The 45,843-nt window shown below is 46.5% G+C and carries 43 protein-coding genes; 26 read left to right on the top strand and 17 right to left on the bottom strand.

From position 1 onward, the window contains the following. Positions 1–89 precede the first annotated feature (89 nt). The 4 genes from QT998_RS17200 to QT998_RS17215 form a co-directional block, all read right to left on the bottom strand. A complete protein-coding gene (locus QT998_RS17200; protein ID WP_006634929.1) occupies positions 90–293 on the bottom strand; it encodes a phycobilisome linker polypeptide in 204 nt (67 codons plus the stop codon). A gap of 321 nt (positions 294–614) precedes the next feature. Further along, positions 615–1,100: an allophycocyanin subunit beta gene (gene apcB, locus QT998_RS17205; protein WP_006634930.1), complete on the bottom strand. Its 486-nt coding sequence runs from the start codon at positions 1,098–1,100 to the stop codon at positions 615–617. Positions 1,101–1,276: 176 nt separating this feature from the next. Beyond that, on the bottom strand, positions 1,277–1,762 hold the full coding sequence (apcA, locus tag QT998_RS17210) for an allophycocyanin subunit alpha (RefSeq protein WP_333088649.1): 486 nt from the start codon (positions 1,760–1,762) through the stop codon (positions 1,277–1,279). Positions 1,763–1,831: 69 nt separating this feature from the next. Then, positions 1,832–1,960 carry a hypothetical protein gene (locus QT998_RS17215; RefSeq protein ID WP_333088647.1) on the bottom strand — a complete coding sequence of 43 codons (129 nt, stop codon included), beginning with the start codon at positions 1,958–1,960 and terminating at the stop codon, positions 1,832–1,834. 851 nt (positions 1,961–2,811) lie between these two features. Between QT998_RS17215 and QT998_RS17220 the strand changes: the two genes are divergently transcribed. Further along, complete coding sequence (locus QT998_RS17220; protein ID WP_333115904.1) at positions 2,812–4,020, top strand: hypothetical protein; 1,209 nt, start codon at positions 2,812–2,814, stop codon at positions 4,018–4,020. A gap of 113 nt (positions 4,021–4,133) precedes the next feature. Here the strand turns inward: QT998_RS17220 and QT998_RS17225 are convergent, their stop codons facing one another. Then, complete coding sequence (locus QT998_RS17225) at positions 4,134–4,718, bottom strand: endonuclease dU (RefSeq protein WP_333088644.1); 585 nt, start codon at positions 4,716–4,718, stop codon at positions 4,134–4,136. A gap of 534 nt (positions 4,719–5,252) precedes the next feature. Between QT998_RS17225 and glpK the strand changes: the two genes are divergently transcribed. Both glpK and petJ read left to right on the top strand, forming a co-directional pair. Beyond that, the gene (gene glpK, locus QT998_RS17230; protein WP_333115908.1) at positions 5,253–6,740 is read left to right on the top strand and encodes a glycerol kinase GlpK; all 1,488 of its coding nucleotides are present in this window, start codon (positions 5,253–5,255) and stop codon (positions 6,738–6,740) included. Positions 6,741–6,814: 74 nt separating this feature from the next. Further along, positions 6,815–7,192, top strand: coding sequence for a cytochrome c6 PetJ (gene petJ, locus QT998_RS17235; RefSeq protein WP_333115911.1), 378 nt, complete (start codon positions 6,815–6,817; stop codon positions 7,190–7,192). 16 nt (positions 7,193–7,208) lie between these two features. On the opposite strand, the gene QT998_RS17240 is transcribed toward petJ, so the two are convergent. After that, complete coding sequence (locus QT998_RS17240) at positions 7,209–8,753, bottom strand: NB-ARC domain-containing protein (protein WP_333115914.1); 1,545 nt, start codon at positions 8,751–8,753, stop codon at positions 7,209–7,211. Positions 8,754–8,905: 152 nt separating this feature from the next. Further along, positions 8,906–9,811, bottom strand: a complete 906-nt coding sequence (locus QT998_RS17245) for an AraC family transcriptional regulator (protein ID WP_333115918.1) — start codon at positions 9,809–9,811, stop codon at positions 8,906–8,908. Positions 9,812–10,050: 239 nt separating this feature from the next. On the opposite strand from QT998_RS17245, the gene QT998_RS17250 reads away from it, so the two are divergent. The 5 genes from QT998_RS17250 to rpmA all read left to right on the top strand — a co-directional run bounded on the left by QT998_RS17250 (position 10,051) and on the right by rpmA (position 13,295). Continuing rightward, on the top strand, positions 10,051–10,995 hold the full coding sequence (locus tag QT998_RS17250) for a hypothetical protein (RefSeq protein WP_333115920.1): 945 nt from the start codon (positions 10,051–10,053) through the stop codon (positions 10,993–10,995). Between the two features lie 107 nt (positions 10,996–11,102). Beyond that, positions 11,103–11,612, top strand: coding sequence for a DUF3122 domain-containing protein (locus QT998_RS17255; protein WP_333115923.1), 510 nt, complete (start codon positions 11,103–11,105; stop codon positions 11,610–11,612). A 337-nt stretch (positions 11,613–11,949) separates the two neighbouring features. Continuing rightward, positions 11,950–12,165, top strand: a complete 216-nt coding sequence (locus tag QT998_RS17260; protein ID WP_194008992.1) for a hypothetical protein — start codon at positions 11,950–11,952, stop codon at positions 12,163–12,165. Between the two features lie 413 nt (positions 12,166–12,578). After that, positions 12,579–12,971 (top strand): 50S ribosomal protein L21, encoded by a 393-nt coding sequence (gene rplU, locus QT998_RS17265; protein ID WP_194008993.1) that lies wholly within the window; start codon positions 12,579–12,581, stop codon positions 12,969–12,971. A 27-nt stretch (positions 12,972–12,998) separates the two neighbouring features. After that, on the top strand, positions 12,999–13,295 hold the full coding sequence (gene rpmA, locus QT998_RS17270; RefSeq protein WP_194008994.1) for a 50S ribosomal protein L27: 297 nt from the start codon (positions 12,999–13,001) through the stop codon (positions 13,293–13,295). 246 nt (positions 13,296–13,541) lie between these two features. On the opposite strand, the gene thiS is transcribed toward rpmA, so the two are convergent. Both thiS and QT998_RS17280 read right to left on the bottom strand, forming a co-directional pair. Then, positions 13,542–13,754 carry a sulfur carrier protein ThiS gene (thiS, locus tag QT998_RS17275; protein WP_194009021.1) on the bottom strand — a complete coding sequence of 71 codons (213 nt, stop codon included), beginning with the start codon at positions 13,752–13,754 and terminating at the stop codon, positions 13,542–13,544. 180 nt (positions 13,755–13,934) lie between these two features. After that, positions 13,935–15,017 (bottom strand): thiamine phosphate synthase, encoded by a 1,083-nt coding sequence (locus QT998_RS17280; RefSeq protein ID WP_333088632.1) that lies wholly within the window; start codon positions 15,015–15,017, stop codon positions 13,935–13,937. Positions 15,018–15,238: 221 nt separating this feature from the next. On the opposite strand from QT998_RS17280, the gene QT998_RS17285 reads away from it, so the two are divergent. Beyond that, entirely contained in the window at positions 15,239–17,113 is a 1,875-nt protein-coding gene (locus tag QT998_RS17285; RefSeq protein WP_333218085.1) for a DUF1565 domain-containing protein, read from the top strand. A 1,194-nt stretch (positions 17,114–18,307) separates the two neighbouring features. Here the strand turns inward: QT998_RS17285 and QT998_RS17290 are convergent. Beyond that, positions 18,308–19,126, bottom strand: coding sequence for a peptidoglycan-binding domain-containing protein (locus tag QT998_RS17290; RefSeq protein ID WP_333218087.1), 819 nt, complete (start codon positions 19,124–19,126; stop codon positions 18,308–18,310). Between the two features lie 126 nt (positions 19,127–19,252). On the opposite strand from QT998_RS17290, the gene QT998_RS17295 reads away from it, so the two are divergent. The 4 genes from QT998_RS17295 (at position 19,253) to QT998_RS17310 (ending at position 25,646) form a co-directional block, all read left to right on the top strand. After that, complete coding sequence (locus tag QT998_RS17295) at positions 19,253–21,184, top strand: SdrD B-like domain-containing protein (protein ID WP_333115935.1); 1,932 nt, start codon at positions 19,253–19,255, stop codon at positions 21,182–21,184. 176 nt (positions 21,185–21,360) lie between these two features. Then, a complete protein-coding gene (locus tag QT998_RS17300) occupies positions 21,361–21,525 on the top strand; it encodes a hypothetical protein (RefSeq protein ID WP_333115938.1) in 165 nt (54 codons plus the stop codon). A 318-nt stretch (positions 21,526–21,843) separates the two neighbouring features. After that, positions 21,844–24,408: an SdrD B-like domain-containing protein gene (locus tag QT998_RS17305; RefSeq protein WP_333115940.1), complete on the top strand. Its 2,565-nt coding sequence runs from the start codon at positions 21,844–21,846 to the stop codon at positions 24,406–24,408. A 377-nt stretch (positions 24,409–24,785) separates the two neighbouring features. Continuing rightward, positions 24,786–25,646 carry an SDR family oxidoreductase gene (locus QT998_RS17310; protein WP_333088622.1) on the top strand — a complete coding sequence of 287 codons (861 nt, stop codon included), beginning with the start codon at positions 24,786–24,788 and terminating at the stop codon, positions 25,644–25,646. A 278-nt stretch (positions 25,647–25,924) separates the two neighbouring features. Here the strand turns inward: QT998_RS17310 and QT998_RS17315 are convergent, their stop codons facing one another. Beyond that, positions 25,925–26,953 carry a hemerythrin domain-containing protein gene (locus QT998_RS17315; RefSeq protein WP_333088620.1) on the bottom strand — a complete coding sequence of 343 codons (1,029 nt, stop codon included), beginning with the start codon at positions 26,951–26,953 and terminating at the stop codon, positions 25,925–25,927. Between the two features lie 353 nt (positions 26,954–27,306). Between QT998_RS17315 and QT998_RS17320 the strand changes: the two genes are divergently transcribed. The 6 genes from QT998_RS17320 to QT998_RS17345 all read left to right on the top strand — a co-directional run bounded on the left by QT998_RS17320 (position 27,307) and on the right by QT998_RS17345 (position 36,290). Continuing rightward, a complete protein-coding gene (locus QT998_RS17320) occupies positions 27,307–28,572 on the top strand; it encodes a M16 family metallopeptidase (RefSeq protein WP_333088619.1) in 1,266 nt (421 codons plus the stop codon). 487 nt (positions 28,573–29,059) lie between these two features. After that, a complete protein-coding gene (locus QT998_RS17325; protein WP_333088829.1) occupies positions 29,060–30,328 on the top strand; it encodes a M16 family metallopeptidase in 1,269 nt (422 codons plus the stop codon). 684 nt (positions 30,329–31,012) lie between these two features. Then, positions 31,013–31,813, top strand: coding sequence for a hypothetical protein (locus QT998_RS17330; RefSeq protein WP_333088618.1), 801 nt, complete (start codon positions 31,013–31,015; stop codon positions 31,811–31,813). Between the two features lie 240 nt (positions 31,814–32,053). After that, positions 32,054–33,868: an efflux RND transporter periplasmic adaptor subunit gene (locus QT998_RS17335; protein ID WP_333115942.1), complete on the top strand. Its 1,815-nt coding sequence runs from the start codon at positions 32,054–32,056 to the stop codon at positions 33,866–33,868. Positions 33,869–34,052: 184 nt separating this feature from the next. After that, entirely contained in the window at positions 34,053–35,318 is a 1,266-nt protein-coding gene (locus QT998_RS17340; RefSeq protein ID WP_333115946.1) for an ABC transporter permease, read from the top strand. Positions 35,319–35,462: 144 nt separating this feature from the next. Then, positions 35,463–36,290, top strand: a complete 828-nt coding sequence (locus QT998_RS17345; protein ID WP_333115948.1) for a class I SAM-dependent methyltransferase — start codon at positions 35,463–35,465, stop codon at positions 36,288–36,290. Between the two features lie 50 nt (positions 36,291–36,340). On the opposite strand, the gene QT998_RS17350 is transcribed toward QT998_RS17345, so the two are convergent. The 6 genes from QT998_RS17350 to ndhC all read right to left on the bottom strand — a co-directional run bounded on the left by QT998_RS17350 (position 36,341) and on the right by ndhC (position 40,163). Next, positions 36,341–37,720: a class I SAM-dependent methyltransferase gene (locus QT998_RS17350; protein WP_333115951.1), complete on the bottom strand. Its 1,380-nt coding sequence runs from the start codon at positions 37,718–37,720 to the stop codon at positions 36,341–36,343. 80 nt (positions 37,721–37,800) lie between these two features. Continuing rightward, positions 37,801–38,055 carry a type II restriction endonuclease gene (locus QT998_RS17355; protein ID WP_333088611.1) on the bottom strand — a complete coding sequence of 85 codons (255 nt, stop codon included), beginning with the start codon at positions 38,053–38,055 and terminating at the stop codon, positions 37,801–37,803. Positions 38,056–38,223: 168 nt separating this feature from the next. Then, positions 38,224–38,463: a hypothetical protein gene (locus QT998_RS17360; RefSeq protein ID WP_333088610.1), complete on the bottom strand. Its 240-nt coding sequence runs from the start codon at positions 38,461–38,463 to the stop codon at positions 38,224–38,226. A 125-nt stretch (positions 38,464–38,588) separates the two neighbouring features. Further along, positions 38,589–39,092: an NAD(P)H-quinone oxidoreductase subunit J gene (locus QT998_RS17365; protein WP_194067010.1), complete on the bottom strand. Its 504-nt coding sequence runs from the start codon at positions 39,090–39,092 to the stop codon at positions 38,589–38,591. Then, on the bottom strand, positions 39,085–39,810 hold the full coding sequence (gene ndhK, locus QT998_RS17370) for a photosynthetic/respiratory NAD(P)H-quinone oxidoreductase subunit K (protein ID WP_333088609.1): 726 nt from the start codon (positions 39,808–39,810) through the stop codon (positions 39,085–39,087). The genes QT998_RS17365 and ndhK overlap by 8 nt, the downstream gene beginning before the upstream one ends. After that, positions 39,801–40,163 carry a photosynthetic/respiratory NAD(P)H-quinone oxidoreductase subunit C gene (gene ndhC / locus QT998_RS17375; protein WP_006635500.1) on the bottom strand — a complete coding sequence of 121 codons (363 nt, stop codon included), beginning with the start codon at positions 40,161–40,163 and terminating at the stop codon, positions 39,801–39,803. The genes ndhK and ndhC overlap by 10 nt, the downstream gene beginning before the upstream one ends. Before the next feature lie 161 nt (positions 40,164–40,324). Between ndhC and QT998_RS17380 the strand changes: the two genes are divergently transcribed. From QT998_RS17380 to QT998_RS17410, 7 genes are all read left to right on the top strand, one after another. Further along, on the top strand, positions 40,325–40,660 hold the full coding sequence (locus QT998_RS17380; protein ID WP_194009013.1) for a rubredoxin: 336 nt from the start codon (positions 40,325–40,327) through the stop codon (positions 40,658–40,660). Beyond that, the gene (locus QT998_RS17385; RefSeq protein WP_333088607.1) at positions 40,647–41,660 is read left to right on the top strand and encodes a photosynthesis system II assembly factor Ycf48; all 1,014 of its coding nucleotides are present in this window, start codon (positions 40,647–40,649) and stop codon (positions 41,658–41,660) included. Before QT998_RS17380 ends, QT998_RS17385 begins: the two co-directional genes overlap by 14 nt. A gap of 56 nt (positions 41,661–41,716) precedes the next feature. Next, entirely contained in the window at positions 41,717–41,965 is a 249-nt protein-coding gene (gene psbE, locus QT998_RS17390; RefSeq protein WP_194009015.1) for a cytochrome b559 subunit alpha, read from the top strand. A gap of 20 nt (positions 41,966–41,985) precedes the next feature. Next, complete coding sequence (psbF, locus tag QT998_RS17395) at positions 41,986–42,123, top strand: cytochrome b559 subunit beta (protein WP_194009016.1); 138 nt, start codon at positions 41,986–41,988, stop codon at positions 42,121–42,123. A 9-nt stretch (positions 42,124–42,132) separates the two neighbouring features. Next, positions 42,133–42,255: a photosystem II reaction center protein L gene (locus tag QT998_RS17400; RefSeq protein ID WP_194009017.1), complete on the top strand. Its 123-nt coding sequence runs from the start codon at positions 42,133–42,135 to the stop codon at positions 42,253–42,255. Positions 42,256–42,324: 69 nt separating this feature from the next. Next, positions 42,325–42,447 (top strand): photosystem II reaction center protein J, encoded by a 123-nt coding sequence (locus QT998_RS17405; RefSeq protein WP_006635506.1) that lies wholly within the window; start codon positions 42,325–42,327, stop codon positions 42,445–42,447. 592 nt (positions 42,448–43,039) lie between these two features. Next, positions 43,040–45,292, top strand: a complete 2,253-nt coding sequence (locus QT998_RS17410) for a transglycosylase domain-containing protein (RefSeq protein ID WP_333115957.1) — start codon at positions 43,040–43,042, stop codon at positions 45,290–45,292. Positions 45,293–45,843 lie beyond the last annotated feature (551 nt).

Consider the following 45,843-nt stretch of genomic DNA (forward strand, 5'->3'; position numbering starts at 1 on the left):
CTTCCTTCTTCCTTCTGCTATCAAATCATAACAAACAAAAAAAGAGGCCGCGATCGACCTCTTGCCCTCTACAAATCCATTCTCGGATCTTAAAGTAGACCAGTATTAGCTCCGGGCTTACCAGTAGCCAATTGCACTTTAATAATTCTGCCGCCCATTTTCATAATTCTTTGCTGTTCCCGGAACCAGTTGTCGTAAGGAACAAGCTTAGTAAAATAGGTATTTTGCAATTCGCGCTGAGTGCGGATGCGAGTTTGGCTGGGGACGCAAGCAGTCACTTTAAACATTCTCATGGGAAACTAACTCCTGAGTAGGTTTACAGATTTTTAGATGGATTTTAAAAAGATTGAAGTCAGGGAGTTAGGAGTCAAAACTAGCTCGTTAAAACTTGTCGGGCTTTCTCGACTGGCCTTTGACGGTCTAGCAATCACTCGTAACTTCCCTGACCTCTTTGAAAGCTAAAGGTAGCAAGTCCAAAGTTAAAAGTTTAAGGTTAAAAGTTTAAAGTTAAAAGCTTAAAGAGGTAAAAAATAATTTTTTTTTCCTTCTTCCTTCTTCCTTCTTCCTTCTTCCTTCTTCCTTCTTCCTTCTTCCTTCTTCCTTTTTCCTTCGATTTAGCTCAAGCCAGAGCAGATGTAGTCGAAATAGACGCCCATTTCTTTACCAGCGTCAGAACCAACCAAACCGGCGGTGACTTCTTTCATTGCTTGGATTGCTTGTACGGTAGAACCGATGGGCACGCCCAAGGAATTGTAGGTTTCTTTCAAACCGTTGAGCACGCGCTCGTCGAGGATGGAAGGGTCGCCAGCTAGCATTGCGTAGGTGGCGTAGCGGAGGTAGTAGTCCAAGTCGCGGATGCAAGCTGCATAACGACGAGTGGTGTACATATTGCCGCCGGGACGAGTTACGTCTGAGTACAACAGAGACTTAGCAACTGCTTCTTTGACGATTGTGGCTGCATTGGCGCTGATAGCGGTAGCGGCGCGGACGCGCAGTTCGCCAGAAGCGAAGTAGTTCTTGAGCTTGTCTAATGCGCTGATGTCAAGGTACTTACCTTGAACGTCAGAGGAATTGATTACGGCGGTAATTGCGTCTTGCATGGTTGTCTTGTTTCCTAGAAAGTGGCTGAGTCAGTCCAATTTTGGAGCTAGAATCTGGGATTTGGGATTGGGGATTTGAGATTTTTAAGTGGTTGGTTATCTGCAAAAGCTTTTAGCTTGCTGTCAGCAACCCCCGATTCTTCAATCAAAAATCAAAAATCAAAAATCAAAATTCCTTACTGCATCGCACCGATAACGTAGTCGAAGTAAGAGGAAGCTTCGGAAGCATCTTCTCCAGACAGCAGCGAGGAAGCTGCACTCTTCATAGCGCGGACGCCTTCGGCGACGGCTGCAATCGGGGTTCCGAGAGAGTTGTACATTTCGCGGACGCCGACAATACCGATTTCTTCGATCGGAGTAATGTCGCCAGCTACGATTCCGTAGGTGATCAAACGCAGGTAGTAGTCCAAGTCGCGCAAGCAAGTTGCGGTCATTTCTTCGCCGTAAGCGTTGCCGCCGGGAGAAACAACATCAGGGCGCTTTTGGAAAAGTTGGTCGCCTGCTGTTTTGACGATACGTTCGCGGGATTCGCTCAAAATTTGGGCGATGCGGACGCGGCGTTCACCAGAGGTGACGAAGCTCTTGATCCGATCTAATTCACCTGGGCTCAAGTAGCGAGCTTCGGCGTCTGCGTTGACGATTGATTTGGTGACGATACTCATCTTGTGTGTACCCGCTGGATATTTTGCTATACGAACTGCTCTGCGTTGAGCTAGCGGCGGCGGGCGCTTTCATCCCGTACCTTTCGCTTCGCTGGTCGCAGGAGCTTTGACGGGGAAGGGCGGACTTTCCAGAGCTAGCAAGTGTTGAATTTGCTTGCTGGTGACTGCCTTCGGTGTTTGACGGCGCTGGTTCTTCACGCCGGTGCGCTTGTGAGTGCCCGCACTGTGCCTGTCGCTTAGAATACCACAAATGACTGATGCGATCTTTAAATCTACGATCGAGATTGCAGCAGATCGCTAAGTGGCGATCGAGTAACTGTCGGGCAGTTAGTCAGAATATTGCTTGTCTGACGCAACTACCTCTCGCAAGTATTTTGAGGCATTATGTTCACATTCTGAGTGTTACTGTAATAGTTTGTAACATTCCTTTTCATATTGGGGCCCTAGTTGGGTTCTGATAGGTGCAAATTTGACAGTCAAGAAAAACGCTGAAATTATTTACTAGCAAAGGTTGCAGACGATCGCTCTAGGGACTGGTTTGTCCCGAAAACGGTGCCGCGAGGATCGGAGACTTCTGTCTCAAAAAAAGGTGCGGGAGACGGGAGGAGACAGGGTGGCGACTGGTACGGATCGGAAATGGTGACTTTCGGGCTTGTAGCTAAATTTGACTCTGCCAAAAAGGGAGACAAGCCCCCGACACTCGTCGCGATCGACCTAAAATTTTAGATCGAAGTCAGAATCCCACATTGACGGAGCTGCAAGTAATGCCATCTCCGGTCAAATAAAATTGGATCGAGCGTGCGGAATGTTTTTTTTACGAGCGTAGACCGGACATGATATTACGGAGCATCTCACTTTTACCATAACTATTTTTTGACGGCTGGCGATCGCCACAGCTCGCTAAAAATACAAAAGTACAGATGCTACCCCAACCAAATCTAAAATCTAAAACTCGTACTGAGCGACTTGTGAGCCAGCGTAGCCGAAGCAAGCCGAAGTATCTAAAATCTCAATATCGATTGACTCTCACTTTATAATTCAGGTGCGCCGTGAAAAGAAATCTATCAGCCATTAAAAAAGCTTTGCAGTTTGGGATTAGCGGTGCTGTCGGCGGTTTTGCCGGCAATCTCATCACCGAACCTTTCATGCAGCGGCTCAATAATTCAACATCTGTTTTTGACAGTGTATTGTCCACAACTCGCTGGTTTGGATTGGTAGGTGGCGGGATTGCTACTGCGATTATGCTCGGCTATTATTACTATATTAAAGGCAAGCCCCAAATTAAACAAGCTTTAAAAAATGGCGGATTGTTTGGCTTAATAGCAGGGGCAATTTCTGGAGCGATCGCCGAAGGTATTTTTAGCGGGATTGGCGACGGTGAAAACGAAATATTGCGAGTAATTTGCTGGGGAATAGCCGGCAGTTTGTTAGGACTTGGACTTTCCAAACGAATTCCTAATTTGGGAGCGCTGCGTGGCGCGGGAGGCGGCGGTGTTGGCGGGCTTTTGGGCGGTTGTTTGTTTATTCTGTTTGCTTACAATTTATCCGGTACGGCGGGCCGTTTAGCTGGCTGTGCTGCGATCGGCTTTTGGATTGGAATCATGTTGGTTGTAGCCGAAACTTTGTTTAACAAAGCTTGGCTGGTAATTAGTTACGATAATGGAGCGAATCGCACTCTGACTGTTGGTGCCGAACCGGTGACTTTTGGTAGCGATGAAAATTTGTCTATTATCTACATTCCTGGTGTTTCGCCTTTAGCGATGCGGTTTCAATTAGAAGGCGGTCAAATTGCTTGCGAGAATGTCGATAGCGGGGCGGTGAGTTATTTGCGATCGGGCGACCAAAAGAGAATCGGAAACTGTACAATTACCGTCGGAAACTCTGACTTACCCGCTGCAAGTTCGCCTCCTGTCAGCCAGACTATTATATCACACAAATCCCCAGCCGATTCTTCTAACAACGGTCAATTTTTTCTGAAATTGGGAAGTCGAGTGATGCCTCTGACTGCAGGAACTCAGCTATTAACATCGGACATCCCTAGTTTAACAGCTACCGCGTCTAATGGTGTTGTAGCGCTGGTTAATTCTCGTTCAAAAGACCAGCTTTCGTTGGGATTGACTAATTTGGGCGATCGGGCTTGGTGGGCCACAGACATTCAAGGCGACATAAAAATGATTGAACCTGAAAGTGCCCTAACTTTAGCCTTGGGAACTAAAATCGAATTCGGTGAAATCGAGGGCGAAATTGTCAGAAGCTAAATCATTATTTGGTTCGATCGTTCGGAATGCGATTCCGCATCCAAATTAGCGGACTCGCATTCCTCACTACCAACTTTTTGGACTTCAGATCAATCAAATCGCCCATAATAAATTCAAGCAGAACTACCGCTAACACCAGTAATAACCGCCGCACCAATCAAATGAGCCAAACGCAAAGCTTCAGGAACCTTACCAGTATCAGTCAAACGCTGGAGTACCAGCGCGATTACTTCCGGTTGTTCGCCGCATACCTGAAAAAAGAAAGGTTCAAAAGCATAAATTTTTCCAGCCCGACGCAACAATTCTAAACGGTATTCCAAGTCCGGTAAATAGCCGAGGGCTTTTTCAATAGCAGCTAAATCTGGTTGGCGGCGCATCACAGCAACGCAAGGAATTTGCAGCCGTGATGCTAACTCCCGAAGGTCAATAATATTGAAGCCGCCGAAAGCAATTCCATCTAGTAAAACGAGATGCAATTGCGGCAGAAATTTGCCTCCTAGCAGTAGCTGACAAATAGCATCAGTGGAATCTAATCCGTCTGGGAGGACTTGTCCCCACACCATTCCTTCAAATCTGGTGCCCCCGCAGACTACTCCGGCGACGGACACCAGACCGCCGCTGGTACGAGAAAATGGAGCGTCGTCAAAGCCAATAACCTTAATTGTGCGATCGAGTCTGAGCAATTCTGCTAGTTTCAAAGTAGGGACTTCCCTAAACTAAAAATTTTGAGATTAATTTGACTTTTACATATTATCATAGACGTTAAAGACTCGAACGCTCAGTAAATTGACTTAACTAAACCTAAAATACATATTGCTCAAAAGGTTGCTGTTTATGTCTTCTTTTTTCTTATGTCTTCTTTTTACCCGCTTGCAAAGCCGAAGGGCTTCCTTCTTGTGACTGATGAATAATGAATCCTTCCTTCTTCTTGTTCTTTCTTCCTTTGTATGACTAATGACTGATGACTAACCTTCGACTTCACGAGCGGGTAAAATGACTAACAACTAACAACTGAGGGCGGGGACGCACCATCCACCGCCCCTACCAACTAACAACTACCAACTAACAACTGAGAGGGCGGTCACGCACCATCCACTGCCCCTACCAACCAACAACTAACAAATAACAACTAACAACTAACAACTAACAAATAACAAATAACAAATAACAACTAACAACTAACAATCAACAACCAACAACCAACAACTTCTACTTAAAAAGGTTTTAAACAATTGACAAAAAAATACGTAGCAGCGATCGACCAAGGAACCACCAGCACTCGATTTATCATATTCGATCGCCTGGGACAGATAATTTGCAGCAACCAACAAGAACACCAGCAAATCTATCCGCAACCAGGATGGGTTGAACACAATCCCGAGGAAATTTGGCAGCGCACCCAAAGCGTCATTAAAAATACCCTTGAACTAGGCAAAATCGACCCCAAAGATATTGCTGGCCTCGGCATTACCAACCAGCGCGAAACTGCAATTGTTTGGAACAAAAACACTGGCAAACCTTACGGCAATGCGATTGTTTGGCAAGATACCCGTACTCACCAAATTTGCGAAAAATTAGCTGAAGTCGAGGGCAAAGAGCGATTTCAAAAACGATGCGGTTTGCCGCTTGCAACTTATTTCAGCGGGCCGAAAATCAAGTGGATGTTGGACAATATTGCAGGATTGCGGGAAGCTGCAAATCGAGGCGAGGCGATTTTTGGTACTGTCGATTCTTTTCTAATTTGGCACCTCACCGGCGGCGCGCACGTTACTGATGTTACCAATGCTAGCCGCACAATGCTGATGGATTTACCAACCCTCGATTGGGATTCTGAAACTTTGGAAATAATGGGAATTCCCCGCTCTATGCTGCCAGAAATTTTCCCTTCTAGTCACATTTTTGGTACTGCAAAAGGATTGTTAGATGGTGTTCCAATTGCTGCTGCTTTGGGCGATCAGCAGGCTGCTCTGGTGGGGCAAACTTGTTTCAATGTTGGGGAGGCGAAAAATACTTACGGTACGGGCTGTTTTATGCTGCTGAATACTGGTGAGGCGATCGTCCCTTCAAAGCAAGGGTTGCTGACAACTGTTGCCTACAAGATGGGAGAATCGCCCGCTGTGTATGCTCTCGAAGGCAGTATTGCGATCGCCGGAGCTTTAGTGCAGTGGTTGCGGGACAATTTGGGCATCATCAACACATCTGCGGAAGTAGAAACATTAGCAAATACAGTCGAAGATAGCGGCGGAGTTTACGTTGTCCCGGCCTTTTCTGGACTCTACGCCCCCTATTGGAAAGACAGCGCGCGGGGAGTAATTGCAGGTTTAACTCGCTACGCGACTAAGGCACACATTGCCCGCGCAGTATTGGAAGCTACCGCGTGGCAAACGCGAGAAGTATTGGATGCGATGAATCAGGATTCTGCTGTGCAGCTTTTGTCTTTAAAAGTAGACGGAGGTATGGTGGGAAATCACACGCTGATGCAGTTTCAGAGCGATGTTTTGGGAGTGCCTGTGGTGCGGCCTGTGGTAGCAGAAACTACTGCACTCGGTGCGGCTTATGCGGCGGGTTTGGCGGTAGGTTTTTGGAGTCAGCTAGCCGAATTGCGGGATAATTGGGCGGTGGATTTTACTTGGGAACCGAAAATGCCGATCGCACTTCGGGAACAAAAATATCGCTTTTGGAAAAAAGCAGTTACCCGCACCTTCGACTGGGAAGAATGAATCGGTGAGTCAACCCCAAAACCCGTATTTAGTGATATCATGAAACCCAGCACTATTTTTCAAATTGCAAATAGATGATTTCCCTAAATAAATTAAAAAAAATTCTCACCGCCTTTCTATTGATACTGACACTAGCATTTGTAGAAATCGCTGCTAATTCCCAAATGGCGATCGCCGATCCAGCTACAACTCCCGAAACTGCCACCGCCGCCGAAGTCTTCAGCGCCAACTGTGCCGGCTGTCACATCAACGGCAGCAACATTATCAGGCGCGGCAAAAACTTGAAACAAAAAGCATTAAAAAAATACGGCATGGATTCCATCGCCAACATTTCCAACTTAGTAACCAACGGCAAAGGTATTATGCCCGCTTACAAAAATCGTTTGTCGGAACAACAAATTATCGATGTTTCAGCTTACGTGCTATCCCAAGCTGAAACCGATTGGAAATAGAACCTTGGTAGATTATTTATAGCTTAGGCAATCTTGCCACAGACATCAGATATTTCTTGATCGCAGGTTGAAGCGCGAACAGGGTTTCAGTTTCGGCTGGGACTGTTTCAATTAGCGATCGCCTGAAAAGCGATTCCAACGTCTTAAAAAAATCCGAGTCCCGATCTTGCTGAATATTTGAACACAATTTTTCAATCTCAACAGGCTTGACTTCTTTCGCCATGCAGTGCAATAGCTGGATTTCTAAGGATGATAAGCGATTAAACTGCCGAGATAACGTATCGCTATAATCTCCCAGAAATAGCCCATTTTTTAAAAATTTAGCAATGCTTCCGCCAAACATATCCTTAATCGTTGTTGTGACTATTTTTAACGCTAAAGGATTGCCGCTGTATGCTTCTATCAGTTCTGAGTATTCACATTCTTCAGACAAACCCTTGTTTTTAAGGATTTCCACAGCCGCCTCTCCCAAACCACCCAATTTTAATGACCGTACAGATTGATTTTGACCTTCTAACGCTGCAATTTCTTTGGGTTTTTCACAGCTAGTCAACAGCAAGCAACTTTGATGCTGCGATTTTGCTACTTGTTTCAGAAATTCCCCATATACTTGATATCCTTCTCGATAATTTCCTGTTAACTGCTCAGTGCTGAAAACAGCTTCCCACTCATCTAAAATTATTAGGCATCGACGCTTTTGTAAACACTGAATCAGCCGCTGGATACCATCAGCGATGATCGTCTGTTCTATTGCAGTTGTGGAAGCGATTAGTTTTTCTAGATAAGATTCAAGCTGCGAGCGCTCTTTGAGAGCGCTCGCAGCTTGAAGAAAAACTTTTTTATCCTGACTAATTAACCGCAATTTATCTAAATCGCTTAGTGGTTTATCTGATAAAGATTCGATCAAATTTACCAGAGTATCTGCCAATAGAGGTGCATAACTGAGGTCTATCCAAATCAAGCACTCAAACTGGTCTTTAATCATATTTCTTAGCTTAGATGCTAAAGCAGTTTTGCCAATGCCACCCATACCCAATATAGCAACTAAGCGACAGTTTTCTTGTAAAATACATTGCTCTAAGTTAGCAAGTTCTGTTGTGCGCCCGTAGAAAATAGACGTATCAGCCAACATCCCCCATTCAGTTGGATTTTCAATGGGAGTTTGGGGAGTTTGGATATAATTTATCAATGTAGGATGCAATGTTTCTACATTCCCCTTTTGTTTATAACCAAATATTTCTAGCATACTTGGGATTTCTCTCCAGTCTTTGGGTTGTTGGAGCGTCAAAACTTCTATGTAGCGATACAGCCCTCTCGATAAGTCTACTCTAATACCGGCGCATTCGCGGTGGAGTGCGGTGGCAATTTCCGGGGGACTATAATTGCAAAGCAATCCTCGCAGGTAAGTTTTTTCTAAAGGAGTGAGTCGCTGCTTTGTACTGCTAGCGTACTCTTGTTTGGCTGCTGTCAAGTCTGCATACAACTGTTCGAGATTCCAGCAAGCCGAAGCCTCTATAAACTTCTGTGCTGGTATTTGTAAAAGTTTATTTCGCTGTGTCATGTATATTCATAATAAGTAAACACCCCATCAACTCGATACAGCTACTTGTCAGTCCGAAAAAATTAGATGCACCTGATGCAACCTTGTAAGCGACTTTAATCTGTTTTGCCAATTCAAGTCGAACACTTCTTTGCGATTAGAACATAATCTTGCTAAATCATGCGAAACTGTTTAGGTGAAATGCCTGTGTATCGGCGAAAGCACTTTGCAAAATGACTGGGATTGGCAAAGCCACACTCGATCGCAATATTGTTTATTGTCCATTCTGTCTGCTTCAGTAGTTGCTTCGATCGCTCTACTCGTTGCTGAATTAAGTAGGCATGAGGAGTCATTCCAGTTGATTGCTTAAACAATCGACAGAAATAGTATTGACTCATACCTAATTCGGCTGAAATTTCTGCTAACGATACATTTTCACTAAAACGATCGTTGATGTATTCAATAGCTTGCTTTAGTTTGTATTTTGACAAGCCGTCTTCATATTCCATCAGAGTATGCTTACGGGTTGAGTAATATGTTAAGCAATGAGCCGCTAGAGCCGTCGCCATTGAATCCGCATAAAAGCAACTATTATTTGGCTCGTTTTCCAATACTGCTGTCAGTGCTAAGATAATTTGCCAAACTAGCGGATCGGGTTTTTTAAGCGTCAGATTAACTTCAACTCGATCTGGGTTTACTGACTCATAGGCGGCATGATTAAGAAATGTAGGCTCAAGGTAGCAGTGAGTGATATCAAATTCCTGACTACACCTAGCCTTAATAGGTGCGTAAGCAGGAAGGATTTCAATGCAACCCGTTTCATCCCGGTCATGCTGCACTAGGTGACGCTTACCATCAAAGGCTAATTCCATTTCTGTTGGCTGCTTCCAAAATGGAAGACAAATTATATGTTGCAAACCAGATATTTCAGGAATTTCCATTGCAGGCAGTTGATAGTGTGCTAGATGAATATTTTTCCATCCCGCGTCATGACTGGAGTGAATGAGCGGGCGCGGAACAAACTTTGAAGTTGCATCTTGTTGAGAATAATCAATAGCTAAAGGTCTTTCTGTTAGCATCTTTTTCTGTCCTTCCAATCCCTATGGATAAAATTTTTGTCCAGTAGCTACCTCATCTTTATAACTCGTAGTTATACGGAAACTTTCTGTATAATATGCCAAATTGAGTAGTTTTCACAAAAATACCTAATAAAAATACTAATAGCTGTTAGGTAACTTATCAGTCTTGAGTGTTTTATAAATGTAGAAGGCAGTATTTTATAACACCTGCTATCAAAAAAGTTAAGAGGACAGCTTAAATGGCATCAATTCAACTGACAAATCAGTTAACTGCAACTGACAAGGATATCCCGACTCCTAATCCTAACGATGGTTCGGCAAGAACTCGCGCTAAAGATTACCTCTTAGACGTAGGGTTAGTTAATCAGCCTATATCAATCGATCTCTTTAAAGATCTGAGCACTAGCTTCGACCCTTACCTCCAAGTCTTTCAGGTACCCAAAGGCAGCAGGGGTGCGAATGTCGCTGATGGGGCTCTTCTTCTTGCTGAGGATGATGATAGTGGCGGCTTCCCAAACGCAAAAATAGCGAGTTCTCCTGGTACCAAATACTCCAATGGGGCTTCTTTCCCGCTTACAAGTGTGCCTGGTGTGGACTATGTAGTCCGCGTGACTAGCTATAATACGTTAACACAAGTTCCTCAGCCTTTCACATTACAGGTTTCAACTCCCAGTGGCAGTGTCACCTTGAAAGACCCTATAACAGGTGCGCCTGTAAATCCAGAAGGCAGTAGTGGCGTTCCCGTGGCGCGTTTCTTTGACAAGACGGCAGGAGGGCATTTTTATACTACAGATCCAACAGAGAAAAGTGACCGACTAACCAACCCTGCTCGTTTCCAGAGTGAAGGCGATGAATTTATTGCTCCAAACGGCGGTAACGCACAGGTTCAACGCTTCTTAAATACGGCATCAGGAACCTATTTCTTTACGAATAAACCTGGTGAGATAAGCTTTGTTCGCACCTTACCCCAGTTCCGCGATCAGGGGGAGGTTTTCAATTCATATAGCACGGCAGTTCCGGGTGCGATACCCGTCTATCGTTTTACTAACCTAGCGAGGGAACGGGAAAATTCGCTAAATATTACACACTTTTTCACAGCAAGCGACGAGCAGCGGCGTGCGGTACAAGGGAGATCTGATTTCCGGGATGAGGGCGTTGCTTTTTATGCTCTTCCCGGCGCTTAAGCAGGCAGTGGGATTATAGGTTTAAAATGAGTAGTAGGGCGCGTCGCACGCACCCTACTTTTTTATCTATTAAACTTTTGGGTAATAAGCGATATTTTGGTCATCCTATGAACAATCTCCGTAAAAAACCTTTTTTTTTCAAGGCTTTAACAATCATTAGCTTGTGTTTGTATCTAACCTTAACTCTCAGCCCGCCCGCTTTCGCCTCGATTCACAAGTATCCAGAAGCGGGCGACAGAGTAATGTTTCGTTCCGTACAAAGCCTGCGCGATACTGATGACAAAGCGTGGCAAGTGGTTTTGTACAAGCGAGTAAAGTCGGGAGTAGTAAACTCTTTTAATCTAAGATTGGTAGGGTTTCCCGGAACAGAATTGCAGCACCCTGTGCCGCTGAATGTGGCTGCGGGAAGTCGCGCAATGGGCATGGCTAATGATATTTGGAGCGAGTCGGATTTGCCGATTAATGTCGGAGAATACGATTTTAAATCAATCATTACACAAGTCGAAAGTAATCAGCCTTTGCGGTTGAACTTGCCTGTGAAAGGTGAAAAACAAGCTGCGTTGCTGGTTCCTCCTTTTGCTGTCAGAGAATGGCGACTGTTGTTAGAAACCAACTAATGCCTGTGACAATAAATTGTGCTACATTTTTAAATTTAATATCATTTTTTAAAATTAGATGATTCCTAGACATGGCAAGGGATTGCCAGTTTTTTTTCAAAGTATCCTACACTGTTTATGTGTAGCTTGAGTTTCAAGAATAGCTGTTGAATCATCAATTGAATCGCATTTTTGAGTAAAAATTGATACAATTCTCCACTGATAAATCGATAGATTAAAATATGCCTTAAGGTAGATTTGACCTATTTGAAGGGCGATCGCGAAACAAACTAAAATCAGAGTTAGTCTGGTGACAAAACTCCAATGTTTACGTGCGTGCCTTCAGGGTGAATCTACTATGACTTTAATCAGTACCATTGTCCAAAAAGCTTTAAAAACAGGTTATTTAACGGTTGAGGCAGAAGAAATGTTGCGACAGCAGTTGCAGATGACTAAGTACGGTTTGGAAGATTTTGAGGCTTTTATTACTTTACAAAAAGAGGTGATGGAGGGCAGGGTAAGACATCAGGCTTTGGAATTGTTGCGAAGTAGCAGGTGTTCTGCGACTGCTTGAATTTGGATAAATGGGATAAAAATGTCCAGCATCTTCTGTTTTTATCCCTAACAGTTCGCGACATTCAGACCAAAGAAACCGGGTTTTTTATCCTTACTCTGGGTGAAAACGCCCCTTTTCGTAAAAAAAACCCGGTTTATGACCGCCTTTGCGTGCAAGACTGCCTAATTAGAAAATTGCGGCGCACGGGAGAACTTGACAAAAATACCCAAATCAACAATAATTGTAGATTGTCTGTCTAAATCCTGCTCGGATCAGGTCGAGACATTCCAAAAGCTGGAGAGCAGCCGTCAAAAGTCCACAGCCAAAAGTCCACAGCCAAAAGTTCATAACTAATGACTGATGACTAATGACTAATGACTAATGACCAATGACTAACCAGCTACCTGTACGGCAAACCCAACGACTATCCCATGACCTACGCAATTATTGAGACCGGCGGCAAACAATTTCGAGTAGAACCGGGCCGCTTCTACGACATCGAACTGCTTCACGTCGAAGCTGAATCACAAGTCACCATTGACAAAGTATTTCTGATCCAGCACGAAGACGACGTTCATATCGGCCAGCCTCTAGTAGAAAATGCCACAGTCGAAGGAACTGTGCTGCGGCATTTCCGGGGCCGCAAAGTCCTCGTCTACAAGATGAAGCCGAAAAAGAAAACTCGGAAGAAAAAAGGACACCGCCAAGAAACAACTCGGTTTATGATTGACTCTATTACAGTCAATGGTGTTGTTTTGGCCGCGAGAGATTTGTCTCAAGCAGTTGTGGAAACTCCCCAAACTGGCGAAATTGAATCAGAATAAACAATAGTAAATAAAGTTGAGGACATTATGGCCCATAAGAAAGGTACAGGCAGCACACGTAACGGACGCGACTCTAATTCCCAGCGTCTTGGTGTCAAAAAGTACGGCGGTCAAGTTGTCAAAGCTGGCAACATTTTGATTCGTCAACGCGGCACGAAAGTTCACCCCGGTAATAATGTTGGTATCGGCAGAGATGATACTTTGTTTGCTTTGGTTGATGGTGTTGTGACTTTTGAAAGAAAGGGCAAAACTCGCAAGAAACTCAGTGTTTATCCTGTGGTTGCAGCGGCGACTGAAGCTGTGGCTGAAGCTGTCGCAGTTTAATTTTATGCGTTCCTGGGTTTTGCCTGGGAACGTATATAATTGGGGATATGTTTCCTGATTTCATATCTCAATATACCCATATCCTCGACTTCTTAAAGAAGTCGGGGATGTCATGTTTGGTAGACCATTTTTGTGAGAAATTCGGAATGATTTAACCGCAGAGGCCGCAGAGGCCGCAGAGGAAGAGAAGAGAGAGATGAATCATTTGGATGCCAAGGGATTTGATATGATTCGCTCGCTTTGTGGCTAGCCTCCTCCGACGATTGTGACTACTTCTAGGATGTCACCCTCTTGGATGTTTGTGGTTTCCCAAAATTGTTTGTGCAGGATTTCGCCGTTGTACTCCACAGCTATTAAGCGCGGGTTTAATCCTAGTTGTTCTAGTAATTTTGGTAACGGTGTGTCGATCGCACAATTGCGTTTTTCTCCGTTAACTTCCAGCGCAATTTGATTTGTCATCATTTAAATATTATCAGTTTTTAGAGCTGCTTCGGTACAAAAATTATATTTCAATACGCTTGAAATGAAAAGACTCGCCGGTTTGAACCGCCAGAAAGTCAGACAAAACCCGAACTCAGACGGGTTATATCGGTATACGAAACCCGCCCGACAAATTGCTAATCAACTAAGCTAATAAATTTAGCTTGTCCCTCGCAAAGCTTTCTGGGCCTTCAGATTCTGCATCCGAATCAACTGCGAGATCAAAAACTGCGTGACTAAAGTAGGCTGTTCTGCTTCCATGATCGATCGCACTACGGCAACTCTTTGAGATCCAGCATTCAATACTTGATCGAGGTTGTTGATATCAATTCCGCCGATCGCAAACCAAGGAACAGGCGACTTATCAGCAGCATACCGCACATAGTCCAAACCCGCCGCCGGCTTGTTTGCTTTCGTCGGAGTTTCGTAGACAGGCCCAACTCCAATATAGTCGGCTCCCGCATCAATAGCTCGCTGCATTTCCTCGCCATTGGTAGTCGAACAGCCGATAATCCGTCCCGGGCCGAGCAACCTGCGCGCCTCGGCTACAGGCAAATCTTGCTGCCCTAAGTGTACGCCGTCGGCATCCACTGCGATCGCCAAATCCACGCGATCGTTCACAATCAGCAAAGCATCGTAGCGGTGACAAAGTTCGCTCATCTGCCGCGCGTTGGCCAACCTTGCGCCGTCGTCAGAGGTTTTGTCGCGGTACTGCACCAAAGTCAGCCCGCCTTGCAAAGCAGCTTCCACGACTTGTAACAAGTTGTCTCGGGGCGAAGTTACCAGATATAAGTGCGATCGAAGTAACTGCTGGTAGCGCCGGTAAGCCAGCAAATCGCTTTCGAGAGTATACACCCGATAGCGCATCTGCTTAAAAGCCTTGCCCATATTTGGATCGTAAACTTTGCCGTACTCTTCCAGTACCCGCAGAGCTTCTTCCACCCGACAGAAATTCGCCTCCAGTAGCTGCTGGATGCTCGATCGCTGCTCTTCCTGCGGGTGAGTCAACTCCGTCCCCGGATCTGCCGGCGTATCCCTAGCGCTGCGTAATTCTGCCGTGTGCCAAGCCGCCAATTCCTGACGCAGTTGCTTGCACGCCAGGGCCTTTTCGGCGTTGTTAAGACCAAACCTGCACCATTCTTCAATAATTCTCAACCCTTCGCGCGCGCGGTCTAGATTTGCATCTAAAATCCGGCAGAGGGCCGGCTGTGCCGGTAAAGTTCTGTTTTGTTTCTCGGTCATTCAGAACCACCTTAATTAAAATTAATCTTACCTGTCAAACTGCTACATTTTCCCACACCGTCAAGATTGTGGCAAAGTGCGATCGACCTAATTTTCGCCTCAACGGATCTAAATTTGACAAATTTTTAAGTTTTAGGGAATTTGAAAAAAACAAAGCATAATAGATCAAACTTGATCAAAGTGGAATCGTTAAACTGCATACCACACTTCGGAGGAGAGCCGTGAGGTTAGCAGAGCACAAAAGATTAACAGCAGAAAACCCCAGCAGGCGGGTGAAATTAAAATGCGATCGCCAGAACCAGATACAAAACAGCGGATGCGAAATTTGGCTCAAAGATAAATTGTGTTTTTTTATGTTTCTAAATTCAAAACAGAGCGAGTGCAAAGAAAATCGTAGCTTGCGGGGCGGAACGCCATCGCCAAGGAAAGCTTTAAGTTCTTGCTTGCTGCTCGTCTTTGCCAGCACAGCTTTTTATAGCCCTCAAGCTTCAGTTATCGCTGCGGGTATCCCCCCGGTGCAGATTCTTTCTCAAGCAGCAGAAAGCGACATTAACATACTGTACGTGAGTTCTAGCGGCGGTAGCGACACAGGAGGTAACGGGAGCGATCGATCGCCATTCAAAACCCTCACCTACGCCTTAAGCGTAGCCCCGCCCAAAACAGCAATTTTACTAGCTCCCGGTACTTACAGCGCTCAAAGCGGCGAAAAATTTCCATTAATGCTCAGACCCAGCGTGACGGTGCAGGGAAATCCCAACACTCGCGGCCAGAATATTGTGATCAAAGGCGGAGGAGAATTCCTCAGCCCGACTTCGGCGGGTCAAAACATCGCAATTTTAGGCGCAGACGGGGCGGGACTTAGCGGGGTGACAGTGACAAATACCAACTATCGCGGTTACGCTTTGTGGATCGAATCGAGTTCTCCGACGGTTGTCAACAATACTTTTTCGGGGAGCACTCACGACGGGATTTCGGTAGTGGGAACTGGAAGGCCGACGATTGGCGGCAATGTTTTCTCGAAAAATGGAGCTAACGGGATTACGATTTTTGGCAGTTCCCGGCCGGAAGTTCGAGATAATGTGTTTGAAGACACTGGATTTGGCGTGAATGTAGCGCAGAACGCTTCGCCTCTGCTGATCGGTAACAAAATTACTCGGAATAAGGACGGCGTAGTGGTGCAAGCTGATGCTAGACCGGTGCTGCGTAACAATTATATCGAAAGCAACAAGCGGGACGGAATTGTGGCGATCGCCCGAGCTCTGCCGGATTTGGGAACTGCTGCCGAACCGGGGGGTAATGTCATTCGCAACAACGGTCAGTACGATGTCAATAATGCGGCGAAAGGTCAAGTAATCCCAGCTTACGGCAATCAATTGTTGAGCAATCGCACGACGGGTTCGGTAGCTGTGGCTGGAACTTTTAGCCCGCCTGCGCCCATTGCGGGCCGTGGTTTGCTGCTAACGTCCGATCGATCTGCGAGTATCGGCGGCCCTGAAACTTCTCTCCCTGTTTACACTCCGGGGCGGTTAACTCCCCAAGTTGAAAGAGCGCTAATTGTGCCACCACAGCCTGTTTCCATGAGGTCGCCTAACCCTCAGTTGCGGCAAGAAATTGCTCCGATAAATGCCACTGCTGCATCGATTGTTCCAGGGGCGATCGCAATTCCCGTACCAGATCCCGATGCTCGATCTGTTCGAGAAAGTTCAGTAGAGCAACCAATAATTTCGCCCAATTTTGATAGTTCTAGTTCGGTTTCTTCCGAGGGTAAATTGCCGGTTCCTGGCCGCAACATTCCTCTAGGGAGGGGCGGCTACGTACCTGCTATTTTAGGGGGGAATTCTGTGGCAGGTTTGGAGAATTTGCCGTCATTCGATCGAGCTATTGCTTTGGGTTTCCGGTATCGAGTTGTGGTGGATGCCCAGAGTTCAAACGACAGACAAAAAATACTCTCCTTGGTTCCCGATGCTTTTCGGACTTTTACCAACGGGCGATCTGTGATGCAAGCCGGTGCTTTTCGGGAGCGCGAAAAAGCTGACGAATTGCTCCAAATTCTCACCGTTAACGGCTTGAATGCTCGCATTGAAGATATTAAATGAAATGGGCTTGGCAGTTGGCAGTAGTCAGTTGGCAGTTGTTTGTTGTTATATCATCAATTCCGGTTGCATTCCTCATGATGTTGACTGTTGACTGTTGACTGTGAATCGAATAACTGAAAATTGCACCGAGATAGGTGGTGATTTGTAAAAATCCTTCATTAATTGCCCTCTAATTTATCACCTGACGATGCAGCCGGAAACGATATTATTAAGCTGTAACGTGTAGCGCAAATAAACATTGCATATTCAGGGCGGGACACCCCACTCATTGTTTTATTGTTTTTTGATATACAGTTTAAATGCCGCAACAGCTTATTAGCTAATGCCAACCACCAACCACCAACTGCCAACCACCAACTGCCAACCACCAACTGCCAACTGCCAACTGCACGCAAAATTTTAGGGCCTAGCATATCGGATGCCAGACCCTAAAACATTTGTGAGTTAAATTGATTCAAGTGGGTTTTTAGCTGTGCTGAAATCCAGCAAAACTACTACTAAAGTTTACTTTTTGGCAATTGCTCTGCGGGCGATATAGCTAATAGCGGAGCCTATGCAGACTTCTGTGTTTGACTGCGCGATCGCCATTCTAACTTGTTGACATTCGATTTCTCAAATCGCCTCAAGCTATTTCACAAATCTCGATCGCAAGATCAACCTTTCTTTGCTAATAAACTATACGATTCAGGCATGGCCTGCGAACTAGAGTCGATCGGGACAAATACTCTAATTTCAAATTTTTTATCCAAGTTTTTTTTGCTTCTTGGTTCTGCCCCTCATGTATTTAACATAACACCAACTTCCGCCATGACAATACTTTCTTTACTAAACTTGACACTTTTTAAGTCATTAGTCATTAGTCATTAGTCATTAATCATTAGTCATTAGTCATTAGTCCAACGTCATGTTTTGCTGTCGCCTCGGAGCTTTCCGTACAGCGTCATCAGGAAGAAGGTATATACAGCAGGCTTTTTAGAGTTCCAGACTGTATGTTTAATTAGGTTGATGGACTTAACAATTTGTACGATCGCCCGTTAGCCCTCGCAGAGGATCGCGCCATGTGCATATAGCGGTTGTCAAGAAAGTGAGGTATGCCCGGCGCGGGCCTATGCCCTGCGCGGGCCGATGCCCTGCGCGGGCCAGCGACAGCTCATCTTTCTGAGAAATGCTATATCCGACAGTATTTGCTGGCTTTCAGCGCAGCAAAGCTTCCCAAGTAGCGCGGCCGACAATGCCGTCTGCTGGTAGTTGATATTGTAGCTGAGCAGCCTTGACAGCAGCTAGAGTTTCCGCCCCGAACACGCCGTCAGCACTAGCGCGCAAAAATCCCTTCGCCCGCAGTCGTTCTTGCAAATCTCTGACCGCCGGGCCCCGCATTCTTCTTCTCAAAACCGGAAAATTGGTGGGCTGCGGTTGTGGGTTAATCTCTGAGTTTTCTGCCGTTGCAGGATTGTTGGCGATCGGGCTTTCGATCGCCCCAGGAGTCGCAGGAAACAGCCGGTTCCAAGTATCTTGACCGACAATACCGTCTGGGGCGATGCCTGCTGCTTGCTGGAACTGAGACACAGCTTTAGCGGTGCTTTGCGAGAAAATCCCGTCTACACTATCAGCGTAAAATCCCAACAATGCAAGAGCAGCTTGAAGTTCGCGCACTTCCGAGCCGCGGCTGCCCAATTTAATGGCCGGACGGACGATCGCACCTGTTTGGGCTGTTTGGGCGATCGAGCTATTATTGTTAGCGGGTTCGGAGGCCCGTAGCTGTGCAGCAGCAGGAGTGGAGGCGATCGAACTTATTGCCAAAAAACCGCACAAACCCCAGCCTAGGGGCCAACTCAGAACCTCGCGAGCTTCATTCCAGCGTGCTGTCTGGTTTCGGGACATGGAAAATTCGACCTCTGTCTGCACAACTCTTGGCGATCGTACATCAAATCTGGCCAAAATTGGGCGGAGCGAAGCGGAGGGATGGGGAATGGGGAATGGGGAATGGGGAATGGGGAATGGGGAATGGGGCATTTTTGATTCTCAGCGCTTCCCTCCGATCAAAAAATTAATCCCCTCAAATAGCTGCAATTGGCAAAAAAACTGCTAGATTGCCGTAGAGCAAACATTGAATTGCGTTCATTGGGCCACAGCAACACCATGACCGAATCCACCATCCCCACCAGAACTGCCAGCCAAATAGACATCGGCAATGTCAACATCGGCAACTTCCAAGTCGGCAGCATCAGCGGCAATAAATACAACGACTTCAACGCCAACGGCCGCCCGGATCTCCCAGAAGTGCCAATTCCTAACTGGCAAATCTACCTCGACCTCAACAACAACGATCGATTTGACTTTAATGAACCTTCCACCCTCACCAACGCCCAAGGCAACTACACCTTCGTCAACCTGCCGCCTGGAACTTACCAAGTTAGGGAAGTCCAGCAGCCGAACTTTCGCCAAACTACGCCCAATCCCGCGCCCATCACGATTAACAGCGGGACTTTTGCTGGCAATATCAATTTTGGCAACAACTTCAACGCCGGGACGATCGCCGGGACAAAATTCAACGACATCAACAGCAACGGCAGCCAAGACCCAGGGGAACAACCCCTAGCTAACTGGCAAATTTATCTCGACCTCAACCGTAACAACAGGCTCGACGGCGGCGAACCTTCTACTGTTACAAACCTTCAAGGCAATTACGCATTTGTCAATATTCCCGCAGACACATATTTGGTGAGAGAAGTCCAGCAACCGGGTTTTATCCAAACTACGCCAGACCCTGGCCCGATTGAGGTTACTTCCAATGCCAATATCAACAACGTCAATTTTGGCAATGTCTTTTTTGTCGGCAGCATCAGCGGTATTAAGTACAATGACCTGAATGCCAACAGCATCCGAGACGCGACTGACCCGCCTCTGGCTAACTGGCAAATTTATCTCGACCTCAACGGCAACAACAGCCTCGATCCGGGCGAACCGAATACCATCACTAACCCGGAAGGTAACTACACTTTTGGCAATGTTTCCCCCGGTCGCTATTTGGTGAGGGAAGTTCAGCAGCCCGGATGGGTTCAGACTACGCCAAATCCAGGGGCGATCGACATTACGGGCAACACTAACGCTGTCGGCGTCAACTTCGGCAACAATTTCCCCACCGGCAGCATCAGCGGCTTCAAGTTCAACGACCTCAACGCTAACGGTATCAACGAACCGACGGAACCGAGAGTTGCCAACTGGCCCATCTACATCGACCTCAACAACAACAACGCTAACGATCCCAACGAACCTTCGACTTTAACCAACCCCCAAGGCAATTTCTCTTTTATCAACTTGCCCCAAGGCACTTATTTCGTGAGGGAAGTCCCGCAGCCCGGTTTTCGACAAACTACGCCAAGTCCGACTCCGATTACCGTGGGTAACGGCACAAATGCGACTAACCTCAGCTTTGGTAACGTGTTGGTAACGGGGACGATTAGCGGTGTGAAGTTTAACGATTTTAATGCCAACGGTCGCCTCGATGCCGGGGAACCGCCGATCGCCAATACCCAAATTTACATCGACCTCAACAACAACAGCAGTTTAGATCCGGGCGAAGCGAGTACCTTGAGCGACAGTCAGGGGAATTACAGTTTCCGCAACGTTCCGGTAGGTAGTTACGTAATCCGGGAAGTTCAGCCTCCGGGCTTCATTCAAACGACTCCGCCTGCGGTGGTTGTTGTCTCGTCAGATGTTCGGGGTAGCAGTATCGATTTGCTGACGGGAGAGGCTGAGGGTCGATCGGCTAAATCTTTGAATGGCGACTCGCTGACGGATGGGGGCAACTCTGCGGGGGCGGAACCGGAGGCTTTGATGGCGGCGGATAGCTTGCTTTCGAGCGCTGGTCGTGCTATTTATCCAATTAGTGATTTTTTGGTCGATCGACAAGCGGCGAGTTTAGGCAATCTTCCTAACTTGGTGCAACAGAATGTCGGTCGGGAGCTAAATGCACAAGTGGGTGAATTTGTCAATAAAAACGAATTAATTAATTGGAATCTCGGAAACTCTTTCGTGCCGTCGGGTGCGAGGGATTTGTCGGTGATGTAGTGTAAAAAAAGCTCGATCGCCGGAATGCCAAACAGCAGATCAAAATCAGGAAGTGGTTAAAGGGCGATCGCGTGATACCGTATTGTTGGCAACCTCCAACACTCAAGCCTAAGTTCCGGCAACTCCGAAGCAGGCTTGTATATTGGGTGCAAGATTCAGAGGCTGTAGGATCGATCGTGAGTGAGAAACTATCAGACAGTTCCCCAACGCCGACCGACATATTTCCAGGCAAAGCAAGTCAGTTCGAGTCCGATCGCTCGATCGGTCTAAAGTTTTTTCAGGTTGGCAATCCCAGAGGCTGCGATCGCCTCTTCACAGCGAACCTTGACAAACCTGAATGATTCAGCCTGACTAGATATCGGGGAGAACACTAAGTCTTAGCCTTTTTAAAGCTCGAAACAGCAAGTACGTAGGGACACAGAAGGCGTGCAAATCTTGAAGAGGTTGCCCTCAAATTGCCAGGGTTCTTCAAAACCTGATATACTTGCCAGCGACAAAGCTTGAGGCATTGTTGTGTGAGATGGGGAACATTACCTCAAGCGCAGACGTATGTAAAATCGAGTGGCAATTGTCAGCGACTAGCAAAAGCTACTCAGCTATTGACAAACCCATACAGTAGTCTGTAATTAACGTGGATTTAGGTGTGAAGGAGAGAAATCATGGCAGATTTAACTAACGAAGAGCGGATTGCCCAGCAATTACAGGTTGGGAATGCAGGCCCGGCAATTTTAGGGATCAAGTTCAATGACTTGAATGCGGATGGGATCAGACAGGCAAATGAACCGGGTCTGGCAAACGTCCCCATTCTCCTCGAACCTGCCGTCGGCAGCAACGGCACATTAGATGCAGGGGATGTCTCCGTACTGACAAACGCCAACGGAGGGTTCTCATTCATAAATCTTGTTCCCGGCAACTACGTACTCACAGAAACCACAGTACCCGCAGGTTTCCGTAGTACGACTCCCAATCCCCTCGCTGTAACTGTTGGAAACACAAACGCCAACGTTTTCTTTGGCAACACCCAAGTTGTGGGCAGCCGGATCGTTGGATGCAAATACCTAGACGTAAATGGCGACGGCTTTCGAGACGGGAATGAACCGGGCATTAAAAATGTCAGGATATATCTTGATATAAATGGCAACGGCCAACGCGATGCAGGCGAACCCAACACCCTAACAAACAAAAATGGTGCGTGGTCGTTTGACGTAGCGCCCGGAACCTACAAAGTTCGGGAAGAACGGATCGCATCACAAGTTGATGCAAACGGACTAAGACTTAACAGTCCGACCGCAGAACCTTTAGAAACACAAGATTTCCCCCAAAGCACCCCACCCAACAACATTCCCGTACTCGACGTAACGGTAGCCGCCGGCCAAACCTTTGCCTGCGCTCAAGTTGGTGACACTCCGCTCTATCAAATTGAAATTAACAAATTTCGGGACCTAGACCGCAGCGGCACGCGAAATGTGGTCAGTGGAGTTTTGGAATCCCCCATTGCTAACGTACCCTTCATTTTAGATTTGAACGGGAACGGTCGCTGGGATGGAGCCTCCGCTGAACCAGTTGCCATCACCGATGTCAACGGAGTGGCTACCTTTAAAAATTTGCGATCGGCAAATTATTCAGTTTTGGAAGTATTTCCAATAAACTCTCTGAGCGAAGTAGGTGGGCCTAACATTCCTCCCGGCAACCTTAATGCTCCAGTATCCACCACTCCCAACCCCGTTCAGGTTTCTGCACCAGGGCCGCAGGCACGGTTCCAAGCCTCGATCAGCAGAGAGCAACCGCTGTTAGTAGCAGACTCAACCTATACGCTGAAACCAAACGACCCTAAATTCGTAGACAACAACTTCGACGGCATTCAACAGGCTGGGGAAAGTTCTATTGCAGCAACGGGTGTACGACCAATTTTTGCGAACACGCCTTTGGCTTTCCCAGCGACTAACCCCTCACCGGCACTTACCTTTACTCCTGTGGGAGCTAATACTGGCGCTGGAACGAATGCTGGTGTGGGCAACACTCGGCCTAACATCACTGTATTCAAATACAATGACCTGAACGGAAACGGTCGCTACGAGCCAATTCAGGGTGAAGCACCTCTTAGCGGTGTTAACGTCTTCATCGACACCAACAATAATGGGGTTGCTGACACCGGAGAACAACAAATACAGACTAATGCCCAAGGAAGAGGAGCATTTACCAACTTGGCAACGGGCAGTTACACCGTGCGAGAAGTCGTACCGGCTGGTTTCTCGCCTTCTACATCTGTTGCTGTTCCCGTGACTCTGAGCACTCAGGACGCTAACGTTACCTTTGCCAACACGCCGAACAGCAACATCACCGGTTGCAAATTCGAGGACTTTAACCTCAACAGCTATCGAGACGGAAATGAACCGGCGATTCCCAACGTTACTGTCTATCTCGATACGAATAACAACGGTGCTTTGGATGCAGGGGAAGCCACTACGACTACCGATCAGTTTGGTCGCTTTGCGTTCAACAATTTGACTCCGGGTACTTACAACCTTCGAGAAGTACCTCCTCCTGGTTTCTTCCAGACGACTCCAGCGCTGAATATTGTTCTGGGCCCCAATCAAACTTTTACCTGCGCTTTGATTGGCAACTCTCGCACCTATGACCTACGGGTTCCTAAATTCCGAGACGACAACCGCGACGGCACACAAGATTCAGGCGAACCGCCCTTGGTCGATATCCCATTTACTCTGGATTTGAATAAGAACGGCCGCTACGATCCGGCAACTGAACCTCTGGTAAGAACGGATGCTAACGGGATTGCTGTATTTCCCAATTTGTTCCCTGAGAACTACTCGGTTTTGGAAGTCTTCGATCCGAGCGTTCAAAATCCGTTCCCGATCCCAACCGGGCCCAATCCTGTTACCTTTAACGTGCCAGGCCCGAATACTTCGCCTTCGGTGCCTCTACCAGCGGCAACTGTAACTGGTTCTAGCCTCGATTTGTTGACTGGCGACACGGGTGTGGCTGCTGCTAGCATCGATCCTTTGACCAACGGCGGCAGTTCCGCTGTGGTGCAAGCGAGCAGTGTCGATAGCTTGCTCGCTCCTGAAACTGCAGGCGTAAGTAGCTTTGACTTCAACGGGTTGAAAGACGCGGCGGAAGCTTCAATTGTCACGTTTTTAGAAGCTCAGAAGCTCGATGAACCTAAATTACTGTTGGGCGCTCCAACTTCGACTCCGCTGTTTTAAGGTTAATTGGATTCTCTAGTTTGAGACTCAGCAATTAGCAGCTAGCTGGTTTAAACTGCACCTCAAAACATGATTTTGGGGTGCATTTTGCTGCGATCGCGACTTTTGCATAAATACCTTTAGGATTTATATCAAGTCCGATCGAACTACGGTAATATCCAGGCTTGGGAAGGCTTTTTGAGATTTTCAATTATTGGTCGGTATTGTTGGTGACCCGAGTCCCTACGGAAATCGCGACTGGATGCTAGTCAAGATCCTAACAAGCGGGTGCCGATCGCCCAAACTGTCTTTAGTCGTAGAGTGCGATCGGCAAAAAGAAGGATTCGCTACCTCGAAAAAACCTTTATTTATGAAGGTAGAACTTAGAGGAATATGTTATGCCAGCTCAACAACAAACCAATCCGGCTCAACATCAAGAACAGCAACCGGGCATCGAATCTCAAATGACTCCGCAACCTGAATCCTTTGCCTCCGAGTATCGCGGCAGCGACAAACTGCGCGGCAAAGTAGCCTTAATTACCGGCGGAGACAGCGGTATCGGGCGCGCCGCGGCCCTGGCATTTGCTAAGGAAGGGGCGGACGTGGCGATCGGCTATCTCAACGAAGATGGAGATGCTAAAAAGACTAAAGGGGCGATCGAACAACTCGGCCGCCGCTGTATTGCGATCGCCGGCGACATCGGCGAAGAAAGCGTCTGCCAAAACCTTGTAGAACAAACAGTTAAAGAATTCGGCCGCCTCGACATCCTCGTCAACAACGCCGCCGAACAGCATCCCCAAGAAAGCATCGAAGACATCACCGCCGAACAATTAGAGCGCACCTTCCGCACCAACATTTTCTCAATGTTTTACCTCACAAAAGCCGCTCTAAAACACCTCAAAGAAGGAAGTGCAATTATCAACACTACCTCAGTCACCGCCTACAAAGGCAACCAACAATTGCTAGATTACTCCTCCACAAAAGGAGCAATTGTTGCCTTTACCCGCTCTTTGTCTCAAAGTTTAGCTGAGAAAGGAATTCGCGTCAACGGAGTCGCCCCCGGCCCGATTTGGACACCTCTAATTCCTGCAACTTTTCCCGAAGAAAAAGTTGCGAAATTTGGTGCAGACACGCCCTTGGGACGCCCCGGTCAACCCGATGAAGTTGCTCCCTGTTACGTGTTTTTAGCTTCAAAAGATTCGTCTTACATGACGGGTCAAATTTTGCACCCCAACGGCGGCTCTGTGATTAACGGATAGAATCTTCTCGATTCCGATGCTCGTAGGGGCGGGTTTTACCAACAATCTTTGATAAAATTCACCAAACAAATAAACCCGCCCCCACAACCAAATAAGGAAAAAGGCGGGTTTATTTATCTCTTTAATTACCCGAAAAATCTGTCGTGAAACCCGCCGCTACAAGTAATATATTGTTTTCCACAAAAAACATTAATCCCGCCACCTTGGTAGCGGGATTTATAGGTTGCAGTTTAACTATCCTCTAGTTTTGCTAGAGTGGAAATTAGCTTACTGCTGAATTAGCTCATCTTAGCCATTTCTTGCTGAATCGTGCTTTTTGCTTCTTTGAATTGAGTAGCCATTTGTTCCATTTGGGCTTCGCTCAGGTTGCGGCGAATTTGAGGGAACATATCGCCTTCTTCTTGCTTGACGTGATCCTGAACCGCTGTTTTAAGCTGTTTGATTTGAGCTTTGAAATCCGCAGAACTGGGGTTCATTGCCTTGATTTTGGCGAGCATTTGCTTCATTTCTGCTTGCTCGTCGTACAGTTCTTGGGTATCGGTGTAGTAGCTGCGAACTGCTGGATAAACTATTTGTTCTTCGGCTTCTGCGTGCACGCTTAAGTCTTTGTAAATTTGACCGAAGAATTCTTGCAGTTTTTGAGGCTCGTCGGTTTTTTCGATTTCCATAAATAGGGTATCGACTTTGCGGTGATCCATTGTGATAATTTCGACAATGTTCATCTCATCTTTGCTGCGGGTGACAGCACCGCCGATGATGCCGCTCATAGCAGCTACAGCATCTTGGACGCGAGCCCAAACGCCTTGGTCGGGGTCTTTTCCGGTGAGTTCGCGCACGCCCAAAATTTCGAGAACTCCTTTGAGTTGTTCTTGGTGAGCGCGGTTTTCAAAGTTAACTGTGTTGAGGGGAGTAATGGCTGCTTCGATGTCTGCGCCGACTACTTGAGCGGCTTTGTGAACTAACATTCCGGCCATTGTTTGTTGGTGTTTGAGCAGTTCGTGCTGACCCACTTTTTCAAACATTGTGAGTTCAGAACCTTTCATTAGTTTGTGAACTGCTTCGATCATTTTTGTGGTGGTTTCTTTGGGTTCACTTTGAACCCCGTATTGGACGATCGTAGTTTCCAGTACGCCCAAGTTTTTGCGATCGTCTTCGAGCATATCGCGGAAGCGATCGCACAGTTCGGAATCGTTGCAGGAATTGATAAACAATTGTTCGTTAGCAATTAGCAGATTTTGCACTGCTTTCATGTCTGCTAATTTAGTTGCGATCGCTTGGCGCTTTGTATCTTCTAAGGTAGCTACCATCTGTCGTGTCTCCTCTCGATGTCTTTAGTGTTCTTTCGTGTTCTGATATCTTTTAATTTATTGGAATATTCCGATCGCTTCCTCTTTCTCCCGACTGATTCATTAATATCCCGCGCAACCTATTGACTTTTAACCCAAGAAATGATAATAGATTAAGGCTAAGGTCGTTTTAAAAAAAAGCCAAAATTACCCTTAATAACAGCCAACAGTCAACAGCCAACAGCCAACAGCCAACAACCAACAGCCAACAGCCAACAGTCAACTGAGTTTTGTATCAATTAATCCAGATCGCAAATCAGTAAAGCGCTACCATAGTTGCAGCCGAAGTTAACTAAAGTTTAAGAATAACTAGCTTGTCTCAACTGCTCGCTGCTTTAGAGTTCCCAGCCAATGTCTGGAAGCTGCACAATGGGTTAACGGTCATTCACCAACGGATGCCGGCCACACCTGTGGTTGCGCTAGACGTGTGGGTGAGGGCTGGCGCTACGCGGGAAACCGATGCTTGGTCGGGAATGGCTCATTTTCTCGAACACATGATATTTAAAGGGACGGATTCGATCGCCCCAGGACAATTTGACCGGGTAATCGAAAATCGCGGCGGTGTCGCCAATGCAGCTACAAGTCACGACTACGCCCATTTTTTCGTCAACTCTGCGGCTGATTATTTAGCAGAAACGGCGCAGCCACTGGCAGAATTGCTGCTGCGCGCTGCGATTCCCGATGCAGAATTCGATCGCGAACGAGATGTGGTGCTCGAAGAAATCCGCCAAGCTCAAGACAGTCCCGATTGGCTGGGTTTCCAAGCATTGATGGAAACAGTTTACCAGCGACATCCCTACAGGCGATCGGTATTAGGAACCGAAGAGTTGCTGATGTCGCGAACTCCCCACGAAATGCGGTGTTTTCATCGGTGGCACTATCAGCCGGATAATATGACTGTGGTGATAGTCGGGGGAATTGATGAACAACAAGCCAGAGACATCACAGAGAAAGCATTCGATCAATTTTCCGATCCGTGGGAATGTCCCAAATTTGCAGCAGAAGCGGAACCGCCGCTGGTAGAAATCCGCCGTCAGGAACTCCGCATCCCCCGACTGGAACAAGGGCGGCTGATGATGGCCTGGACTGGGCCGGGAGTTGAACAGTTGCAAAATGCTTGCGGCTTAGATTTGCTCTCAGTGTTGCTCGCAGACGGGCGGACTTCGCGTTTGGTCAGGGAACTGCGCGAAGAATTACAATTGGTAGAGGCGATAGAAAGCTCTTTCTCGCTACAACGAGAATCTAGTTTGTTTACTATTAGTGCAGTCTTGGAAGCGGATGATATCGAACAGGTGGAAGCTCGGATTTGCGATCGGCTTTGGGAATTGCAATCTGAGCCGGTTTCGGAGGCAGAACTGATGCGCTGTAAGCGTTTGCTGTGCAATGACTTTGCTTTTTCGATCGAAACGCCGGGACAGTTAGCCGGTCTTTACGGATATTACAGTACGATCGCCACTGCCGAATTAGCGCTCAGCTATCCCACCACGATTAAAGCATTTCAACCATTAGACCTGCAGCGCCTAGCTCAACAATATTTATCTCCCCGTCGCTACGCGGCTGTGGTGCTCAAGCCTGTTTGATTGTTAAGCAAGTGAATATCAATAGACTTCAGATTTCACAGGAGAAGTCACGGACTCGATAGAGAAACCGCAGATATCAAACAGATAAACACTGATTCACCCAGATGATTTCAGGGTATTTTCCGATTTTGCAAAAAAGGTCTAATATCTTTTGTACCGGATAGATGTTTGTTTGTGCGGGGTTTTTTGTGCTGGCGGCGCAGCCGGATCGAGTAGATTTTGTTACATTTAGATATTGTGCGTCCAACCCTAGCCGGTCTGACAGCATCAGTCTGGAACGCACCACTATCAAAGAAACCGGTTTTTTTACTTCATCTGTGAACTACAGCGCGTCTTTTCGTGAAAAACCCGGTTTCTGAGCACCCGTGCGTAAGTCCCGATTGTGACAAGATCCAAATGGAAAATAGCAAAATGCCGATCGAGTAATTCCAACTTATCTTTTTCCCAATTACACATTCCCAATTCCCAATTATCAACTAAATTAATGATGAAAAATGAAATCCAGCGCACTATTTTAGATAACGGTATCGTTGTCTTAGCAGCAGAAAATCCAGCCGCAGATATTATTTCAGCTAGGATATTCCTGCGGGCCGGTAGTCGCTGCGTACAGCCCGAACAAGCAGGATTGTGTCATTTGCTGTCGGCGGTAATGACTAAGGGAACCGATCGCCATTCTTCGCTGGAAATAGCCGAACGTGTAGAATCGGTGGGAGCGAGATTGGGTACAGACTCGACTACAGATTATTTTTTAGTTAGTGTGAAGACGGTTGCTGCCGATTTTCAAGACATTTTGGAATTGGCGGCGGAATTGATGCGATCGCCCACTTTCCCGGAAGCTGAAGTCGAACTCGAACGCCGCATCGCCATATCAGCAATTCGATCGCAGCAAGAACAGCCATTTGCGATCGCCTTCGAGCAATTGCGACAGGCGATGTACAAAGAACATCCCTACGCTTTCTCTACCTTGGGCACGGAAGCTACGATGTCAAAGCTTACCAGAAACGATCTCGAACAGTTCCACAAAACCTATTTTCGTCCCGACAATGTAGTTATTTCTGTAGCCGGCAGAATATCGACCGAAGATGCGATCGCCCTGATCGATCGCACGTTTGGCTCCTGGAAAGCACCTTTAACACCCCTACCCACCTTAAACTTCTCCCCCCTCACGCCCTCCCCTCAAACCGTAGCTAAAGCGCAAGATACCCAGCAATCAGTGATTTTGCTCGGCTACCTTGCACCCTCGGTAAAAAATCCCGACTACGCAGCAATTAAGTTGCTCAATACCTATTTGGGTAACGGTTTGTCGAGCCGGTTGTTTGTGGAATTGCGGGAAAAACGGGGTTTAGCTTACGACGTTTCCGCCCTCTACGCGACACGCCTAGACGCGGCTCAGTTTGTCGCGTACATGGGTACAGCACCGGAAAATACGGTGACAGCTTTTGAAGGATTGCGTACTGAGGTCGATCGGCTAGCCAATACCCAACTAAGCGAAGAAGAATTGCAAGATTGCAAGAATAAAATGCTTGGTCAATATGCTTTAGGAAAACAAACTAATTCGCAAATTGCCCAAGTTTTAGGCTGGTACGAAATTTTGGAATTGGGAATTAAATTTGACGAGCAATTTCAAGCAGAAATTGCTGCAGTTACGACAGCCCAAGCTCAGGAAGCTGCTAAGAAATACTTCATCGAACCGTATATTTCTCTGGTTGGCCCGGAGGCGGCGATCCAGGAATTGGGCGTGATGGCTGTTTGTTGAAAAATTTGTGAGTTTATACCAATTTCATAAAGTAGCGCTAGATATTACCCCCCCCAACTCCCCCAAAGCATCGGGGGGGGCTAAGACTTCATCAGCACATCTTTATAAAAATGGTATTATATCGTTTTCGCTTGCATCGGAATGCTTTAACCGGCGCTAGAACACAGAGTACACAGAGTCCGAGAATATATATCTGAATCATTCCGATGCTACCGGATTTGATATTACTCGTTACCAGGCAGAGCCTGGTAACGCAGATCCGGAGGCTCTCATTCTATTGAATGTTCGATCCAATATTCCCCTGTTTAACTTCCCAGCAAGCCAAACTTTTCAAGGGTAAAACAAACTTTCAAGCAGACTCTGGAACTTAGTTTGTCTAAAAGATATCTGCGTTTATCTGCGTTTATTTGCGGTTTTATACAATCCAAGAGTTTTTGCAAAAATGTCATATTATATGGATGAACCGCCATAAAAATCCATCGCGCGTGCGAACTTGGGTTCTGGGACAGAAAGCGGATTGAAGTCCGCACGACAAACCGTTTTTGTTATGGTAATCGATCGCGTGCGATCTAAGTTTACTGCACAAAAAAATTGATGTTAATCCCAGTAACTCAAGTCAGATATGGATACAAACCGCAATTATTTGGTACCAGTATAGAAGCCGAATTGCTGATGTTTTAACTGTTGCAGCGGCTGACTCCCCAAGCAAAAGTAACTCTCGCCATCGACTTTAATCGAGCCGTGCGGAGCCTAGCAATATCGGGAATAGAAAGCCAGTACAAGAGTGCAAATCCTGTATTTAAAAGGCAGGAATTTATTAAACGGCGCTTGGGTTCTGATTGGATAAATATTTTATTTTATACTTATAATTGGGGTGATTTGGTGATTCAAAATCCAATTTGGTTGGCGCGAAAAATAGCCGATATTCTGGAACCGTTAGGCATTTCCTATTTAGTTGGTGGCTCTGTGGCAAGTTCTTTGCTGGGAGAAAACAGAGCTACAAAAAATTTAGATTTGATAATTAATATTTTGCCACAGCAAGCGGCACAACTAATCTGCGCCATGTCCGACGATTTTTATATTAGCGAATCGGCGGTATTTGAAGCAGTTTTTAGATCTAAAAGTTTACCTCGCAAATCGTCTTTTAATGTGATTTATTTGCCTGCCATTGAAAAGGCTCATTTTTTTGTAATGAGTAATGACGATCCTTTTTCGGTTTCTGTGATGAACCGCCGCCAGTTGCACGTTACGAGTGCTGGATCGGAGCGAGGAATTTATATTTATTCAGCCGAAGATATCATTCTGCAAAAACTCTGTTTCTATAAACAGAATGGGGCTGTTTTTAAAAGGCAGTGGAAAGATGTATTGGGTGTTGTGAAGGTACAGGGCGATCGGCTAAATTTTAATTATTTAAACGAATGGGGGGAATGTCTAAAGGTTGTAGATTTGCTAGCACAAGCGTTGCAGCAATCTGGATTAGAGTAGTTACATTCTCCCAAGTTGTGTATTTAACTTTTTAAGTTGATTCGGCTGCGTCAGATTGGGTGATTTGCCGATCGCCCAAAATTTTTAACTGATGAATTCTACTGATTTCTGGGACGATCGCCCGCAAGCATTAAAAGCCACAAAAAAATCAGCACGCTGCCATTGAACCTTTAGTGTGCGCGATCGGTCTAAATAACAGACAGACCCATCAGGTCTAATCTATATGTACTTTTTTAGAATATGTACCTTGTAAAAAACTTTCACATTAAAAAAGAGCTGACTCCCTGGCTGGGCGGGCTTCTCGCCACCGGATTGCTGGCAGGAGCAGGCTACACAGCTTACAGCCAATTCGCAGTCCAACAGCGTAGCGAAACCGGGCGCAAGGAAAAAACCGTTGCTGTAGAAAGGCTCAACCTGCCGATTACAATTTCGGCAAACGGCACGATTGTGCCGGAACGTTCCGTCAACGTCAGTCCCAAAACTTCAGGAATGCTCAAAAGTTTGCTTGTCAACGAAGGAGATAGCGTTGAAAAAGGGCAGATTCTCGCCTACATGGACGACTCCAACCTCCAAGGCCAACTTACTCAAACTCGCGGACAACTCGCAGCCGCCGAAGCAAACTTGCAAAAATTGCTCAACGGTAATCGAAGCCAAGATATTGCTTCGGCTAAGGCAGTTTTATCAGAACAACAGGCAAGTCTGGAAAAATTGCTCAACGGTAATCGAACCCAAGATGTTGCTGTCGCTGAGGCGCAATTAGCTGAACAACAGGCAAATTTACAAAAATTGCTCAATGGCAATCGAACTCAGGAGATTGTCGTCGCCGAGGCACAAGTGGCAGAACAACAGGCAAATTTACAAAAATTGCTTGAGGGAAATCGGCCTGAAGATATCGCCCAAGCAAGTGCCAAACTCAAAGATGCCGAATACGCTGAAAATCAGGCAGAGGAAGAGTTTCAGAGAAATCAAGAACTTTATACTGCTGGGGCGATTGCTTTACAAGTTGTCAACAATTCCCGCACCGCGCGCGATCGAGCCGGCACGCAAGTCAGACAAGCCGAACAAGCTGTAGCTTTGCTGAAAGCGGGTGCTCGCCCCCAAGAAATCGCAGCAGCTAGGGCTGCAGTGGAGCAGAAACGGCAAGCTTTGGCCCTAGCGCGATCGGGCGCACGCCCCGAAGATATCGCTGCAGGGCGGGCTGCAGTGGAGCAGAAACGGCAAGCTTTGGCCTTGGTGCGATCGGGCGCGCGCCCCGAAGAAATCGCCCAAGCCCGCGCCGCTGTCGAGCAAAAACAGCAAGCTTTAGCGCTGCTAGAAGCCGGTTCTCGCCCCGAAGAAATCGACCAAGCCCGCGCCCAAGTTCTCTCCGCTAAAGGCAGCCTGCAAAGCGTTCAAGCCCTGATCGATGACACTGTGTTGCGGGCTCCTTTTAGCGGCACTGTCACCCGCAAATACGCAGATCCGGGCGCTTTTGTGACTCCAACTACGGCGGGAAGTGCGGTTTCTTCGGCGACTTCTTCTTCGATTTTGTCCTTAGCTTCAAAAAATCAATTAATCGCAAACGTAGCAGAAACTAATATTGCTCAGATTCAGATCGGCCAAGCTGCGTCTATTCAAGCCGATGCTTTTGCAGGAAAGACCTTTGCCGGTAAAATCACTCAAATTTCCCCTCAGTCGATCGTCCAGCAAAATGTGACGAGTTTTGAGGTAAGAGCCGCAATTATTGATGACAAACAAATGCTGCGTTCTGGGATGAATGTCAACGTAGAGTTTAAAGCAGGCGAGCTCAAAAATGTTTTGGTAGTCCCCACTGCGGCAATTGTCCGCCAACAAAGGGCAACCGGGGTATTTGTTCCCGGTGGAAAAGATGGCAAACCTGCTTTTATGCCGATTAAAACTGGTATGACGGTGGATGACAAGACGGAAGTGCGATCGGGTTTGAAAGGAGATGAAAAAGTGCTGCTTAGTGTACCCGCCGGATTGCGGCCGAAATCGCAAAATCCATCGGGCGGGATACCGGGTTTGCAACCAGGTGGTAGAACGCGATTGCGTTAGTGGGAAAAATGAAGAAGGAAAGCACAACACAGATTAATTATTGAGCATAAATCATATTAAATATGTTGGCATCATAAATATCGATCTCTTTCTTCTCTCCCTCTGTGTTCTCTGCGCTCTCTGCGGTAAAAAAAAATCTTAATCCTCACTTAGCCATTACCTATTACCTATTCCCAACTACCTAATGAAATTAAAGACTCGCCCACCTATTAAGAAAATATCCAACCTTCAAATCGCCTTCATGGCGACAGAAGCGCTGTGGAATAACAAATTGCGTACCAGTTTAACCATGCTGGGTGTAATTATTGGGATATCTTCAGTAATTGCCATTACTTCGGTAGGACAAGGAGTCCAAAAATCAACAGAAGAACAGTTAAAATCTTTGGGTACAAATGTGCTGTTGGTGTTATCCGGTGCTTCGCGATCGGGCGGTGTCAGTCAGGGAAGCGGTTCTGCTACTACCCTAACTTGGGATGACGCAAAGGCGATCGGCAAACAAGCTCCCGCAGTCAAAGCAATTACCGCTTATTTGCAGCGCCAAGTGCAAATCGTTTACGGCGGACAAAATTCATTTACTGCGATTTTAGGAACAGATTTAAACTATCCAGATGTGAAGAACATTCAACCCCAACAAGGACGGTTTTTTACTGAGGATGAATTGAATGCTGCTGAGCCAGTAGTCGTCCTCGGTTCTAAGGTGCGGGACGAACTTTTTGGAGCCGGAGTTAATGCGCTATCCTCCGATATTCGTATTCAGGGAAACCGCTACAAGGTGATTGGAGTGATGGAAACTAAGGGGTCTGTAGGGGGAACCGATCAGGACGATAGAGTGTATATTCCCCTCAAAAATATGTCTTCGCGGATTGTGGGGAGAAATTCTTTGGCGGGGATTGCAATATCAGGTTTTTGGTTGGAAACTGCCAGCGAAGCAGATTTAGCGGATGCTCAATTTCAAGTTGAAAATATCCTGCGTTTGCGCCACAATATTTATCCGCCGCAAGCGGATGATTTTCGAGTTGTCAATCAAACTGAGATTGTTAATACTTTCAGCAATGTGATAGGTTTATTTACAGTTATGGTGGGATCGATCGCCGGAATTTCTTTGGTTGTTGGCGGCATCGGTATTGCTAATATTATGTTGGTGTCTGTTGTGGAGCGCACAAAGGAAATCGGGATTCGCAAAGCGGTAGGTGCTACTAATGCAGCAATTCTGATTCAATTTATGGCGGAATCTATTTTAGTGTCCACCGTGGGAGGAACGGCGGGTATTGGGTTGGGAATTGCGATCGCCTTTGGGGCCGCGACAGCCTTCAAATTTCCATTTGTGGTGTCTGTATGGTCGATTACAGCAGGTTTTGGGCTATCTTTTACCGTCGGGCTATTAGCAGGAGTATTGCCGGCCAGGAATGCGGCTCGCTTAGATCCGATCGCAGCTTTACGCAATGATTGAAATTGAGCCGGTCGTGGGGTACAATTAGAAATTGCCGAAAAAGGTATTTAACACATTATCTATAGCCTTCTGTGTCTTCCGCAGCACAGGCGGGATGCGCGTAAATTTCTACGCCTGTAATTTTCTACAGCAAACAAAACCTGAATGAGCAACCAACCAGAACTCAACAAATACAAGCAAGAAATAGCAGATTTGTACAGCAGCAGAAGTCAAACCTATGACAATAGCGATTGGCATTTACAGATTGCTCGCCGTCTGGTAGAATACGGGGGAGTGAGTTTGGGTCACCAGATTTTAGACATTGCAACGGGAACAGGTCATGTGGCGATCGCAGCAGCTCAACTTGTGGGGTCAGAAGGTCGAGTTGTAGGCATAGATATTGCAACGGGAATGCTCGATCGAGCCAGAAAAAAAGCTCAAGAATTAAGTCTCAAAAATACCGAATTTCTACTTGCAGATGCCGAAGCGCTCGACTTTCCAGTCAATAGCTGCGATCGCATATTTTGTGCCTCTGCCTTTATTTGGATGTCCGACTTGCACGCAGCCCTCACCCACTGGCACCAATTTCTCAAACCAGGCGGCATCCTAGGGATTCAAGCCTTTGCCGATACCGCTTTTGTGGGAGGAATTGTGACGCAGAAAGTAGCTAAAAAATACGGCATTTCCTTCAAAATGAGCCAACCCACAGGTACTGTAGAAAAGTGCCGCAGCTTGCTCGAAAAAGCAGGATTTAAGGATGTAGAATTTAAAATTGATCGAGATGGTAGCTATATCAGTTTAGAAAAAGCAAAAGCAATGTGGGCGGGAAGTTTTCATCCGGCTCCCGGACAGTATCCGCCTCCTTTGTCAACACTTTCAACCGAGCAATTAGCGCAAGCCAAAGCTGAGTTTGATGCTGAAATAGAAGCGTTGCAAACCGAGCAAGGAATTTGGAACGATATCACAACTTTTTATGTTTTCGGTCGGAAATAGTAGGAGGGCGCGCACTGCACACCTTACTCCCTGTGTGTACTCATCCGCGTTTATCTGCGTGCATCTGCGGTTAAAGATTCCAAATCTTCCAGCATAGTTAGATTGAGACAATTTAAGATGCTAGATTTAATCGGGCGCTTTTCATCCCAAAATACCATTGATGAATAAAAGCTAATTGCCGCAGGTGAATTCAATAACTTAAAAATTTTACGTGCGATTCCTTCGTCTTCAAAGCTGAGAAAATAAACAGTATCATCAAAAATTACAGGTTTATCAGCAATTGCACCGATCAATCTGAAATCCAATTTTTTATAAAGTCCGCAAATGGCTATTTTCCAAAATTTAAAACTATAATCGCCAACTCCAAAAACAGAAAAGCGAGGATTATGTTGATAAATCTTGCTTTTGCGATTGTCTAAATATTGTGCGTTTTTTTCGAGATAGTACCCAGTTTTAGGAGCTATATGGCTGATATATTCGGTTGATTCGCCAATAAATTTTTGAGTTACTAAAATATAGCGATTTGTGGCATCAATCCGATTTTGAGCGACATCCGATCCTTTAAGTAGCGGAAATAGATAAGTTTCCTCAATCTCGACAGCTTCCCCAAATCCATTGACAAAAAAATTATCAATTTTCCGAAATTCCATCACATTCGAGCAGTCATGTTTGACACCAGATCGCCATTTTACCCCTGAATTCACCGCATATAAATTACCCAATTTACTGAAAGAGTTTATATCCTTAACCAGGAGATTGTTGTGATATCCGATTCGGTGGCAGTCAGAACTTTCTAAACTGCTAAATACATCGCAGAAGTAGTTTTGTGAGCTTGAGTCAAACTTGCAGAATAACAGACAGGCATCAACATTTGCATCAAAATACTTTTTAGCATCTATTTTGTAAGTTGCACAGCTAGCGAGATTAAGTTTTCTTGAATGAATGTAGTTCAATAACTTTCTGGAAACGGAAGTCTTGCAAAGCATTGCCAGAGTTGCGTCACGATTTTGCAACCAGTGAATCGCTTTAATCAGCATCCATTCTGAGATGTCGAAATTACTTTTACCTGTGAGTGCATCTAAGCCAGTGTGCTTTTGAAAATTACTTTTCTTCGGCAAGTTTTTACTGCCAATAGTTCCTTGTTGTGAGTTTGTTACCCAAGGAAAGTTGCCAAGTACCAGCACCCTATGATTAAATTGGTTGATTAATGATGTCCAGTCAAACTCAAAAAAATCTCCGTGTTTAACCTCACATCTTTTATCCTGCAACAATTCATGCTTAGGTTTTAATTCTATTAAATAACTTTGATTGATTTCAACCCCGATAATCTTGCTGGCGGATGGAAACGAATTTGCAGCAGCTTTAATGAAATTACCTATCCCGCAAGTTGGCTCAATGATGACTTTGGGGTTAACATCAAGTTCTATCAATTTCCGACACACCATCTCGGCTAATGCCAGCGGTGTCTGAAAATCACCGTATTCTAGTTTGGTTTTGCGAACTGTGGAAATCATGAGTTAAATCTATAAACTGCGATAACGCCGTCTTGTTGTCCGGCACGCTCAATTACTCTGCCATACTGAAGTCGCCATTGTAACGCATTAGAAATGGTTAAAAAACCCTGTAGTGGCGGATTTATCATGATTTCGCCTACAATTTTATCTGCCTCTATTTCGTCAACTGGTAGATTTTTGTCAAGCAGAAAAGCCAGCAAATCATCTTTGTTGCCTTCGTTGTCTAAAATATTGCGAATTCCACGGGTCATTTGAAAATCTGCTGTTCTTTCGGCACTTACGTAAATTGTATGCAAAATATTCAGCGTTGCAGTTCGATTTGTACTGTTGTCTGTCTTTTCGTAAACAAAGATAATCAGTGAATATCCCAGCCCAAAAATCTTTTGCCTTGCAGATTTGAAAGGACATGACGACTGCGGTTACCTAATGCTTGTTACCTTCACCTCAACTAATATCCCTGGGAAATCGATGCCGCTTGCTGAATTGCCATCTATAAATTCATATTTTTGCTTGAGATAGAGTCTGAACTTTTGCTCCAAATATGTCCCAACAGCCTTTCCGTCTGTGATGCCGTAAAGCAGAGGTTCCGGGTGTTGAGACTCGGCGGCTGAAAATATTGCCGCCTCAGAACAAAGAATTTCTGCGGTCAGAGTCGTCATAGGGAGTTTGCGTGTATCTGCGGTTAAAAAATCAAAATTAGCCAAAAAACAGAGGGCGAGTTTCACATAAAACTTAACCCCAAAAGTCAAATTTTATGATCTAAACCCGCCCTCGCAAAACTCTCTTAATAAGCGTCTTGCAATTCGTAGAAATCAGGGGAAATGTAATCTTTCCGCAGCGGCCAGCCAACCCAATCTTCGTTCATCAAAATCCGTTTCAGATTCGGATGTCCTTCGTAGACAATGCCGTACATATCGTAGGATTCCCGCTCTTGAAAGTCGGCTGCTTTCCAAATCCAGTAGACTGATGGCACTCTGGGATCTTCGCGGGGGATAAATACTTTGACGCGGACTTCTTCGGGATGGGAAGCATTATCTGTCAGCTTAGCCAAGTGGTAGACGCTGACTAAATCTTCTCCAGGGCCTTGGTCGTAGGCGCACTGGCACTGCATATAATTGAAGCCGTAGGCATACAGTGCTGTTGACATCGGAATTAGGAATTCTCGATCGACCTTTAATATCTCCACGCCCAAATTATCGGCCGCTAAAGCTTCGTGTTCAAAGCCATTTTGAGTCAGCCACTGAGAAACCTTCCCAGCTTCAACAATCGAGGTTTCTGTCTCAGCCACGTTGTACCTCCTGTTTTTGTCCTGCAAGCAGGGCGGGCGGTACTGGCATTCCCATTGCTTCAGTCAATTCCTTCGGCGGGGCCATCCGGCCGGGAATTGACAAATATTTGCCGTCCAAAATGTCATCTACTACTTTCATTTTGTGGGGTCTGGTGTAGTAGCGGTGGGTGGGCAGCAAGTTGCCACGTTCTTGCATAGAATCGTTGGCGATTTTTTTCCGCAGTTTGATAATTGCGTCAATAATCGCTTCTGGACGTGGAGGACAGCCGGGGATGTACACATCTACGGGAATCAGTTTGTCAACGCCTCTGACTGCTGTGGGGGAGTCTACGCTGAACATTCCGCCGGTGATGGTGCAAGCGCCCATCGCGATGACATATTTGGGTTCGGGCATTTGTTCGTACAGCCGCACCAAAATGGGGGCGTACTTCATGGTAATTGTGCCGGCGGTGATTAACAAGTCGGCTTGCCGGGGACTCGATCGGGGTACTAAGCCGAATCTGTCGAAGTCGAAGCGCGAACCGATCAAAGCTGCAAACTCGATGAAGCAGCAAGCCGTACCGTAAAGCAGCGGCCACAGACTCGAAAGTCTCGCCCAGTTGTAGATGTCGTCAACCGTGGTTAGGATGACGTTCTCTGATAATTCGGATGTGACTTGCGGGCGCTCTGCCGGATTGACAATTAGCGATTTTTGTGATGTGTCTGAACTTAAGACCATTCTAAGGCTCCTTTGCGCCATGCATATACAAGAGCAATAACGAGGATCGTGATAAAAAACAAGGCTTCGATGAAAGCCAAGAGTCCTAGCTGGTTGAAAGCTACCGCCCAAGGATATAGGAAGACAGTTTCTACGTCGAAGATGACGAAGACCAGGGCGAACATATAATATCGGATGTTGAACTGAATCCAGGCTCCGCCGATCGGCTCGACGCCAGATTCGTAGGTAGTGCGTCGGTCGTAGGGACGACTTTTGGGCCGTAGTACCTTAGACGCCGTGAGGGCGAGGATAGGCACTAGGCTCGAAATTAGCAGGAAGCCTAAAAAATACTCGTAGCCGCTGAGTGCAAACACGGTGAATAATTACTGCCTCGGTGAAAGGGTTTGTAACTCTATCTTTACATTATATGGATTTTGCGTAGCTAGAATTACGAATTAGTTGAGATTAATCGTCCATATTCTGCAATAATTTTTAATGTATCTTTTAAGATTAGCTTACGTACCCTTTTGGAGCTATGAGCGATCCAGCCACTGAGACTAAAACCCTCGATCGGCACGAGTGCCGCGCCTGCGGCTACGTCTACGATCCGAAAAAGGGAAATCCTAAAGTTGACATTGCCCCTGGCACGGCTTTTGAAGATTTGCCCCAAACTTGGGTTTGTCCCGTTTGCGCGGCACGCAAGTCCATGTTTCAAAATCTCGGTCAGCAGGAAGGGGTTTCGGGATTTAAGGCAAATCAGCGCTATGGTGTCGGCGTCAACGGTATGACGGAAGGTCAGAAAAGTTTGCTGATTTTTGGCGGCTTGGTCGTTGGTTTCTTGTTTTTACTTAGTATGTATGGTTTGCAGTAGGACGATTGTGAGATTTTGGCAACGAATTGTAATGTTATTGGCGGCTGCGCTCATTTGTACGAGTTGCAGCACGATCGGTTCTGTGAGTTACAACCCCTGGCAGGTGATATCCTTGCCGACGGAAGCTAATTTGCAGGATGTTGCCTTTACGGGCAATCCCGATCGCGGCTGGGTTGTCGGTTCGGAGGCAACTCTGTTTGAAACGACCGATGGCGGCACGAACTGGAAGCAGATAGTTCTGGATATTGATGAGCCGAGGTCGCGTTTTTCGTCGGTGAGCTTTTCCGGTTCCGAAGGCTGGATAGTCGGCCAGCCTTCGGTTTTGCTCCACACTACCGATGAAGGCAACTCTTGGACGCGGATTGCTTTGAGTGCTCAGTTACCGGGTTCTCCAAGTACGATCGCCGCCTTGGGCCCGAAGGCCGCCGAGATGACGACGGATGTGGGGGCAATTTACCGGACTTCTGACGGTGGCAAAAATTGGAAAGCTGTCGTTCAGGATTCCTTTGGGGTAGTTCGCAACATCAACCGTTTTGAAGACGGGCAATATGTGGCAGTTTCCTCCAAGGGCAATTTCTATTCCGTGTGGAAACCCGGACAAGAAGCTTGGGAACCTCACAACCGCAATAGTTCTCGCCGCCTGCAAAATATGGGCTTTACCAAGGATGGGCGCTTGTGGATGCTCGCCCGCGGCGGTCAAATTCAATTTAGCGATCCAGAAAGTGCCGAAGGTTGGGCAAAACCGTTTTTTCCCGATCGCAAGGCAAGTTGGGGTTTGCTAGACCTGGCTTACCGGACTGATAATGAAGTTTGGGTAGCCGGCGGCGGCGGCAATTTGCTGTGCAGCTTAGATGGCGGGAAAACTTGGCAAAAAGACCGCGAAGTTGAGGATGTTCCCGCTAATTTTTACAAAATTGTCTTCATGGGGCCCGATCGCGGATTTGTGCTCGGCGCTAAGGGCACTCTACTGAAATATCAAGGTTCAGCACAAGCTGCTTGATAGTAGAATAGTAATAGAGATTGTCTGTCGATTTGTTGTTGAAAGGAGGATTCTAAATGTCAGGTACAACTGGAGAGCGTCCGTTTGGGGACATTATTACAAGTATCCGTTATTGGGTAATTCACAGCATCACCATTCCGGCTTTGTTTATTGCTGGATGGTTGTTTGTGCAAACCGGTTTGGCTTACGATGCTTTTGGCACTCCTCGCCCCAACCAGTATTTCACAGAGCAGCGCCAAGAAATCCCGATTGTCTCGGATCGCTTTGAAGCTAAACAACAAGTAGATCAGTTCATTGCCAAGTAATTTAACAAGGAGTTGGAAAAATGACTAGCAGAACGCCAAACAATGAGCCGATTTCGTATCCGATTTTTACGGTACGCTGGTTGGCAGTTCATACTTTAGGTGTCCCAACAATTTTCTTTTTGGGCGCGATCGCAGCAATGCAATTTATTCAACCATAGGAGTTTACGATGCCTGAACGCATTCCTAATCCCAACGAACAACCCGTAGAGTTAAATCGCACTTCCCTTTATTTGGGTCTGTTGATGATTTTTTGTCTGGGTATTTTGTTCTCCAGTTATTTCTTTAACTAACTGGTGACGCTAGTTTGATGTCTGCAGTTCGATGAATTTGTTTTGCTGTGAATTAATGAGGTGATGGCTATGTTTAGTGAAAGTGGCAGAATTCCTTTGTGGCTGGTAGCTACTGTCGCAGGCCTAGGTGTTCTGAGCATTGTGAGCCTTTTCTTCTACGGCGCTTATGCCGGTTTGGGTTCTTCGATGTAAGGAGAATCTCGCGTATTTTACGCCTCAAACCCCCCTAAAAAAAAGGGGGGTTTAATTATGCGAATTTGGTTGGTAAATCCGGGATAAATATTAGAAAAATTGTTGATTATTTGGCAAATTTATGATATTAAACTGCTTTTGGTCAATAAACCTGTAGGGACGGGTTAACCAATCATATCGTTTCCGGTTGCATCGGAATAATAAAATCGAGTCAACAGTCAGTAGGGGCGGTGCCTGTGAATGCGGGCCCTCTTAACAGTCAACAGTCAACAGTCAACAGTCAACAGTCAACATCATAAGGAGTGTTACCGGAAATGATATCACCCTCTCCTATCATGTCCACACTACGAACCCACGAGAAAATCTCGCCCGAAACCGGGTTTCCTTCGAGAGATTTCGCCACCAAACCGAGATTTTCCCAGAAACCAGGTTTCTGAGCCCCAGGGGCAATCTCGCCCGAAATCCGGTTGATTTCGAGATATATCCATAAAAACTGGATTTTTATCTGATCGGGCCTGCTTTGGGAATTAGCCAAAAGTTGCGAGTAGAATAGTGCAAGAGCCGATCGCTCGATCGTAGTCCATAGCGAAATATGACCCCACCGCAGCCGCCCCGCAAACCTCAAACCGTCTTGGGTGCGATCACCCAAGCAGTCCAGACTATTGCCAAGGTTAATTTTAACCAGCTAGCCCTGAAACCGAATGCCAAAGTACCCGAACTGTGGGTACAAGATGCGGGTGCAGCTAAAGCTGAGGTTTATCCGCTATTGGGCGATCGATATTTATTAGGTCGATCGTCCAAATCATCAGATATTGTAGTTCGCAATCCCGTTGTCAGTCACGTCCACCTATCCCTGTCGCGGGATACTCGGCGGCGGACTCCTTTTGTGATCAAAGACGAAGACTCAACCAACGGCATTTACTCCGGCAAAAGGCGAGTTAAAAGTATGTCCCTACGTCACGGAGACGTGTTCACCTTGGGCCCGCCGGAACTCGCCGCCGCCGTCAGAGTTCAGTACGTAGATCCGCCGCCTTGGTATTTGGAATTTGTGCGCTACAGCTTTTACGGAGTCAGCGGCATCACCGCTTTGATTGCGGTGTTGGTAGGTGTTGAATCGACCAAGTTTCAAGTGCGGCCTCTGCCGAGAAGCATCAACGGCCCCGTGATTGTTTACGCCCGCGACGGACAAACTCCCCTGCGCCCTCCCCAGAACAACGCCCACGTAGAATTAAAGGGATTGCAGGATTTTTCGCCTTATTTGTCCAAGGCGGTACTTGCTTCCGAAGACAGCCGCTACAATTGGCATTTGGGCGTAGATCCGATCGGGGTTTTGCGCGCACTGTTGACCAACGTGCGCGGCGGAGGAATTCGCGAAGGCGGCAGCACAGTGACGCAGCAGTTAGCCAGGAGTTTGTTTCGAGATTATGTGGGAACTCAAGATTCTGCCGGACGCAAATTGCGGGAAGCCGTAGTTGCTTTGAAACTGGAGAATTATTACAGCAAAGACGAATTGTTGCTGACTTATTTGAATCGCGTGTTTTTGGGAATTGACCTGTACGGTTTTGAGGATGCGTCTCGGTTTTATTTTGGCAAGTCGGCGAAGGATTTAAGTTTGTCGGAGGCGGCGACTTTGGCAGGTATTTTGCCCGCACCAAATAGTTTCAATCCGATTCAAAATTATCAGTTGGCTGTGCAGTATCGCGATCGGGTCATCGAACGGATGCGGGCACTGGGGACAATTTCTCAGGAAGAAGCCGATCGCGCGAGGCGATCGCGAATCGACATCAATCCCAAAGCCCGCCAATATCTGCAAAGTACGATCGCTCCTTATTTCTACAGTTATGTATTTGACGAATTGGAGTTTTTGCTGGGAGAACAGTTAGCCAGAGAAGGCAATTTTATAGTAGAAACAGGCTTGAATCCCAGCCTGCAAAAAGTAGCCGAATCTTCCCTCCAAAATGCCGTAGAAAATGTCGGAGCCAGTGCAGGTTTTTCTCAAGGAGCCGTAGTAACTCTCAATACTGCCACCGGAGAAGTCTTAGCATTAGTTGGGGGCGTAAGTTACTTGCAAAGTCAGTTTAATCGAGCTACCCAAGCATTGAGACAGCCCGGTTCTACATTTAAGATTTTTGCCTATACAGCAGCCCTAGAACGCGGAATTCCCCCCACCAAAACCTATTCGTGCGAGCCGCTTTCCTGGGGCGGACAAAGTTACAGCGGCTGCGAAAGAACCAGCGGCAGTGCTGATATGTATCGGGGCATAGCACAGTCGGAAAATGCAATTGCTTTGAGAGTAGCACAAGATGTCGGTTTAGACAATGTAGTGGGAATGGCAAGACGTTTGGGCATTACATCTCCACTGCGTTCTTCTCCCGGTTTGGTATTAGGTGAAAGTGAAGTTAACGTATTGCAATTAACGGGTGCATTCGGGGTTTTGGCGAACCGGGGTTTGGGCAACCGCCCCCACGTAATCAAGCGAATTATTGACAGCAGCGACTGCAAAGATCGAAATGATTTTAACAGTTGTCGGGTGATTTATGACTATCAAAAAGATAGCGTTGCCAACCGGCAGTTAGTTTCTGAAGCTGTAGCGGATACGATGACGGATATGCTGCAAGGTGTGGTGCGGGGAGGTACGGGGAGCAGTGCTGCTTTGGGTTTGGGAGAAGCTGGAAAAACAGGCACGACTAATGATAATAGAGATTTGTGGTTTGTCGGTTATATTCCCAGTCAGCAAATGGTGACGGGAGTTTGGTTGGGAAATGATGATAATTCTCCGACTGCCGGAGGTAGTGCAAATGCTGCTCAGTTGTGGGGGGAATATATGCGGCAAGTGGCGCGTTAAGTCAGTTGTTAGTTGTTAGTTGTTAGTTGTTAGTTGTTAGTAGTTAGTAGTTAGTAGTTATTGGTTATACCAAATCGGGGTTTTGGATACTCTTGATGAACCAGTCGGCGCAGGCCGACTTTGTTTGACTTTCTGGCGGTTTCAACCGCCGAATCATAAAGGAGCTATGTTACCAAGATGTCGATATACTTATACCAATTTCATAAAGTAGCGCTAGATATTACCCCCCCCAACCCCCCGATGCTTTGGGGGGGCTAAGACTTCATCTATACCACATCTTTAGAAAAATGGTATTAAACACCTCCTACAGTCCTCTCTTCTGTAAGTTGCCAGATAAAAGGAGGCAGAGCCTCCGGATCTGCATTACCAGGCAGAGCCTGGTAACGAGCAATTTGTCTAGTAATTTTTATTGAAAGTCTTGTGAGGTGTCGGGCCCGCCCTAAAAATATAATTTAGATGCGCGACAGCTTACTGACAACTAACAACTAACAACTAACAACTAACAACTAACAACTAACAACTAACAACTAACAACTAACAACTAACAACTA

Origin of the sequence: Microcoleus sp. S1D4 (assembly GCF_036700765.1) — a bacterium.
Classification (GTDB): domain Bacteria; phylum Cyanobacteriota; class Cyanobacteriia; order Cyanobacteriales; family Microcoleaceae; genus Microcoleus.

Coding starts and splice junctions, on each gene's coding strand:
- QT998_RS17200 (WP_006634929.1), bottom strand. CDS start 293: ATGAGAATGTTTAAAGTGACTGCTTGCGTCCCCAGCCAAACTCGCATC.
- apcB (WP_006634930.1), bottom strand. CDS start 1,100: ATGCAAGACGCAATTACCGCCGTAATCAATTCCTCTGACGTTCAAGGT.
- apcA (WP_333088649.1), bottom strand. CDS start 1,762: ATGAGTATCGTCACCAAATCAATCGTCAACGCAGACGCCGAAGCTCGC.
- petJ (WP_333115911.1), top strand. CDS start 6,815: ATGATTTCCCTAAATAAATTAAAAAAAATTCTCACCGCCTTTCTATTG.
- QT998_RS17240 (WP_333115914.1), bottom strand. CDS start 8,753: ATGACACAGCGAAATAAACTTTTACAAATACCAGCACAGAAGTTTATA.
- QT998_RS17245 (WP_333115918.1), bottom strand. CDS start 9,811: ATGCTAACAGAAAGACCTTTAGCTATTGATTATTCTCAACAAGATGCA.
- QT998_RS17250 (WP_333115920.1), top strand. CDS start 10,051: ATGGCATCAATTCAACTGACAAATCAGTTAACTGCAACTGACAAGGAT.
- QT998_RS17255 (WP_333115923.1), top strand. CDS start 11,103: ATGAACAATCTCCGTAAAAAACCTTTTTTTTTCAAGGCTTTAACAATC.
- QT998_RS17260 (WP_194008992.1), top strand. CDS start 11,950: ATGACTTTAATCAGTACCATTGTCCAAAAAGCTTTAAAAACAGGTTAT.
- rplU (WP_194008993.1), top strand. CDS start 12,579: ATGACCTACGCAATTATTGAGACCGGCGGCAAACAATTTCGAGTAGAA.
- rpmA (WP_194008994.1), top strand. CDS start 12,999: ATGGCCCATAAGAAAGGTACAGGCAGCACACGTAACGGACGCGACTCT.
- thiS (WP_194009021.1), bottom strand. CDS start 13,754: ATGACAAATCAAATTGCGCTGGAAGTTAACGGAGAAAAACGCAATTGT.
- QT998_RS17280 (WP_333088632.1), bottom strand. CDS start 15,017: ATGACCGAGAAACAAAACAGAACTTTACCGGCACAGCCGGCCCTCTGC.
- QT998_RS17290 (WP_333218087.1), bottom strand. CDS start 19,126: ATGCCCCATTCCCCATTCCCCATTCCCCATTCCCCATTCCCCATTCCC.
- QT998_RS17295 (WP_333115935.1), top strand. CDS start 19,253: ATGACCGAATCCACCATCCCCACCAGAACTGCCAGCCAAATAGACATC.
- QT998_RS17305 (WP_333115940.1), top strand. CDS start 21,844: ATGGCAGATTTAACTAACGAAGAGCGGATTGCCCAGCAATTACAGGTT.
- QT998_RS17310 (WP_333088622.1), top strand. CDS start 24,786: ATGCCAGCTCAACAACAAACCAATCCGGCTCAACATCAAGAACAGCAA.
- QT998_RS17315 (WP_333088620.1), bottom strand. CDS start 26,953: ATGGTAGCTACCTTAGAAGATACAAAGCGCCAAGCGATCGCAACTAAA.
- QT998_RS17325 (WP_333088829.1), top strand. CDS start 29,060: ATGAAAAATGAAATCCAGCGCACTATTTTAGATAACGGTATCGTTGTC.
- QT998_RS17335 (WP_333115942.1), top strand. CDS start 32,054: ATGTACCTTGTAAAAAACTTTCACATTAAAAAAGAGCTGACTCCCTGG.
- QT998_RS17340 (WP_333115946.1), top strand. CDS start 34,053: ATGAAATTAAAGACTCGCCCACCTATTAAGAAAATATCCAACCTTCAA.
- QT998_RS17345 (WP_333115948.1), top strand. CDS start 35,463: ATGAGCAACCAACCAGAACTCAACAAATACAAGCAAGAAATAGCAGAT.
- QT998_RS17355 (WP_333088611.1), bottom strand. CDS start 38,055: ATGACCCGTGGAATTCGCAATATTTTAGACAACGAAGGCAACAAAGAT.
- QT998_RS17360 (WP_333088610.1), bottom strand. CDS start 38,463: ATGACGACTCTGACCGCAGAAATTCTTTGTTCTGAGGCGGCAATATTT.
- ndhK (WP_333088609.1), bottom strand. CDS start 39,810: ATGGTCTTAAGTTCAGACACATCACAAAAATCGCTAATTGTCAATCCG.
- QT998_RS17380 (WP_194009013.1), top strand. CDS start 40,325: ATGAGCGATCCAGCCACTGAGACTAAAACCCTCGATCGGCACGAGTGC.
- QT998_RS17385 (WP_333088607.1), top strand. CDS start 40,647: ATGGTTTGCAGTAGGACGATTGTGAGATTTTGGCAACGAATTGTAATG.
- psbE (WP_194009015.1), top strand. CDS start 41,717: ATGTCAGGTACAACTGGAGAGCGTCCGTTTGGGGACATTATTACAAGT.
- psbF (WP_194009016.1), top strand. CDS start 41,986: ATGACTAGCAGAACGCCAAACAATGAGCCGATTTCGTATCCGATTTTT.
- QT998_RS17400 (WP_194009017.1), top strand. CDS start 42,133: ATGCCTGAACGCATTCCTAATCCCAACGAACAACCCGTAGAGTTAAAT.
- QT998_RS17405 (WP_006635506.1), top strand. CDS start 42,325: ATGTTTAGTGAAAGTGGCAGAATTCCTTTGTGGCTGGTAGCTACTGTC.
- QT998_RS17410 (WP_333115957.1), top strand. CDS start 43,040: ATGACCCCACCGCAGCCGCCCCGCAAACCTCAAACCGTCTTGGGTGCG.